This is a genomic window from Paenibacillus allorhizoplanae (assembly GCF_927798215.1).
Lineage (GTDB): Bacteria > Bacillota > Bacilli > Paenibacillales > NBRC-103111 > Paenibacillus_E > Paenibacillus_E allorhizoplanae.
This window is the reverse complement of the sequence record NZ_CAKMMW010000017.1, coordinates 6,033-63,703: the sequence shown is the minus strand read 5'-3', so window position 1 is coordinate 63,703 and position 57,671 is coordinate 6,033. Positions and strand designations below refer to the sequence as shown.

Sequence of the window (57,671 nt, the reverse complement as noted above, 5' to 3'; positions counted from 1 at the left end):
TTCCGCGATTTGGAAGGCGTTCAGGCTGCTGCCAGAGTGATGCAAACCAAAGGAAATGTCGTCGTTTCCGGTAAATCTACCGGGCAGGGAACGATCATGGGGATCGATAATACGGATTTCGCTAAAGTAGCGTGGTTCCGACCTGATTTATTCCCTGCTCATCCGAATCAATATTTAAATGTACTAGGCAGCTATGAGCAGGCCGTTATCATTCCATCCAGTTATGCCAGCAAATATGCCCTTAAGGAGGGTGATTTGCTATCCATTACAATCGGACAGCAGCCCTTGGAATTCGTGATTGTTGGGATATTACCGTATTGGCCAGCTCAATATCCGGATCAAACACCATTTTTCGTAGCAAATCTGGATTACATCTACGATCAAGCTCCAATTACACCCTATGAGGTATGGCTCAAAATGAAACCAGACGCCAAAGTGGCCCCGATCGTTACAGCTCTACAAGCCAAAGGGATTGAAATTGCCGCCATCAAGGATGTTCGCAACGAGCTCATCGTCCAGAAGAAGCTCCCAGCAAGAGGCGGCGTGTTCGGTATTCTTAGCTTGGGTTTTCTCGTATCTGTCGTTGTGTCTTTAATCGGTTACATGCTTTATTGGTTCTTTAACTTATCTAGCAGGGTCGTACAATTTGGTGTCCTCCGAGCTATGGGGCTTTCCCGCAAGCAATTGACCGGAATGCTGTTGCTCGAGCAGGGTTTCACAGCTGGACTATCCATTGTTTTAGGTATCGTAATTGGCAAGCTAACGAGCTATTTCTTCCTACCCTTTCTGCAAACTTCCCAGAATGTAAAGACGCAGGTGCCGCCATTCCGAGTCATATTCGATTCCAAGGACACCTATCAGTTATATTTCGTGGTTGCTTTCATGATGCTAACTGGCGCTCTGTTGCTGTTCTTACACATTAGAAGGCTGCGCGTTCATCAGGCAGTGAAGCTAGGGGAGGAGAAATAGTGTGATAACTTGCGAGGGCTTAGTGAAAATTTATAAAACCGACGAGATCGAAGTTGTCGCTTTGCAAGGACTTAATATTCAGATTGACGACGGTGAGTTAATGGCGATTATTGGCAATAGCGGAAGCGGTAAATCTACCTTGCTGAACATTTTAGGAGGTCTTGATCGCCCTTCCGCAGGTCAAGTGAAAGTCGGAGATTGGGATTTGCTTAAGATTACAGATAAGCAGCTCGTTGATTACAAACGACATACGGTAGGCTTCATTTGGCAAAATAATGCGCGAAATCTCGTTTCTTACTTGACTGCACTTGAAAACGTGGAAATGCCCATGATGCTTAGCGGGAACTATGATCCTGCCTATGCGAAGCAATTGTTGGACTGGGTTGGCCTTAGCCACCGCTTGAATAATAAACTGCAAGAGCTTTCCGGTGGTGAGCAACAGCGCGTAGCGATTGCGATTTCACTGGCAAACCGTCCGCGTTTGCTGCTTGCGGATGAACCGACGGGGTCGGTAGATACGAAGACGGCGGATATGATTCTTTCCATTTTCCAACGATTGAATAAGGAACTAGGTGTTACGATTGTGATTGTTACTCACGATATGTCTATGGCGGGTAAAGTAGGGCGCGTCGTTGCTATTCGAGATGGGATGACAAGTTCGGAGTTTATTGCTCGCACCTCTTCGGTATCAACCATAGAGGGAGTATCGACAGGACTCACAGGTGAAGCTCACGAGGAATATGTCGTGTTGGATCGTGCGGGCCGTCTACAGGTTCCCAAAGCTTATTTGACCGCTCTGAACATTAACGGGAAAGCAACGATGGAGTTTGACGGCGATACGATCATGATTAAAGCACCAAGAGCACTGCCAGCAATGCCGGTAAATGAGGAACAAGATTCATCTAATTCGCGAACGGTCGGAGGAAAATTAAAATGATAAACATGACACGTAAAGTGATTGTTACAACCTTAACCTTAGCTTTGATGGCTCCACTTGCTGTTGCTTGTACAAAAGGGGAGAAAGCCGACGATAACCAAGAGCGTGTGCTGAAAATCGCGACTAATATGGGCTATGGTGGTAATTATGAATATTTCACACAGCAATTCACCGAAATATTTGAATTTGCTAATCCAAATATCAGGCTAGAAATAATTTCAACGATGGATGAAAAGTTCATGAACGGAAACATTCAGCCGGGTGAGAAGATGCCGGATCCGATGGAGAAGCTAAAAGAAGTGATGCAGGGCGATAATCCGCCGGATGTGGTTATGCTTGGTTATGAACAACTGCCAGAAATCATCGAAAGTAACCTGCTATTACAGTTGGATTCTCGCATAACGAAAGATAAATTCGATACAACCGGAATTGTTCCAGCCGTGATAGAGGGAATGAAGAATGCAGGCGGTGGCAAGCTTTATGCTCTTGCTCCGACATTCAGCTCCTCAGCACTTATTTATAATAAGAAAATGTTCCAAGATGCGGGAGTCGATTATCCAAAAGACGGTATGACATGGGATGAGACATTTGATCTTTCCAAACGATTGGCGAAAGGTGAAGGGGATAAGCGTATTAATGGGTTCTCTTTTACAACTCAAGCCCAGGGTGGCGATTTGTTCTACGGCATGCAAATGTATACAGCTCCTCTGCAATTAAAAATGTTTGATGATGCTGGCGAGAAGATGACGGTAGATACGGACCAATGGGAGAAAGTATGGGCTAAAATGGCACAGTTGCAGAAAGATAATGTTTTCCCAGCTGTAGCCGATCCGCAGAAGCAAATGAATCAAAGGTTTGATCAGAATAATCCTTTTGCGTACGATGATTTTATGTCGGGTCGGTTAGCTATGGGGATTCTCAATTATGGCCAAATTCAACAGCTTACGAACGCAAATAAAAATGCAGCTAATTATAAAGGCTTTACGCCGATCGATTGGGATGTTGTCACAATTCCTTCTCACCCCGAAGCCAAAGGCGTTGGCGGCTCTATCTATATGAATGGCATTATGGGCATTAACGCCAAATCGCAAAATCCAGACGATGCCTGGAAGTTCATCAAGTTCATTAACGGAGATGAGTGGGCCAAACTGAAATCGCGCAGTCAAAACATGTTGGTGGCGCGCTCCAAATATTTGAAACCTACAGAAGGACTGGATTTTCACATGGAAGCTTTTTATAATGTAACACCGGCTCCGATTGAAGATAATTCGAAAATTTATCGTAATAATCCTAATATTTATCAGGTGCAGGAGATTGGTCGTAAGCTGTTTGCCGATGTCCTACAAGGGAAAATAACGGCTCGAGAAGCGCTTAAGAAATGGCAAACGGATGGCGATGCCATGCTCAAACAAATGAAAGAAAACCCAGGTGCGCCCTTGCAACCGATGATGAATCAAGCTCAAGCAGTTCCCGCAGGATAGTATGGATATGGAAGGAGGAAATAGCCCATCATGATCATCAAAATTCACCATAAGTGTGTGGCAGCTATAGCTTTGTCAGCACTGCTTACGCTAGGAGCCATTACACCTGTCTGGGCTGATAGCAGCCCCTCCACACTTGTTCTAGATGTGGGAAAGGTCAACATGACTGGAAACAGTTACTTTGAGTTGAAACAGATTCATCTTCTACAGGATCAAAGTGGGAGGTTAGCGACATTTACCATTTCCATTCATAATGAGGGCAGCAGTGAACTGCAATTTATCGATTATTGGGTGCGTCTGAAAAGCAAATCGGGTAATCAATTCTCAGTTCGATTACTTCCAGCAGATAAGGATAAGAACCGGGTAGCTCCCGGTTCAACGACAGATATAACGTTTTATGCAAATGTGAATACGAGCACGAACTTACAAGATCTCGTTGTGCAATTTATTAAGTGGGATTTCAACCAATCTAATTTTGAACGAGTTTTGGGTGAAGTAGCCATTCCTGATGACTATACAGATGTCACACCTGCTGATCTTGCATCTGTGATTTCTGTCGGTGGAACTAACGTGAAGGCTTCGATTAAAAAGTTCGTCAGTAACAAGAATGAGAAATATTATGTTCCAACGGTGTATGTGAGTTTGGAGAATGTTGGAAGTCATACCGTAACTATTCCTGCGTACCTCTTCTCTATTCGTACTTCAGAAGGGCTGCTGTATCCGATGGAAGCCAAAGGATTGAAGGATTTGCAAATTAATCCGAAGGAGACGAAAGAAATTCAGCTCTCTGGCTCGATTCCGGTTGCTGTTGCTGAAGATGCTTGGCAATTAGCGGTTGCGGAGACAATTCCAGACTTGAAATTGAATGTTGCCGTTGCGAATTTCCAGCTTCCAACTGTTTCACAGCAGGAAGGAGGCTCCGTAGGGAAGGCATATACCTTCACAAGTAAATCTGGAGTGTATACGACTCAGCTGAACGGTTTGCACAGATTGCCCTGGGAGGATCAGGATCTGCTTACAGCCGATTTAACACTGAGCAATAATGGGGAAGAAGCACTGCCTATACCGAAATTATCCGGATATTTCTTATTGGATGACGCAGTGAAAATTGATGCAAAGCTTATCCAGACGGCTAAAGTGATCGGGTTAGGAGCAGGTGCAAGCGTCAATCTGCAAATTGCAGGCAAGGTGCCCTATACATACGAGTTCTCTCAAATCAAATTAGTTCTCCAAGAAAATGAAGGGGAAACAGTAGGAACGGGAACAGGTACAAGTACAGGCAGTACTACAGCAACTGACGTGCTGGAGTTCTCGACACAGGCTGAACTGCAAGCCATTCCATTCATCGGTATGGGGCAATTTTATACATCGAATGATATCGGGCGAAAGGCGAAGTACGGGGTTCGGAGCGTGTCGACTTATGAGGATAAAACGAATATCATGTACTCCGCGATGGTGGAAGCCACTAATTTGGAGAAGCGGTTCACGAATGTGTCCAAGCTTGTTGCCAATTTCCGTTCGTCAGACGGGACGGTATTCCCGGCAAACGTTGTTGAAGTGAAGAACAAGATTAGTCCTACTGGCAAAGCGCTGCTCAATGTTTGGGCAACGGTTCCCAAGGGATTCTCCACGACAAATATGAATTTACTTCTAGGAGAGGCAGTTACGGAAGGCAAGCTGTCGGAAGGTGAGAAATCCGTTCCAGATTCCTATGTGAATCCAATAGCTTACTGGCTGCCAGACGAGAAGACGAATGTAGCAACAACACTTAAAAATGTGGATTTATTCCCGTATACGATCTCGATTGATAAAATAGGAACATCCATTTCGGACGGTGTATTTACGTTGCAATTCAACTACGAGTTAACCAAAGAGAAGATGACTGAGATTAATACCGAAGGTCATAACTTGCTGCTTGTTTTTGAAGATGGCGGCGGAATTAAGCGATTTGAGAGGGCATTTGATTTCAAAGATTTCGATGTCATTAATGGAGATTCATCGGCGGATGAAGATTCTAAGATTCGTCTTGGTAAGAGAGATAATTTTAAAATAACAATCCCAGATCCTGGCCTCATTTATAATACTAAGTTTCTACAAAAATATACATTTAGCATCTATGACGAATTCCAAGGCCAACGAAAGTTGCTAGCCACACAAAAGGCTGACTGGTTTATTACTACGGACTAAAAACCGTTAACATTGGCGAGGCTGTAGGTAACAATCTTTTGGATAGGGGCTAGCCGCGAATGAAATTTGAACTGGGTCGTTGTTTACTACAAGAACGCTTGGATGAGCATGGAATGAGTAGGGATGAACTAGCGCGGGCCCTGTTTTATAAGCCTGAGCGGATCATTGACTATATGGAAAATAAGAGAGTCATGCCTTTACAAGTGGCAATTTCCGTTGCGGATACCGTCGGTTGTCAGGTTAGGGACTTGTATGAGTTGATTAGTAAAAATCCCACCCTCTAATATAGAGAGTGGGATTTTTGCATTTGTTTTATGAAGATGGATTCGTAAATATAATTTCAAAATCAGGCACGACTGAATTATCTCTGCTGTATCTCAGTTTCTCGGCTGCATCGGCTATGTAGGTGAGAACAACTGGGAAAGTTGACGTATGTCCAAATGAGAAATCATACACATTGGTGGAATAGCCCGTACTGTACCTACCTAGGTAACCGTTTAGGTTACGTGCGGTTACAGAATAGAACAAGTTTCCAGTTATGTCTTGGTCAAATGCGAGACTGTAAGTGTCTGTGCTCGCTGATTGTGTTTGATGATAAGATGCTATGACACGCATGCCATTAATTATTCGGCGGATCGAACCTTCTGTGAGTACATTACCATGAGCTGTGTAGGCCGACTCCAAGTTGTTAGAAAGTTGGATAAAGTTAAGTCCAAGTATGCTTGGCAGATTGCCTGCAGTAAATAACAGTTCATCCACAATGTTCAGTGTATGATTAGCCACGGAATGCTCGATCAAAGCGGCTTGTCTACTTACTGAAATCTCAGTTGCAATCGGAATATACGAGTAACCAACTCGAACCTTTAATGCATCGATCCATAAAGGAGTTGCCAAAGCCGATTGCAAGACTTCAAAGCTATAAACTCCGCCTCCAAGATTTAGGAAGTTCGAGAACAATGCAGAGTCGTTTAAACCTCTAGTCTCCCCACCAACGATTGCTTTCACATCCTGCGAAGTAAGGCCCGTATTCCCTTCGTTGTATAAATTAGCAACCTTGAATGTTAAGACAACATTGGATCCGTCACTTTTTAAATGCTGGCTAATCATTTGAGTGGCATAAACAGTTGGATTATAATCTCTAATGGAGAAGCTAGGCACCTTAGAGAGCAAAGTATTCAATTGTGTGCGACCGAGTGGTCCGCCATCTTCCATAAACACATCCAAGATCACTTGTTTTACATACTGTACGTTGGTAGCATCCGCATGATAAACGCCATTCGCTATTAAATTTTCTAAATTCATTGCATCCCAAGCCGTAGGATAATTATCGACATAAGCGTAGAGCGCTTGGTTAAGAGATGCAGTGGAGGTGTACTCCCTAATAATGTCTCCTAGTAAATTTGAAATTTGATAGTTCTGTAAGCCGACGAATTCCGCGCGTTTGGCTACGATTGCTCTTTTGTAGTTTTCGAAAGCCGTATCCACGATATTACCGACACACGTGTTTTTCAAATCGTCCAAAGTTAAGGAGGCAGTTCCTCCGCTTGCTGCGTATGCTTGAACGGCACCCAGCGCAGATCCACTATCTACGGCTTCCAACTCTAGTGTTTGACTTATCCCGTATAACGCGTTCTTTGCTGTGAGTGTGAAATGCCCTGTGCCCGTAACATTCAGGTAGCCCTCTTGGGAAATAGTTGCAATCCCACTTGGCTCAATGCTCCAGACGATGTCTTTATTCGTCGCATTATTAGGTGCAATGTTTAGGCTGACTGTACTGGAACTATTGGTGGGTATACGATTAGAGTTCGTATAAATACTGATTCCAATCGATGTAACCGGAATCCCTAAATCTGGAGTAGTTACGGATAATTCTTCTGCTTGGATGACTACTCCTCTAAGAGAAAGATCCGAAAGGGTATACGTTGTCGAGCTCTCTTCGCCAGCAAACACGATTTGATAGGAGCTGCTGACATTATCGTATACAAACGAAGGGAAAATCTCGCTATCACTTAGACTTGTTTCTTCACCGTTTATCTTAACTGTGAGATCGTTGGCTGTGTAGCCTTTTAACGAAATCCCTTTAGTGTTTTTGATACTCAAACGAAGAGCTACATGCTTCGTTCCAAGTCCTTGTTGAATAGGTGTTCCTGCCCAGTTAGATAATTCAGGTGAAGGTAAGCTGTCATTAATTGCCTCTTGAATCGCTGTTCTATTCAAAAGCTTATAATTGCCGCGCTGGAACTCAAGCTCCATGAAATGCTCTGCTACAGCAAGTTGCGAGGCGGAGGAAATGCCAGTTAGTTGATAAGCACTGAGAATGGTTTCAGCGTTATTGTTGAGCACTGCCCAATTGTAAGTGCTAAAAATGCCTGACATTAACGCTCGCTGAATCACTGGCGCGGTATTCGCAACATCTATCCAACCTTGCATTTTTGCAACAAAATCTTGATCGCTTGAGGCTGAAAGCAGTGCGTCCTTATCCATATTAAGAGCAAATTGATACAACTCGATCTGAGCCCCGTCTATATTTTGAAGCCCTGCACGGATGAAATCATATTTGGTTATCCAAGTCATGTTAGCTATCTCTAATCCATAGCGGATATCCGACAAGACCTTTGATAAGGATTTATGAACATTGATTACGGCAGACGGTACTGAGATATTCCCTGTGCTATCAACGGCATACAGCACATAGTCACCTGGAGGGACTGATGCTAACTTCAACGTAGCTTGCCCGTCAGTTGAGGCAAACACGTTTGTTACTGCGTGAGAGGTAATCTCCGCTAATATGCGTGTTGTTCCCTCTGGCACTAAATAAAGCGTGGCGGCTTCATTCAAAGTGGCCTTGACATCTTGTAGATCAAGCTCCACGTCACCAGTGGAGACAGCGGTAAGGGTAGGTGGTACCGTATCGTGCTCTGGCAATAATCTGACGTTCGTCAGTTGTACTTGGCTAGCGTTGGAGTAACTATCTTTTTGAATTGTTTTCTCCGATTGACTAGTAAAGTGAATCGATCGGTTTGGAAGATTTAAATTACCGTAGGAATAGATATTTTCAGCTACATAAATTATTGAAACATTTGGATTAGCAAGTGCATTTCCTAATCCTTCGGCGTTATTTACAAACGCAGTAAGATCGCTTGTACCATCCGTGATAAAGTAATTCTTCTGAGGTACTATTTTAATAAATCCATCATAATTTCCTAGGCTGTTTAAATTAATTGCCCCTACGAAGCTGTAGAGTGCTGCTCGAAGTTTCATTTCGTCACTGCCAACGTCACAATACATATCTAATCCACTCCACCCGACACCAGGAGATGAAATTGAAAAATTAGGAGAAGATAGCTTGATGTTGGAATTAGAAACGGATACCCCTCCGAGCGAGATAGGTCGGTTGAAATTGAACGATGCCGTTAGATGGATATCATTGAGTAATAAAATATAAGGAACGCTAGTATCCGCATATGCCGCTAGTAGCTGGGTTTCGTTAGTTACTGCTACACCTTGTTGCAAGTAAAGATATTTATAATTTTGACCCTTAGAAACAGTGAACGGCTGCATCGGATACAAAATATATCCCGACTTTTCAGTAGTAAGGGTATAACTTGCATTTGCAGGGATATTTGAAAAGCTGAATGTACCTTCGGCATCTGACGTGACTGTTTGCGAATAGCTACCGCCAATTGCCCACAAAGTGACACTTACATTAGCTAACATGGGATTATTATTGGTTGCATCGCTAGCTCGAACAACACCTGTTATTGTTCCAACTGGTTGAAACTCAATTGTACCGATACTGTTAAGATTTGGTGCAACTGTCATCGCAGTTAGCGGAAGTTTAGGCTGGTAGTCTACAATGGCGATCTCTTGAATCGTATATCCCACAGGCAGATTATAAAATGTGAATTGACCGCTTTCGTTCACATAAGCCGTGTAGCTAGTCCCTGGAATTGTAGCTTGTGTATACGTGATGATCTCACCAGTAGTGGATCTGGCGTAGCCCTGAACATTAGCCGTTTGATGCGTGAGGCTCACCGATACCGGCGAACTCTCATTTTGCGTGACCGTCACGGAGATATCTTGGCCTATGTAGTTATCAGCTGAAATCTGTAGGGTGTAGCTGCCCAGTGGGAGGTTATTGATTGTAAAATTGCCAGATGCATCTGTATATGCCGTTGTTTCGGTTCCTTTAACACGGATTTGTACGGATGCTAAGCTGCTGCCAGTAGTAGAAGTAATGCTTCCGATTATGCTACCTCGGAGTTTTTGCATGATAAGATTGCCAAAATCCTTGCTTTCACCTGGTGATAAATTAAATGGAAGCAAATATACAGTCTCATAGTTGTCTTTCGTGACCTCTAGCTGTGCATCGTTCCGAGGCGTAACATCGTCGAACGTAAATTGTCCAGTCGCATTGGTGCTTGTGGAAACGCCATCGAGTGAGACTAGGGCTTCGCTTACGGAATTGCCTTCCTCATCAATTAACGTTCCTTTTACACTACTCGTGATCGGAGTGAGGCTTACGGTAACAGGCGTATTCTCGTTTCTCGTGACCGTTATCGTCAAACTTTGTCCCATGTAGTTCTCCGCAGAAACCTGAAGTGTATAGTCACCTACAGGCAGGTCACTAATCGCAAAATGCCCATCTTCATCGGTTTCAAACGTACGATTAGTTTCTGCTATTGTAATTATTGCAGATGCTAGATTCCCACCGAACGGCAATGTAATATTTCCTGAGATACTGCCTTTAGATTTCTTAATTATCAGATCGCGAAGATCCTTGGTTTCACCTGGGGATAGGTTAAAAGGAAGCAAATGTACAGTCTCATAGTTGTCTTTCGTGACCTCTAGCTGTGCATCGTTCCGAGGCGTAACATCGTTGAATGTAAATTCTCCATTCTCATTGGTGCTTGTGGAAACGCCATCGAGTGAGACCAGGGCCCCGCTAACGAAATTTCCTTCCTCGTCAACTAACGTCCCTTTTACAATACTTGCGTTCGGAGTGAGGCTTACGGTAACTGGAGTAATCTCGTTTCTCGTGACCGTCACCGTCAAGCTTTGTCCCACATAATTCTCCGCGGAAACATGAAGTGTATAGTCGCCTACTGGCAGGTCACTAATGACAAAATGCCCATCTGCATCGATTTCAACCGGTCGATTAGTCTCTGTTAGTGTGATTAGTGCGGATGCTAGATTGCCACCGAATGGCAAAGCAACACTTCCTGAAATACTGCCTTTGGATTTCTTGATGACCAAATCGCTAAGCACTTTGGATTCACCTGGTGATAAATTAAATGGAAGCAAATATACAGTCTCATAGTTGTCTTTCGTGACCTCTAGCTGTGCATCGTTCCGAGGTGTAACATCGTCGAACCTAAATTCCCCAGCCGCATTGGTGCTTGTGGAAACGCCATCGAGTGAGACTAGGGCTTCACTTACGGAATTGCCTTCCTCATCAACTAACGTTCCTTTTACACCACTCGTGATCGGGGTGAGGCTTACGGTAACTGGAGTAATCTCGTTTCTCGTGACCGTCACCGTCAAGCTTTGTCCCACATAATTCTCCGCGGAAACATGAAGTGTATAGTCGCCTACTGGCAGGTCCCTAATTGCAAAATGCCCATCTACAGCGATTTCAACCGGTCGATTAGTTTCTGTTAGTGTGATTAGTGCAGATGCTAGATTGCCACCGAACGGCAAAGCAACACTTCCTGAGATACTGCCTTTAGATTTCTTAATTATCAGATCGCGAAGATCCTTGGTTTCACCTGGGGATAGGTTAAAAGGAAGCAAATATACAGTCTCATAGTTTGCTTTCGTGATCTCTATCTGTGCATCATTCCGTGGAATAATACCTTCGAACGTAAATTGTCCAGCCGCATTGGTGCTTGTGGAAACGCCATCGAGTGAGACTAGGGCTTCGCTTACGGAATTGCCTTCCTCATCAACCAACGTCCCTTTTACAATACTTGCGTTCGGAGTGAGGCTTACGGTAACTGGAGTATTCTCGTTTCTCGTGACCGTCACGGTCAAGCTTTGTCCGACATAATTCTCTGCGGAAACGTGAAGTGTATAGTCGCCTACTGGCAGGTCACTAATTGCAAAACGCCCATCTACAGCGATTTCAATCGGTCGATTAGTCTCTGTTAGTGTGATTAGTGCGGATGCTAGATTGCCACCGAACGGCAAAGCAACTCTTCCTGAAATACTGCCTTTGGATTTCTTGATGACCAAATCGCTAAGAATCCTTGTTTCACCTGCTGTTAGGTTAAAAGGAAGTAAATATACAGTCTCATAGTTTGCTTTCGTGATCTCTATCTGTGCATCATTCCGTGGAATAATACCTTCGAACGTAAATTGTCCAGTCGCATTGGTGCTTGTGGCAACGCCATCGAGTGAGACTAAGGCTTCGCTTACGGAATTGCCTTCCTCATCAATTAACGTTCCTTTTACACTACTCGTGATCGGAGTGAGGCTTACGGTAACTGGAGTATTCTCGTTTCTCGTGACCGTCACGGTCAAGCTTTGTCCGACATAATTCTCTGCGGAAACGTGAAGTGTATAGTCGCCTACTGGCAGGTCACTAATTGCAAAACGCCCATCTACAGCAATTTCAATCGGTCGATTAGTCTCTGTTAGTGTGATTAGTGCGGATGCTAGATTGCCACCGAATGGCAAAGCAACACTTCCTGAAATACTGCCTTTGGATTTCTTGATGGTCACACTGCCCAGATCCTTGATTTGACCTGTAGCTATATCAAAGTCAGGCACGGTCACTGTCTCGTAAGTAGCTTTCGTGACGACAAGTGTTGCACCAATGCGCTCCGTAACATCATTGAAGGTAAATTCCCCACTCGCATTGGTGGTTGCTGAAACGCCATCTAACGAAACAGTTGCACCTACAACGAAATGGCCACCCTCATCAATAACCGTTCCTTTTACAATGCCTTTAACAGGCGTGAGGCTTAGTGGAACTGAGCTAATCTCATTTTGTGAGACTGTCACTGTTCTGACATTACTCAAGTAGTCCGCGGAAGAAAATTGTAGTGTATAGTCGCCGATCGGTAAGTTGTTGATGGTAAAATCGCCATTTGCATCGGTTTCAAACATGGCATTTGTTTCTAGAATAGTGATGTGTATCGCTGGCAAATTACCGCCATACACAGAAGTCACCTTGCCTGAAATAGAACCTTTGGCTTTCTTGATGGTCACACTGCTCAGATCCTTGATTTGACCTGTAGCTAAATCAAAGGCAGGCACCGCCACCGTTTCGTAGGTAGCTTTCGTGATGCTGAGTGCTGCACCGCTGCGCGCCGTAACATCGTTGAACGTAAATTCTCCACTAGTATTGGTAGTTGCTGAAACGCCATCAAGCGAAACAGTTGCACCAACAACAAAGTGGCTATCCTCATCAATAACCGTTCCTTTTACAATGCCTTTAATAGGAGTGAGGATTACTGGAACTGAACTAACTTCATTGTGTGAAACCGTTACCGTTCGGACATCACCGACATAGTTAGGAGAAGAAAACTGTAGCGTATAGTCGCCGACTGGCAAGTTGTTGATCGAAAAATCACCATTGGCATCGGTTTCTAGCACCGTGTTGTTTTCTAGAATAGTGATGTGTATCGCTGGCAAATTACCGCCATACACAGAAGTCACCTTGCCTGAAATACTGCCTTTAATCACGATAGGAGATAGCCGGATTGTTCCTGTATCATATACAGTTTCTGAAACGGTAATACCTTGGATATCTATAGGTTGGAAACCTTCTTTTATTACATGAAGTGCAGTTATTCCCAAGGGGAGGTGGGTAAGGGTAAATGACCCGTTATTATCTGTCGAGGTTGAATAGGTAGTTCCAGTTACGCTAACGAAAGCTTTACTTAAGTTTTGACCAGTGGCTGACGTAACGACACCTCGAATACTTCCGGTCAGCTGTGGACTAACTACTTTAGCAAGCTGAAGAGTAGGTATCGTCGTTAAGCTGCCATTTGTTACATGAAAGTCTTGTCTGGCTTGCGAGTAGGTGTCCTTTGTTACGGTAAGGTTGTGGTGGCCGGTTGGCACTTCGCTCAAGTTGAAATAACCGCTAGAATTTGTAAGCACAATCATAGGTGTGGAGAGACTATCGACTGTAACAATTGCTGACGCCAGACCCAAACTGTCAGGTCCATACACGTAACCAGAAACGGAACCGTAGGTAGGGATTTTTCTCAAAATCAAATTGCTCAAGTTGCGAGTGTCCCCACTCAATATATTAAATACCTCTGATGAAGCCGCGGCATAACCTTCCTTTGTAACTTCAACTTTCGTCTGATAAGTAATAGGGACATCGTTGAATTGAAAATAACCCAATTCATTCGTCTGCATGTGCAAACTGGTTCCTTCAATATTGATCTCAGCCTTATTAACCGCAGCACTGTTCTCATCCGTGACGAAGCCTGTGATTGTCCCAAGACTTGCTTCCTTATTACTAGACTGAATTTGTCTTAAGAGATTTCGTATATCGGCTTGATCAAATATATTTTTCCCTGTAATCGTACGCATTGTTTGTGGATCTTGAATGGCTTTCACCACATCCGCAATATCAACGCCATTAGTGTCTTGATCCAGTGTATAGCTGGCCAATACCGATGTTGGCAAAGTGCTAGACAGTAAACAAATACTTATAAAAATCTTTAACTTTTTCATATATGCATCTCTCCTACAAAAAGCTATTCCAGACCCGTGGATAGTTCATTAGATACACAAATCGTATCATATGTCGGGAGTTTTTTGTTGGTTTTTGGCGATTTTTATTAGAAACTAATGGAAAGTCGCTCCTCAATAGATTATGAGTACCTATAAAAAAACAAAAAGGGCTAAGAATCACCCAAATGGGGACTCCTAGCCTTTTGTATTTATTCAAACCGTAACAGGCATCAACTGCTCATGTTCATCGTCAGTACTTTCCGTCTTTTTACGTGTAAGAAAGTAAACACTGGTTAGAATCAAGGAGCCGACAAGGTAGATACTCAAGTAGCCCACTTGATGCCACATGTCCGTGTACTGACCACTGGAAATGACATACCGGAATCCTTGAATCGCATAGGTCATTGGCAGCCAAGGATGAAGGGCTTGAGCCCAATTGGGCAGCAACTCCAGCGGATAGGTCCCAGCGCTTGAAGCTAATTGAAGAATCATCAGCAGCAGAACAACGAAGCGACCTGGTTGATCCAGCCATGTGACGAACATTTGGATAATCAGCATGAAGGTTAAGCCGACGACGAAGGTAAAGACATAGAACAAGGGAACACTCTGGACCTTCAAATCTAGCACATAGGTGAGGACGGTCGTTGCAATCAAAGCTTGGAAAGTACTCATTAGACTAAAAGTAAGCAGCTTGCTTACCAGTAATCGAAGCCCCCGTGCCCCTGGCGTGGATGTGCTTCTGGCTGCATAGATGGTCGTGAACACCAGAGAGCCTGCAAATAACGCCATGGATATGAAGTAAGGAGCAATTCCGTTCGCGTAGATCGCAACCTTGCGGTCATCATTGGCCGTAATCTTCACGGGCTCTGCCAGCATTTTGATCGTATTGTCATCCGCTTTGACGGCTGCGGTTTGCTTCGCGGCATCGTTCAATTTCGCAGCCAGTTGTCCGCTGCCATCCACCAACTTCGGTGCACCAGCGTCAAGCGCAGTCGCTCCTTCATTTAGTTGCGCCGCACCGCTGGCTACTTTGTGGATACCCGCGGTCATTTGCGTCATGCCGCTGGCCAGATCTCCAGCTCCAGTGCTGACTTGCGCCGCGCCGCTTTGCAGCTTGATGCCACCAGCGGATAGCTGTGGCAAATTCGCATTGAAGGTGTGCAAGCCATCAGCCAATTGCTGCCCACCTGTCTGCAGTTGCGTTGCACCCGCAACGAGTTGCTTGTTGCCGTCACGGAGCTTCTCGGCACCAGTGACAAGCTTTTCCGTGCCCGAAGCGACAGCCTGCCCTCCTGTGAGGAGTTTCTTCTCCGCGTCATGCAGCTTCTTGTTTCCTTCTGCGACATCCTTGCTGGCTGCAAGGAGCTTAGCTACTGCCCCATTCGAGGCGAGGTCAGGATGCGCCGCGACGAATGCTTCAAGACCTGAGGCGAGCTGCGCGGAGCCGTCTTCCAATTTATCAGATGCGCTTAGGGCTGACGTAAGGCCTTCTACTAATTGTGTGCTTCCTTTGGAAGATGAGGCTAAGCCGGAGGCCAATTGATCGGCTCCCGTTTGGGAAGCTTGCAATCCCGAGACTAGGGAAGATGCGCCTGCTGCTGATTTTTGAGCACCTTGTTCCAGCTGAGCGCCTGCGTTTTGCAATTGGCTCACCCCGCCAGCAAGAGTAGCGGCACCTTTGCTTACTTCCAATGCGCCTGCGCTTAGGCTGCCGGCCCCTTTTTGCAACAAGCCAGCACTGTCGTCCAATTGCTTGGTGCCATCTGCAAGAATAACTAAATTGGTTTTCACCTCATGAATCCCGTCACTTAAGGTCTGTGCGCCAGCCTGAAGATCGGAGGCACCTTTTCCTGCTTCGCTGAGCCCGTTCGAAATGGTTTCGAATTCGGAGAGAATACTCGTTGAATAGGCTTCTGTCAGCGTTTTGGATAATTTATTTTTTAACTCCTTCGTTGCGCTTTCTCCGATTTGACCGGCAACAAAGTTGTAATAACTGTTTGATTCGAATATGATTTCCGCCTGTTTCGGTGTCGTGCTTGTAATCGATGCGGCATCCGTTGAAAAGGTTGGGGGAACCGTGATAGTCGCGTAATAATGGTTATTTCTCATTCCCTGTGCAGCTTCTTCTGCACTCATAAACCCCCACGAAAAGCTGTTGTTTTCCTTCAGCTCATCGATAAACTCATTGCCTACATTTCGTGACTCGCCTTCAAAATCAGCACCCTGATCCAAATTGACGACGGCGATAGGGAGTTTCTCCAATTGGCCGTAGGGGTCCCAAGTTCCTTTTAGCAAGAATCCACTATATAAAATAGGAACTAAGGCGACAGCTACGAAAGTAATGATCATCATAGGGTTCCTAATAAAGCGGCGAAATTCAGATGCAAATACGTTTAAAATGTTTTTTTTCAATTGCAATGCTCCTTTACGTGTGACAATCGTCGTTAATGATGTTCCCTTTTTTCAAGCAATTATTCGAAAGATGTAAGACTCCATCTAAGGTGACTCGGCAATGTGAATAGGATTACTGTATAATACCACTAACAAATGATAAAATATATTTAAGTTTAATTTATTTACCTAAACAAATAGTTAAGGATGAGAGACATTGAATATTATACAGCTCCAATATTTCGTTGATTCGGCGGAGTCGGGTTCGTTTACAGAAACGGCCAAAAAGCACGGAATTACCGTACCCGCCGTCAGTCAATCCATCAGTCAACTAGAGAATGAATTAGAAGCTACGCTTTTTACCCGTTCCAAAAAAGGGATTGCTCTTACACAGGATGGGTTTAAAGCTATGAAATATGCACGTACCATACTAACTAACGTACGAAATATGAGAAATGAGCTCTCCAAGTCCAATCGAATCAACACAGGAAATATCGTAATCGCCACCATACCTGGCATGGTTTCGTTGGTAACGGACACCACGATTACCTTTATGGGGATCTATCCTCATATTAATGTTCAACTTTTGGAGGGCGATAATACAGCGGTTATGAATCAGGTGATGAAGGGGGAAGCGGATATGGGGTTCGTCTCCTTGTCACGGGAGAGTCAAGACGACTCCTTCACGTGGGAGCCTGTGATTCGCGGGGAAGCGGTCATTGTGGTGAATAAGCAATCCCCTTTACGGTTTTTAACAGCGATAACAAGCTCCGAATTACATAATGAAGTATTGGTTATTTATAAAGATGCTTATATTGAGAGGGTTGCAGCGGAATTGATTGCAGGAGACTCTGGCAACCGAATTGCATTAACGACGAATAACACCCAAGCCATCATGCAAATGGTTAGCCGCGGTAATGCCATCACCATCGCAACGGATTACATCGTGAATACGATGCCGGAGAAATTCAAAAACGGGGTCGTCACGATACCGATTGGGAAATATAAAAAATACCCGAACTATCTCTGGCGAATTACGAAGAAGGATGTTGAAGTGACTGCGATCATTAAGGAGTATACGCAGCATTTGTATGCGAATTTGGAGTGAGGGATTGCCCACCAAACGTAATAATCACATTCCCCTTCTTACGCCCTGTTTCCACATACGAATGAGCCTCAACCATCTGTTCTAACGGATAGCGTCTATCAATCACGGCTTTCATGTGACCCATCTCAAAAAGCTCCGCGAGAAACGCGAGATTCTCTTTCTTCTGCTGTAAACCCGAAGTTGTGAATTTGGCTTTTTTGCTGCCGATCTTAGATGTCCATAGCATCTGAAGCATAATGCCCAGCGATGGAACGGTCGTGAGATAGACACCTTTTGCAGAGAGCGAGCCTCTACATTGTGTGAATGAACGTTTGCCTACAGCATCGAAAATAACATCGTAAGTTCGGCCGTTTTTTGTAAAATCCTCCTGCGTATAATCAATAACCTGATCCGCCCCCAGCGACTTCACGAATGAGGCATTCGTGGAACTGCACACACCCGTCACTTCTGCTCCGAAGTACTTCGCCAGTTGTACCGCGTAAGCCCCTACGGATCCGGAGGCGCCGTTGATCAAGATCTTGTGTCCCCGTTGAAGTCGTGCCGTATCTCGGAGAAATATCAATGCTGTTAAGCCGCCATCACAGAGACCAGCAGCCTCTTCATAGCTCGCGTGAACTGGAAGTTTAGCCAGTGTGCCAGCTTCAGGCAGACAGACGTACTCCGCATAGGCCCCGAAAGTAGTCGGACTTATTCCAGAAACGCGATCGCCAACTTGGAAGGCCGTGACGCTTTTACCCACTGCATCAATTTCACCTGCGAACTCCACGCCGAGTATCGTATATTTGGGTCTGTGCAGACCATACATCAATCGGATGATGAAAGGGTCAGCCTTGCGAAAAGCGCAATCCGAAGGGGTGACAATGGCCGCGTGCAGTTTAATCCTTACTTCATTGTCTTTGGGTTCTGGCTTATCTACCTCTTTCAGTTGAAGCACATCAGGTGACCCGTAGGTGGTACATACAATCGCTCTCATGGGAACCCCTCCTGGATTGAAATTGATCTTTCTCACACCTGCTCATCCTCGATAAAGAAAACATCCTCCAACGGTAACTTGAAGGCACGTGCAATACGAAAAGCTAATTCCAAAGAAGGGGAGTATTTGCCCTGTTCGAGGGCGACGATGGTTTGTCTGGTTACCCCAACTTTGTCTGCCAACTGCTGTTGCGTCATTTCATCCTGATTAAATCGTAATTTCCTTATGTGATTGCTGATCAGACTTTTGCCCATCTTAAACTCCTTTCCGATAATGATAGAGCTGCGTGAATACACCGGCCATTTCTGACAAGAACCCTGAGAAGATCAGAATGATGAACATCGTGGCAGGTGTCATATCCATTACCAACGATCCCATGGCTAAAAGGAAGCCAAGCGTAAAGGCATAATGCGAATTTCTTGTCGCTTTCAGATCAATTAATTTGTCGAGTTCATCGGAGAAAGAAGGCTCCAATTCTTTGGTCGTAATGCGATAAATGATATTGAAAATAATAGCAATAATGATTTTAGCTACAATGGATACCGGGATTAAGATTAAGATAGCTGCGGCCCAAAAGCGGAGAGTTTCCGTCGTATCCATATTCGTATCCTGAACCTTTTGAAAGACATACCAACAATAGAAACCAAAAATGAACACCGTGCTTATAAATGAGACGATATGCTTTTTCTCTTGATAGGACATTTTTTTTCATGCCTCCTGTATGTTCATTTTTACTTTTAGTAAAGTATTATATACACAATGTAACGTATACCATACATGAAGTCAACTGTACAATACACCATTTAATTAAAAATGTCTTGATCGCAAACATGATATAATCAGCCTAGAATGAATGATGCAGGTCAAAGGGGATAGCCATGAGTGTAATTCGATTGGAGAATGTTACGAAGAAATATGAGGACGCGATGATTTTTCGCGATATTTATTTTAAAGTGAGTCAAGGTGAGCGAATTGGCTTAATTGGACGGAATGGTGCGGGGAAATCGACGGTTTTTAGGCTGATCATGGGGAAAGAAGAGCCTACATCAGGCAAGATAGAAGTTGATCCTTTGGTTAAAATAGGGTATTTCTCGCAATTCTCGGAAATGACCGGAAGCTTGTCCGTTCAGCAGGAGTTGGAAATGTGCTTTGAGCAGGTTGCGTTGATCGAACGCGAGTTGCAGGAAGTTGGTGAGAAGCTCGGTACGGTCACGGATGACGGCGAGATGGATAAGCTGCTGACGAGGCAAGCTGAGCTATTTGAGCAAATGGAACATTTGGACGGATGGAACGTTTCTGTAGAGATCAACACCGTTCTAACGAAGCTTGGATTTAATGAGCGGTCGCGTCATCAGCCTGTCGATGAATTGTCCGGGGGCTGGAGAAATCGTGCTGCGCTTGCCAAAATGCTCATAGAGCAACCTGATGTTGTCCTGCTGGACGAGCCGACCAATTACTTAGATATCGAAGGGATCGCTTGGTTGGAGCAGTGGCTGTATCGGTTCAAAGGCGCGATGATTCTGATTTCTCATGACCGGGAATTTATTGACAAGGTCGTCACGCAAGTGATCGAGATCGAGAACTATCGCTTTCAAGATTATGAGGGGAATTATACCGACTATATCCGCAAAAAGAAGATGCGCAAAAAGGAGCTCGACCGTCAATTTGAGTGGGAAGAAGAGCTGCTCCTCATGGAGTCGGAGGCTATCGAAAGCCGCGCCAGCAAAAAAATGTCCAAGGACCGTCTCTCACGCCAGCTAGCCGATAACAAAAAACGGATTGAACCGCACCCCGTCAACGTCCTGATCACGGATATTTATGAGCGTCTGCGGTTTCCGGACAAGCTGTGCGAGGTGAAAACGATCGGTCAGACCTACGAGGATAGGACCATCTTTGAGAACGTCAGCTTCGATATTCAAAAGGAAGACCGCCTAGTCATCGTAGGCCCGAACGGAAGCGGGAAATCCACGCTCATCAAGGTGCTTACGGGACAGGAGAAGCCGGAGTCCGGCGAGGTGATCTGGGAGAAAGGCGTCAGCTACGCGTATTTTAACCGGATGTGGGAAGAGCTTAATCCGAAGGATACCGTTAGCCATGCGGTGAATACGTACGGTCTCGGACTGGATGCGCCGCGGAAAAAGGTGAACAAATTCCTCGCCATGTTGCAATTTTCGGAGATGGACCTCAGCAAGTTTATTGGCAACTTGTCCGGCGGTCAGAAGGCGCGGGTCGCGCTAGCGAAGTGTCTCCTCTCCGGCGCCGCGGTCATCATCTTGGATGAGCCGACGAACCATCTCGATCTGATGAGTATTCAAGTCATGGAGCAGGCTCTGATTCATTTCCCTGGTGCAGTCATTACGGTCAGCCACGATCGGTTCTTTATTGATAAAATCGGCACGAAAATGCTGACGTTTGACCCGGCGACGGGGGTAACTGAGCAGAATTTATAGGAGGAGAGGTTAGTATGGAACAGTTTACAGTTGTCCAATGTATTTGGATTCAGGCTTCGCTGGAGCGAGCATGGCAAGCGGTAACGGAAGGCGAGCAGCTTACGGAGTGGTACTCGCCAGGCTCGCCATGGGACGTCCTGGAGCTTTCGCCGGGGGCTGAGGTTTACTTCCACCATGCACCGAACGAGTACCATGAAGGGACGGAGATTGTCACCTTGCGAGCAACCATTGAGGCGGTGGAGCCTCTGGAACGCTTCGCGTTGCGTTGGGAGTTTAGTGTACCAGATTCGGAGATGATCACGACATTTCTCACTGTGGAGGAAGGTGACGGCACACGTGTGACGATCACCGAAACGGGCTATGAGACCCAAGAGCAGGCGAAGCCGACCGAAGAGGGGTATGCCATGTCGTTGGAGAATTTGAAGGCTTACTTAGAGGGGCATGAGTTGCCGTATTAGAAGCGAGATCCTCAGCATCGTGAGCTTGGGCTCACTTACTGGATCACATACAGTTAATTTCAGGGCTTTCCGTCGAAAACGAAGAATGGGAAGAATTAACTGTACGTTTTCCATCAATCGCGGATAAATAGGAGTTTAACGTCAAATTAGATGGCGTTTTTCCAGTTAATCAGCTGACACGGCCGCATGATCTTTATGGAATGAGAACACTTGATCCTATATAGGCGTGCGTGTTACAATTTTAGGAAATAGACAAGAAACGGTGGGATTGCACGATGAGAATTCAATTAGAAGGCATCACGATGTTATCAAAGGATGTTGCACGACTAGCTCGTTTTTATCGGGAAGTGCTTGGTTTTCGAATTGTGGTGGAAGAAGCGGATTATGTTGAATTCGACAATAGCGGCGTTCGTCTAGCCATTTTCACGACTCCCCTCATGGCGGATAATACGAATGGTCATCCTTCGTTTTTGGAAGAGCGCAAAGGGCAAGCCTTTGAGTTTAATTTTCAATGTGACTCACCAGAAGACGTGCATGCTCTTTATAAGGAGTACATCTCCAAAGGGGCTACGGCGATTATGGAGCCAAAGGTGAAGTCATGGGGACACGTAACGGCCTTCTTCGCTGATCCGGATGGGAATATCCATTCACTTTTCGCAGTTAACTAACCCGGAATCAACGTAATGTCACAAACGCATCAGGATAGTTTCGGATGTAGGTCGCTATACCTTGATGAGTGATCTCTGCAGCATCTAGCAAATCTGCGTATAGCGGTCTGACCTCCGACATTAGTTTGGGATCTTGCTCGAGATCCGTTGTAGAAATATCAAAGTTGGTGATATTCCTCGGGTGATTTCGTTTCCGGAGAAGCGACTCCATTTGCTCAACAAGAGACAGTGTGGAGCTGTCTTCAAAAAAGCGCAGCGCGCTTTGTAGACCCGACCATCTCGCCGGCTGCGCTAGGAAATAGGCACTCCACCAATAGAAATCTGCCTGTGATTTGATGGCATGGGTATGATAGACGTGGAAGGCGAACAAGGCCTGTTGGCCTGGTGAAAGTTCTTGAAATAGCCCGGAGGTGAAATCTTCACCTCGTGTTTGAATCTCTTTATAAGCTTGAATGATTGGCTGGAAGCAGGCTGCTATAAGTGCTTCGTCGCCGGAAGTATGGAAGATGTCTTGCCTCATTTTCACTAGCACGGACGTATCACTCCTTCTCTTATAGTATACAGGAGGATTACGAGGAAATACCCCTTTCTAAAACGAAGGGGGTTGATGTGCATCATGCTAATCTAAGCGTTTAAAGGTTTTGAAATTCTGCCAATCCCAGCGCGAATGATCATCTCCGCTAGGAGTAAATTCGGCAACCAACAGATCCAAGCAATAACACCGAACGTATCATTCGTATCCGTGAGACCCCAGAACACAGCTGCGAGCGGCGTCATAACACGGAGAGAAATTGCTGCGCAGGACAGTGCGTAATTTCGTAACATCCATTGACCGTGTGCGCGTGGGTTGCGATCAGCAATAATGCTTTTCAAGCTTTGGTACAGTGTGTATAACCACATGAGAGATAGAGCTCCAAAGCCAAGCTGAGCGCTCAAACCACCGCTAGTATAATAAGCCATGTAGAGACCAGTCACACCTGCTACCGTAATCATCGTTGCGTAAGCAAAGCCAATCGCGCGATGGACATTCGGTGTTCGGAGGCGAAGCCTCTTGATGAATTGCAGCCAACCAATGCCGAGCGCAATGCCGCCAGAAACAGCGTGGAACCACAGAACGGTATACCATAGATCAGGCATGGTACCTTTCTCGGTAACGAAGCCTTGATCTTTGATATCGTCCGGGTTGCCATACAGTAACAAGGCATAAGCCGCGATCCCAATGGCTAGGAAAGCTAGAATACCAAACACCCAATTCCGTCGTCGTCTTCGGTTTCTCTTCATTATGCATCCCTCACAGCTCTCATCGAATTCTTATTGATTCGATTTTACCATTCAGGGAGTTATTTCCAGAAGCGACCAAGGTCGGAGCGGTCGCTCCTCCTTAAGGCGGGGATTGGGATCAGCCAAGTGCCAAGTGCTTAGGCTAATTCTAACTCTAACTCCAAAACCACCGGACAATGATCGCTCCCTAGAATATCACAGGCAATGGACGCCTCTGTGATCTTAGGTGCTAATCGCGCTGACGCGAGGAAATAGTCAATTCGCCAGCCCACGTTCCGTGCACGAACGCCTGGCATATTGGACCACCACGAATACACATCGGTTCTCTCCGGGTATAGGTGCCGGAACGTATCGAGAAAGCCCGCTGCTAACAAGTCCGTCATTTTGCCACGCTCTTCGAGGGTGAAGCCGGAGTTGTTGTGGTTGCCTTTGGCATTTTTTAAGTCGATCTCGTTATGGGCAACGTTCAAATCTCCGCAAACCAGCACAGGCTTAACCGCATCCAATCCGCGTAAATACTCACGGAACCGATCCTCCCACTCTAATCGATAGGGCAATCTGGATAGATCACGCTTCGCATTGGGCGTATACAAAGTCACGAGGTAGAAATTCTCGAACTCTAACGTCAGGATGCGACCTTCAGGCTCGGAGTCTTCTTCGATACCGTATCGGACAGAAAGTGGCTCTACTTTCGAGAAAACGGCGGTGCCGGAATACCCTTTTTTCTCCGCATAGTTCCAATATTGCTTATATCCGTCTCCCAGATCGAGGTCAATCTGCCCCTCCTGCAGCTTCGTTTCTTGCAAGCAGAAGAGATCCGCATCCACCTCTTTAAAGTAATCCGTAAATCCTTTATTCACACAGGCTCTCAAGCCATTTACATTCCAAGATACCAGTTTCATTGTCGATTCCCCTTGCGCTCTTATGATTTTTATCATCTGAAAATCAGTGTACCATATGTTCGCGCCAGGGTCGTCCTAATATGCGGATCTTCCCACTTACAGTTAGGCCACGCTCTAGAAAGCCTCCCGCAACTGCCTCTACCAGCCTGCCAAACTAGAAAGCCTCCCGCAACTGCCTCTACCAGCCTGCCAAGCTAGAATACCTTACCCAACTGGCTCCCCCCAGCAGCTCCATCGATCTCCCCACTGGATAAATACAGTACAATACTGTTTTTACCCCAGAGAAATCAATTTTGATTGGACAAATCCACTCTAATAACTGAAACGAGCCCCAAATAAAACTATTTCAGAGCTGTCTACTGTATAAATCCAATGAAACACCCATTTCATCTCTCAATTTTAGAAGTACATTGGATAAATCCAATGGGGAAGGCTGGGCAAAGAGATAGGTATTTGCAATGCAGGGGATAGGAGAGAAAGAGGCGGGCTTAGGTGAGGGAAAAGAACAGAAAAAGAACAGAAAAAGAACAGAAAAAGGTAATTAATCGCACACACTACTCACAAATGCTCCATCGAAACCTGATTTAGCTCATAATATCGAACATCCTCCCCGCGGACAACGGGTGTTAAATAGCCCTTGTCGACCAAATTTCGAAGCCGTTTGCGTGCGGTTCGGAAATCGACATCGAACTGTTCGATGACATCCTTCGGCCTCACCCGGCTGCCTAATTGCCAGGCCAGTCTAAGCATTTCTTTTTCCATAATGGCAGAGAAGTTCGTCGCTCCATGGCGAATCATACGTGGGCCGATTACCATCTGCAGCAGCATCCGACAAACATCAGGACGATGCTGAATATCGTCGAAGGAGAAATGGATCATTTTCCAGCCCATGCCCGTCAAGAAAGTTTCACGATTCAACGAGTAGCTAAACTTCTCCCGATCCATGTCCTTCACATGACTTTGAAAACCATCACATTCAATCCCGAAACGACCGAAAGGAGTTAAATAGGCAAAATCGATAAACTGAGATTTTCGATTCCAATCGTAGATCTCATACTCAGGGTGCAAATGGTCAAAATGCTGAAACAACGGATACCAGACTTGCTGAAGAAAAAGTTTCTCCGCATAGTTATGTCCCCGCAGGAGACGTCCTTTTCTTTCACCGCTACGAAGTGCAGTATGCTTCTTCATAAAAGTTTGATGAGCTAGTTCAAATTCCATTCCTTCCGACCTCCGATTCTGGCTAAAATAAAAAAAACGCCCTTTCGCCACATTGGCAAAAGGACGTTCCTCGTCTCTGAATTGTAGTATAGCAAATCCCGCAATATAAGAAAATACCACACTTCTTCATCAGGATTATTGATTTAAGTTCCTTCGAAACAGGTGCTATACTTTAAACATATCCAACTAAACGTATCGGTTTAATATTACACCTGCGAAAGCGAGGGTCCTCCATGACCAAAATATATAATAATTTAACAGAACTCATCGGAAATACACCGTTGCTGGAGCTCTGGAATTTCAATAAAAGGCAAGAGCTTGAAGCTCGGATTGTCGCGAAGCTGGAGTATTTCAATCCGGCGGGCAGTGTAAAGGATCGCATTGGCTTTGCTATGCTGAAGGATGCAGAACGCAAAGGGAAGATCAATCAGGATACCGTCATTATCGAGCCGACGAGCGGGAATACGGGCATAGGTCTGGCTTTTGCTGCAGCAGCTTTAGGCTATCGGTTGATCATTATTTTACCGGACTCGTTCAGTGAGGAACGCCGCAAAATTGTAAGAGCCCTTGGCGCAGAGCTTGTGCTCACACCAGCTGCTGAAGGCATGCAGGGCGCTATTCGCAAAGCCAAGGAATTAGCTGCTGGGCTGCCCAATTCCTATATCCCGCAGCAGTTCAGCAATCCAGCCAACCCTGAGGTTCATCGAACGACCACCGCAGAAGAAATTTGGCGAGATACAGGTGGGAAAGTTGATATTTTTGTAGCAGGCGTAGGTTCAGGAGGTACGATTACGGGGGTAGGAGAGATTCTGAAGCAGCGACATTCCGATGTTCAAATTGTGGCTGTTGAACCTGCAGATTCTCCCGTGCTGTCTGGCGGCACACGTGGTGTGCATCAGATCCAAGGGATCGGCGCAGGTTTTGTGCCGGATAACTTCAACCGGGCCATTGTGGACGAAATCCTCACTGTTAGCAATGAAGAGGCGATGGAGACGGCGCGTCAACTAGCCAAAAGCGAGGGGCTTCTCGTCGGCATTTCGTCTGGGGCCGCAGCCTTTGCAGCCGTTCAACTGGCAAAGCGACCTGAGAATAAAGGGAAGACAATCGTCGTTATTCTGCCGGATACCGGGGAGCGATATTTGTCATCAGCGCTTTTTGCAGAGCTCGAATAGGCATACTTACAAAGTCCAATAGACCGTGAAGGGTAGCGAAATTGCACCTATCACGGTTTTTTTGCATGCAGAAAACACTTGACTTCTTTTTGTTCGAGCTTTCGACGATGGAAGGCCGCTATGTAGCTGGCTTTGGTCAGGCCTACGATATTGATTTGGCAGCGAAGAAGTTTGAGCATGAGGCTTGGACTGTGCCGGTTGAATCCCCAATGGGGTCATCGACACCGCTGGAAGAAGTTGGAGGATTAATGTATCACACAGGCATTCATTCTGGTCAAATTTCGCTGTAAAAGAGAATGCGGCAGAAGTCACGGCGCAGCATTAATAGACATACATAGTGAAAAAGAGACTATGGGGACCTTCCCATAGTCTCTTTCAATTCGGGCAGAAGCCCGGCGTCTTGGCGCAGAGGAGCTTCGCATATTTCGGATCGAGCTTAGCCAACTCTGTGAAATAGCTGCTAACGGCATGATTACCAGCGAATGACCCGGTTGGAAAGTCGAGCTCCACGGCTTTTTTAACATGGATATAGTGATAGAGATCACCCGTACGAGGCGATTTGTAAACGAGAGGCGGCAGCGAAGGAACCATATCATTGCGATTATACACGCGATAATGGGGACCTGTTTTACGATTAAATTGACCCGCGAATGTCGTATTGCCGACACGGGGCGAACCGAAAGTGTAGACCGACGGGTCTCTAAACTTTGTGTTGGTTGCCAAATCTGCTGCACATAAAGTAGCCAACGAGCCGCCGAGGCTATGCCCTGTGAGGTAGAGTTGTTTGTGAGGGGATAGCTTACTCATTGCAGTTACAATTTGTTTGCGGGCGGATTCGTAAATGTCCAGGAACCCCTGGTGCACGAGACCGCCATCTTTGGCATAGGGGAAATTAGTCTGTCTAGCAATGGCATCTGAGATCCAGTCCGATGTAGTGGATGTACCCCGAAATACAATTACTATTTGACTATCGGATTCTGCAATAAAGCCAAATAACTCACGCCCGCCAAAAGCGGAGTTCGCCGTGATTGAAGTCACAATACGATAGGCAGCGGGTAGGATAACGCCTTCCGTACCTTGTTCTAGTTGTGTATAACTTTGACCGCACATCGCTGCGAGGCGAAGAGCAGTTCGCGTATCCATAGAGTTGTTGAACATGATGACATGCCTCCACAGCCAGGATAAGATATACCTATTCATATGAAAATATTGGATACATGTCCTCCGACAACTGCCTATTTGTGGAGGTTTTCAGGTATAATAGGCAATGTTGCAGCCATTACGTATGCGAGGCCACGGAGGTTGTCAACGATACGAAAGGTGGAATAGACACATGTTGAAAAGGTTTTTTTCATACTATCGACCCTACAAGCACTTATTTATTTTGGATTTCACTTGTGCGGTGGTTGCTGGGTTGCTGGAACTAGGGTTCCCGCTGGCCGTCAATCAGGTTATCGATAAATTGCTTCCTGCAGGGAATTGGGCTTGGATTATTTGGGCGTGTGTGGGGTTGTTGGCCGTCTATATGCTGAATACACTGCTGAACTTCGTCGTTACTTATTGGGGTCACATGCTGGGGATTAACATTGAAACGGATATGCGGAAAAAGCTGTTCACTCATCTGCAGAAGCTGAGCTTCCGATTCTATGACAACAATAAAACAGGGCAGCTCATGTCGCGGATGTCGAATGATTTGCTTGAAATCGGCGAGGTCGCGCATCATGGTCCGGAGGATCTATTTATCGCTGTAATGACACTGATTGGCGCACTGATACTTATGCTGCAAATTAATGTGAAGTTGGCGTTGCTAACGTTCGTCATTGTACCGTTTCTTCTATGGATTGCCGTGTATTTTAATCAGAAAATGACCAAAACCTTCCGTCGCATGATGGGCGATCTCGCGGATATTAATGCAAGAGTTGAAGATAACATCGGCGGTATTCGTGTCGTACAAGCGTTCGCGAACGAAGCTCATGAGAAGAAATTGTTCGAGGTGAATAATGGCCGATTCCGATTGACGAAGCTGGCTTCTTATAAAATCATGGCGTGGAACATTTCCTTGAGCTACATCTTAATGCGTTCTGTGACGGTATTCGTACTGATCTGCGGCACATGGTTTGTTATTGATAAGCAAATTAGCTATGGCGAGTTCATTGCCTTTGTTCTACTAACGAATGTATTCTTAGGTCCAATTCAGAAAATTAATAACGTCATTGAGAGCTATCCGAAGGGGATCGCTGGCTTCAAGCGCTATGTAGAGGTCATCGACACCGAGCCGGAGGTTGCCAATCATCCGAATGCTCGGAAGGTGGATCATCTCGATGGCCAAATCAAATTCAACAATGTGTCCTTCGGGTATGGGGACGAGGCGCGCGTATTGAATAATATCAACCTGTCGATTAAAGCAGGTGAAACTGTCGCATTCGTCGGTCCTTCAGGCGCAGGCAAAACGACGATCTGCTCCCTGCTGCCTCGTTTCTACGATGTCAGTGAGGGCAGCATTGCCATTGACGGTCTCGATATTCGCCATATCGAGCTGGAATCGCTGCGCCGCCAAATCGGCATCGTGCAGCAGGATGTATTCCTGTTCTCCGGCACGATGCGGGAGAACATTGCGTACGGCAAGCTAGGCGCGACGGATGAGGAGATCTGGGACGCTGCCCGCCGCGCGCAGCTGCAAGGTTATATCCAGTCCCAGCCGAAGGGACTGGATACCGTGATCGGAGAGCGCGGCGTCAAGCTCTCCGGCGGGCAGAAGCAGCGCCTCGCGATTGCTCGCATGTTCTTGAAGAATCCGCCGATTCTCATCTTAGATGAGGCGACCTCGGCGCTGGATACCGAGACCGAAGCGGCGATCCAGCAGTCTTTGGCGGAGCTGTCGAAGGGCCGCACGACGCTCGTCATTGCGCATCGACTCGCGACGATCAAGAACGCGGACCGCATCGTCGTTGTGACGGAAGAGGGCATCGCCGAGCAAGGCGCGCATGAGGAGCTCATCGCTGTCGGCGGTGTGTACAGCCGCCTGCATCAGGCGCAGTTCAGTTCTTAAGAAGCTTTCACCTCCCTGTTCGTTAGGGGAGGTGGAGGCTTTTTCTTTTTTCGACAGAATAGACTAGTCCTGCCCAAAACCTTCGTGATAAACTATGACCATACAATGACTATTTTACCTAAGGTAAATTATAAAAGAGGTGGCACGGAGTGAAGTCAATAGGACGATGGCTATTGCTTGGTGCGATCACGCTGATCGGTATTTTTTTGCTGAGTAATATTAGGCAAATGTTCTTATCCGTCCAGCCCGATCAGATCAAGGTGACCGTCAATTCGAGCATTAGCATGCAAAAGCTAAGTGAGATGCTGCCTGGCAGTAAGATTTTGAATGAGAAAAATGGTCTGCTAGAAGTCCCTTACGGTAAGTTCTGGGAGTACCAAGGCACGGCCATGACGATCAAAGGTGTGTTGCGATCCTCGGTCATACCGCTAGAGAAGCCAATTATTTCGTGGCGCTACTATGGCTACACCATCAAAGATCAGCTTAAAGGCTTCTTGCATGGCGATTTTGGGAAATATCGTGATCCTTATACGCGTAAGGAAGTTGCGATGACGACAGCGATTCCTAAGATGCTGCTCAAAACCTGCACCTATTTCATACCTGGCTTGCTGCTCGCCATCCTACTCAGTATGCTAGTTGCTCTGTGGGCTTCCATATCAAGGCGAATTGGCGTCGTGCTGGATGGTATTCATGCGCTGCTTGTTGGATTACCTGACTTTTTCCTGATCGTGCTGATTCAATTGGCTGCGATTTACGCGACTAAGCTCCTTGGTCACTATGTGCTGCTGATCGTTCAAGTGGGTGACAGAACACCATTCCTCATTCCGTTTCTGACGATTGCGTTGATTCCGTCGGTGACGATTTATGGGACACTGCGTGTTGCCATTGCGCGTGAGCTGGGTCAGGATTATGTTGTCACTGCACTGGCCAAAGGATTGACGCGGCGCGAGGTGCTCTTCTCGCATGTACTGCGGAATGTGATGGAGGATGTGTTGGCTATTTTGCCAAGAGCTACGACATTGGCCCTTGCTAGTATGGCAGTTGCGGAGGCGATTTGTGGCATTGGAGGTTTAGGGGGCTTCATCATTCTGCCGATCTACCAGGGGATTACTTCGATGTCTGCGATCTGTGTGGTGCTTGGAGTAGTTGCCATGGCTTTTCATATCCTGTATGCGCTGCTGCGGAAGCGGTTTGTGGTCCGTGCGGAGGAGGTGGCTAGACCATGAGAAAACGTCATTCTACCGCCTTTTATATATCCATCGTAATCTTGGCGCTATTTCTGCTGGTAATGGTGCTCGGGACCTGGTTGAAGCCGCATGGGATTTCACCAGAGGACAAAATTAACATGATCCAATACCAAGAAGATGGGAAAACCAGGTACGCAATCCCGCCGTACGCACCCAATAGCACTTTCCTGCTTGGAACCGATCACCGTGGGTTCGACATGCTCAGCTTATTATTGAATGGATTAAAATACACACTAGGCACGGCGCTCGGTCTGACTTTGCTTCGTTTTGCGGTGGCGTTGCCTTGGGGATTAGGGAGCGGAATGACAGGCAGGGGAAGAGGGCTGCTCCGCTCTTTACAGTGGGCGGTTGCCGCAGTGCCGGCATTTATTTTCCTCTATCCGCCGCTCGCGGGGATGTATTACGGGCTAAGGCTCGATCTCGGGGCCAAAGCAGATCCACACAACAAGCTGTTGTTCAGCATCACCTTTATCATCTTAATTACACTGATTGGCATATTCCCGTTGGCACATCAGATCGCAGATCGGACACGCTATTATAGTGGCAAAATGTTTATTGAAGCGTCTCGCCTCATGGGCGGTTCGTTCTGGCATCGGACGCTTCGGCACATTTTCCCTTCGATGCGTAATGAAATGATGTTCATCTTCTTAAGCGAGTTCATGCAAGTGCTATTCCTGCTGGGGCAGCTAGCCGTATTCAATATTGTGCTCGGCGGTACAGAGACGATCGGCGACGAGGAAGCCGGCTTCCAGATCACGATCAGTACCTCTGGGGAATGGCTTTCGCTGATCGCTTACGGCGCACGCTATATCCGTCTGCACCCGTGGATCATACTCAGCGCCGGGACAAGCTTTGCGTTGTTATTCCTTTCCTTGCAATTTTTCTTAAATCAGCTAAAGCGCCGCTATGGCGAGGAACGTCAGCTGATGTAACAGAGTCGAGCTTCATCCTAGGGATGGGGCTCGGCTTTTTTTGTTTGTTGTGTAGGAGCTTCAGCAACAATTTAATAACTCAATCACTGAATAGTTCCTCTTCAACTTTCAAGCGATGCCGTTCGCCCCCGGCCTCGCCTCTCCCCGCCGCGCACCCGCACCCGCACCCGCACCCGTACCATAGAGAAATTCAAACAAATGGATTTTATGTAGCAAATTTCGCTGTATTTCCCGCTTTGAGCTGATTAACTGTAAAAAATACAGATAAATTCACACTTTTGCGCCGAACGCGGGGAATATGGAGGAATTAGATGGAGTTTTTCCATCTAGATTAAAAAAGTGGCTATTAACGAGAAAATTAGCTGGAGAAAATCCATCTAAGGTTGAATAGGCGTGTCAGTGGGATCTGAGAGAAGGCTGAGGACAGGCGAGGATACCCAAAGGAAGGGCGATGCTACTAAAACACATAAGCAACGAGAACTTGCAATCAATATTACAACATAATTAATGTTAACATGGTACATATTATATGTTATAATTCATTGCAAAGGAGGCGACTAACCATGGAGGACAAGCAAGACAAAACGAAACGACTCTCGGTTTATTTGCCTGAGAAAGTGAAAGCTGAGCTAGAAGAGATGGCGGATGCCACGGGTCTATCGATGACACAGCTGATCGTCATGGCGACGCAGGGGCTGCTTGCGAATTATGCCGCGCAGGGTGGCGCGATTTTTGCGGATTTGCTGTCGGCGAGACATCGTATCCTGCACGAAGTGAAGGAGAAGCAGACGCTTCTGGACCAGGAAAAGATGAACATGCAAGCCTACTACGGCGCTCGGGCAGAGGAGTATGAACGGATTTATCACCGCGAGGATGCGGAGTATCAACAAGAATTGGCCATGCTATCTGATATCCTGAAGAAGCAGGTGGAGGGACGCCGTGTGCTGGAAATAGCCTGCGGCACAGGCTATTGGACACACATTGCCGCAGAAACGGCGACGCAGCTTGTTGGCGTAGACATCCGCCCAGAGGTGCTGCGCATCGCGGAGTCGAAGTCATGGCCGAAGGGGAATGCGTCCTTCAAAGAAGGAGATGCGTATGAGCTCTCCGAGATAAGTGGGGAGTTCGATTACGGGCTAGCGAACTTCTGGTTTTCGCATATTCCGCGGAATCGGATCGACAGCTTTTTACAAGGTTTCCATGAACGATTGGGCAGCGGAGCGCAGGTTTTTATCGCAGATAATGTGTATGTGCCTGGCAGAGGCGGCGAGCTCATCACTCATGAGGATAGCGAAGACACCTACAAAAGACGCGAGCTAGCCGACGGCTCCAAGCATGAAATACTTAAGAACTATTTTACCTACGAAGAGTTGAATGACATTTTTCGACCCTTGTCACAGCATTTGCGCATATTTGTGGGGGGCAGCTTCTGGTATGTGAGCTACACAATTAAATAGCTAATCAAAGGTACTTTCTTTCAGGACGAAAATAGAGGAGGTCATAAACATGGGTGTAACGTTCCATACGACTGTGATGAAAGCTCAGAATAAGAATGCCACCGGGATTTCCATACCCGAAGAGGTTATGACGACGTTAGCGGGAGGCAAAAAGCCCAGCGTGTTCGTAACCTTAAACGGTTACACATATCGGACTACCATTGCAGTCATGGGTGGCAAATACCTCATCCCGCTCAGTGAGGCCCATCGACAAGCCTCCGGCTTGAAGGCGGATGATCCTGTCGAGGTGACTTTGGCATTGGATCTTGCCCCTCGAACGGTGGAAGTCCCGGCGGATCTTCAATCCGCATTGTCGGAAGTGGAGGGCGCCGTAGAACGCTTCGGGGCTCTCGCTTTCTCCAAGCGCAAAGAATTCGTCCGCCAAGTCGAGGACGCGAAGACACAAGAGACACGCCTGCGCCGGATTGCCAGCGTTGTCACGCAGATAAGTGGCGTGTAAGCGAACAATGCTCCCTAGTGCCCTGAAGTGAATTTTAGTCCGAGCACACCAACCAGAATCAAGACCATAAACAAGATGCGAGTCAAACTGATCGGTTCATCGAGAAAAAGAGTGCCAATGATAATCGCGCCAACAGCGCCGATGCCGGTCCAAGCCGCATAGGCCGTTCCGATCGGAAGAGTTTTTGTTGCTGCAGCTAAGAAATAGAAACTAATGATCATACCTAGAATCGTCACAATTGACGGGACAAGTCGCGTAAAGCCATTGGAAAATTTCAATGAGATGGCCCATACGACCTCAAATACGCCTGCAATAGCTAGAAATAACCATGCCATAATGAATGAACACTCCTTCATGTGGGAATTTACGATGTCAGTGCCACAAAATAAACAGAGAAAAGCCCGGGAATATCGCGCTGTTGCGATAGACTCCCGGGCTTTTCTCCCTCCGTGACCACAGCATATTTGCTGTGTGTTTTCCCTTGGACCAGCCGGCGTTGAAACGCCACGGAACCCTAGAAAACGACATGCCGTAATTATAGGCTCGCTAACATGCCATGTCAAGTTACACTTTTTGGCTGCTGCCTAGTTAGTTTATCCTTATTCCTCTAGCGTAATGTTGTTCAATGCCAGATGTGCACGGAACATAACCATAGTATCCGGCTGTTCCTGTTCGGGCACCCACGTAGCGGTATCCCATATTTTGGATAGTTTCAGGGCGCGACTGCAGTGCACGAAGCATTCCTGCACCTCGACGCCAACAGCGGCAATCGGTGATTTCCCGTTAAGCTGCATAGTCGCAAGGAGCTCTTCATCATTCGTCAGCCAAGCGCGTCCGTTGACGCGGAGCACCGTCTCGACCCCAGGGATGATGAAGATAAGTCCCACCTGCGGGTTGGCCAGTAAATTATACATAGAATCTATACGACGATTTCCGAGTCTTTCCGGATAAATCAAGCGGTGATTATCGAGAACGCGAACGAAGCCTGGGCTATCGCCGCGGGGGGAAACATCAGACAATCCATTCGCACCCGATGTAGATAAGAAGAATAAAGATGATTTGGCTATGAATGCTTGGGCGTGTTCGTCAATTTGATTGATTACTTTATTTTGTACCGCAGGATGAGGCTCACCAATCATAGCTCTAATTTCATCAATGGATCGAACGATGCCGGGAAATGGGGGTAAAGTACGATCTTGTATGTTGTCCATGCGTTCTTTTCCTTCCTCGAGGCCAAGTGGCCATTATTCAAAATACCAGAATATATATAAGGAACATAATAATTTCGGCTGTATTTCCATAAACACTGTGAGAAGTCCTCGAAGGACGGCGTAGCCGGTTTTGTATATTGTAGTATACGCCGGTAGCCTCGTTCAAATGAATGAAGCCCTACAAACCGCTCTTACGAGCAAAGCTTGCAGGGCTTCATTCTGTGCCGAGAACATTACTTGGATTCAGCAGTTAGTTGATTGTAGATATCATCCCATAGAACACGTCTGGCTGATACATACCGCTTCGCATAATAGGATTCGCTCAACTTATTCTTAACAACACCTTGATTAGTAGCGGAGTGAACGAATTCACCATTACCGAGGTACATCCCTACGTGAGAGATACCGCTGCCATCTGTGTTGAAAAATACAAGATCGCCCTTACGAAGATCACTTTTGTCAACCCAGTAGCCTTCACTGTTTTGTGATTTAGAGCTGTGTGGGAGGTCGATGCCGAACTCGTCAAACAAGTAGGATGTGAAACCAGAGCAATCGAATCCTTTGGTTGTCGTTCCTGCCCATCTGTAAGGAGTTCCAACAAGCTCGTCCACTGCTTTATCCATATTGGATGCTGCGAAAACGCTTCCTACACTTACGCTCAAAAACAAAACAAGACTAAAAATAAGACCAACAACTTTCTTCAACTGCTTGTCTCCTTCCGGTGCCTACGAGGTTAGCTGGAGGGTTCGGTTGAAGGTTCCCTATGATCCCTGTCTTGCAAGATCAATTCACCCGGAGTGGTTCCCCCGTTTCCCCATAAACTGAGGAATTCGGCATGAAATATTTAGTTTTCTGATGCTAGTCCTTTTAATTCGTCATAAACAATGAAATTCCTCTTTTTTTGTTTAAAAAAAGGCGGGGAATTAGGCAAATAGTTCGGAAAATAGACAAAAAAAAGCCCCTTTCTCAAAGAGAAGGGGAGGACGCTTAAACTATTCGCTGTTTTGCTGGATATTAGTTGGATATTTTGGCAGAAAGAAGCTGATATTGGGAAGAAATGCCCCAAATTTGGATGAAAATGTGGAAGAGAGGATACAGTTGGTAAATGATTAGGGCTACCAGTCCTGCCCATAGGTAAGTGGCCGTGACTGTGATCCCTGCCAAAAGTCCTGTGAACAGTAATAGGATAATGGCAAGTCCGATAATCGGGAGCGAGTGTCGAAAGAAGGAGAAAATGGTAGATAGGATACCCAGCTTGGCCGCGATGGCGAATTGCACATGCATAAACAGAAGTTGTAGGAGAAAACCGTAGAGCATTAAACTGAGTATCCAAGGAAGAAGCTTGATAATGATCTGCTCGTAGGAGCTGCTATGCCCTAGAATATAAGTGGCTTTGGGAATAAGCCAGATAAGTGGGAAAAGCGTAAGTGCGATGCGAATCAGATACACGAGCAGGAAGGGGAGCATGAGCTGCTTCATCCCGCGAAAGAAACGATATCCCGCATTCTGGTGAGCGTGAGTGAGTGAATAGTAGACGCCGCCATTTAAGAGAGGCGTCAGCAGCATGCGAGCACATAGTAGGATAGCAAGCCACCATAGATAAGAATAACTGAGATCTGTTTTAATTAACTGAAACTGGCCCTCAGCTAGGAAAATCTGCAATGCCTGCTTGGGTTGCTCAGCGCCAGGGAACCGATGCATGAGGGGGACTAGAATACCTTGTACGAGCTTATACAGGAGAATACCCCAGCCCATCTGATATAGGAATAAAATGATCGTGGCAAAGGGCTGCGCCATGGCTGCCCGGAAGCCTGCTTTGATATAGGTGGCCAACGAGGGTTCCTCCTTAAAGTTTTCTTTAGAAAACTAGCATCGTAAGGATACGCTCAGAGTTTGTCATGAGACGTAAGCCAAGTCCTTACCAGGCGACTGAGCCAAATATGGCTTGCAGGAATTGAATAATACCTAGATTCCACCGAATTTGCCACTTCGTATTTAATTGCGTTTGATAGAAGTTGTTGATGTGCTTATTTTCGAGGATAAGTGTGTACTTAGGATCGACTCGTACCCAGTCGACAGGGGAGGCATGTGTTAATTTGAAGTCAATGCTTCCTTCCTTGCCATCCCATGTTTTATCTAGCGTCGTACCATCTGCGAAGTGGAACTGAATCGGCACTTCAGGTGAGTTGCCACCAAGCTTAATGATGCGGACCGTGCTCTCATAAGTCTCGGATCCCTTGGTACCCTGAGGTTTTACATGAACACTTTCGACCGAGTAATCCATCATCAGATTGCCATAGACATACTGATTAAAGAAGTCATCCCAATCTGTTTTACTAATCTCCTCTACGACCTGTTGGAAATCATTCGTAGACGGATGTTTAAACTGCCACTTTTGGAAATAGGATTTCATGATACGATCCATCGTCTTAGTGCCGACTTGCTGCTCAATTGCTTTGAGTACGAGCTTGCCACGCGTGTACACATTTTCAGCATATTGATCATGTCCTGTGTAAGCCCATGCATCTTTCTGAAGTCCATTTGGTGAGGTGATATAACTAGATTCGACAGGCAAATTAGGTGCATCACCGTATTCGGCTTCCATCACTTTATCCTCTGCATAAGAGGTGAAGCCTTCGTCGAGCCATGCTTCCTCGAATTCATTGCTGGCAACGAGACCATAGAAAAATTGGTGACCGATCTCATGGACGACGACGCGTTCCAGCTCTAAGTCTGGATCTTTGTCGCTAGCTCCCCATGCGGTGACTAAGGTTGGATATTCCATGCCGCCGGCGCCATTCCCGCCAGGAGGGGGGACGACGATGGAGAGGGTAGAGTACGGATACGTTCCGTACCACTGACTGTAACGGGATAGTGCTTTTTTGGCTGCATACATGTAACGATCTTTTAAATCTTGATGGTTAGGATCCAGATACAGTTTAATTTTTACCCCTGGAACTTGTGGTGCAGAGAAGGGCTCTTCCACATAGACGAAATGAGGAGAGGCTGACCAGGCGAAGTCATGCACATCCTCGGCATAGAATTGGTATGTCTTCGTGCCCTTGTCCGTCACAGCAGGTTTAACAGGAAATCCAGTCGCTGCCACAATGTAATTCGCAGGCACCTGGATTTTCACATCGTACATGCCGAAATCCGCATAGAACTCGGAGTTTCCGTGGTATTGGTGGAGATCCCAGCCAGGCTCAGCCCGTCCCCTAGTTCCCTTGCGCTCATAGGCAGCAACCTTCGGAAACCATTGACCAGCCATAACGAAGTCGCCGACATACCCCATTCTGGCAAAAGCTGCAGGCAGCTTAACAAGGAATTCGGTTGTGATGGTTACACTTTCCCCAGGTCCAACAGGCTTGGATAACGGTATTTTGAGCAGCGTGTGGTCATCCTTATTGCCGTCATCCGGTTGTACGAATGACATCCGCTTGGTGAGATCATCACCCGTATCTGATTTCACGGAAAGCAGTTCCATACTGCCGCTACTCTCATCTTTCGCTTCGTCGTCCCGCAGCTTCCCGCCAGATTCGCGCATAAATGTCGTTTTCTTCGAAGCGAACGCATTCGGATAGAGGTGAAGATACATGTCTTGTACTGGAACTGAGCCAGGATTTTCCCATGTGAGTGTTTGTTGTCCTTGGAGCTGTTGGGTTTCTGGTGTGTAGGCAACATTCATGTGATATTCGGCAATACGATAACTAAGTGGTGTTGAGGTTTCTAACGGTTTGCCATTATCTGCAGGCTGCATGTCCGGTGTCTGAACATGGGGAACATCTTTAGAGACGACAGGAACAGTCCCTCTTGGTGTGGAGGGGAGCAAGGTGTTCGTTATTAACACTGCGCCGGCAGCAAGGAGCATGACAGCAAACCACTGTACCTTGCGGCTATTGAATAGAGCATTCATATCCATGAGATTCACCCCGCCTAAACAAGCATCTACAGCATGTATATGTAGACAACCTAGGGAATATTTCTGCGAGGTGAAAGAAATGTGAGAAAACCCCAAACGAGGCAACTCAAGCATGAGCGACGGCGTTCAAAGAGGAAGGTTTTATCGCCAATTAGAAAGACGTTTTCGGCAGCCGAAAACTTACACTTTCTAATGTAGAGAGAAATATCCATGGGAGCCTGCCGCCACTTGTTCTACCGGGAGACTTTCGCTACAATGAAAGCATGTCGTCATTTTAACCTAATGTAGAGTGGAAGGTGCCCTTATGGAAGCGGATAAGAAGAAGCTGGCCTTAAATATAGTAAGCTCGAAAGTGAATCACAAAGGCTTCGGTGCAGGAGCCATTGATCTAAGTAACGTCTCCGGTATCATTATTGATGGGGATGAAGCGTATTTGGATGAAGGAACTCTTCATGCGAAGAGTAAGATCGAGAAAGGGATTAAGTTCTCCACGAACAAGGAGGATGTCCCGAATGGCCGTAAAGCATGGATCGTGTGGGTAGCGGTTGATCGGACAGAAGAGGGCGCGTACTATGCGGGGATGTCCGCTTGCGAAATGCTAGTCGATACCGAAGCGCGCCGCGGATGGAAGATTCTTGCGGAGCACGTGAACAAAATGGACGGCGCAATGAAACGTAAATTCATCCTAGAGGGCTTGTCTGACAGTGAGCGAACAGCCCTTCGGAACTGCCTGATTGCGCACAATGAAGACTGGTGGAACCGCTCGGATCAAAGCCTCAAGGACGCACTCTCCTAAGCTTTAAGCGGCGAATATGGAGAATATGAACATTATGTGTCATCCATTGTTCCGCAATGTCGAAGCGGGTATACTATACCCTAGTGTATGTTACCTCATATACTAGGACAGCAAAAAGGCAGGACTAAGACGCGCTTAGTACTGCCTTTTTGTGTTTTTATTTAGTGGAAAGTTAGTCGTTCCACCAGCGTTTTAGATCGTTCCACCAAGAGCCGTTATCGCCTTTGGAACCGGCTTTTTGACCGCCTGCCGCATCTGGATTAGCAGGTTTGCCTGTACAATATGTTGTGGGTTCAGTGCCCGTAAGGAAAGCCTCCATTTTGGCATTCGGACAGTCCTCATTAGACAATTTGCCGCTTAGCGGATCAATGTAAACCGTCGTCACACCTTCAGGGATCGGGAACAGCTTTGGAGGAATCGCATCCAAGGTTTGTTCGGTGAAATCCGCGAAGATCGGTGAAGCGAGATGGGATTCCACTGTTGTGATATTGCGGCTCTTGTCATAGCCCACCCAGACTGCAGTGGAAAGCTCCGGCGTGAAGCCGACGAGCCAGGCATCCGTATCCGTTGTACCCGTTTTGCCGGCAATTGGCCGCTTGATCGTACTGGCTACACGGTTCCCCGTTCCGCCCTCTTCGAACACGCTTTCCATGAGATTCGTCATCACATAGGCAACAGCAGGTGGTATTACTTGCTCCTCCTTAGGTGTTGCTTCATATAAGACTCGCCCATTGGCATCCTCGATTCGCAATATCGCGGTCGTTTCATGATGCACACCCTGATTCGCAATAGAGGCGAAGGCCGAAGCCATTTCCAGCGGACTCACGGGGAAGGAACCTAGCGCTAAGGAAGGCAGCGGCTTCATTGGCGAAGCAACCCCGAGCTTACGTGCGAAGTCTATGACCTTCTGTGGACCCACCTCGAGAATCGTGTGCACCGCATAGATATTATCTGACTTAGAAATCGCCTGCCGCATATCAATATTCCCATTAGTATACTGGTCATTGAAATTTCTTGGCGTATATTGCTGGCGCCCTTCATCATAGGTGAATACAGTCGGTTCACTCTTGACCATGGAGACTGGGGTGAAGCCATTCATGAGTGCGACCATATACACGAATGGTTTAAAAGAAGACCCTGGCTGTCGCGTATTCGACAGCACGCGGTTGAACTGATTTTCCGCGTAGTCGCGTCCGCCAACCATGGCTTTGATTTCACCCGTGCGCGGGTCTACAGCGACCAAGGCGGCTTGCAACTCGGGCTTGCCTTCAAGCTGCTTCGTGATGACATTCTCCGCAATTTGCTGTGCATTTTTATCCAGCGTGGTATAGATGCGAATGCCGCCTTCATCGAATTGTTCTTCGGAGATGCCGAGCTTTTCCGTCGCTAGGTTACGTACATAATCCCTGAAATAAGGGGCAGCGGAAGGCTTCTTTTTCGTTAACGGCAGAATCGTTAGCTTTTCCTTGCCTGCAGCGTCAGCAGCGCTTTGCGTAATAAAGCCGCTGTTCACCATCGTCTGGAGAACGACCTTTTGCCGATCCATCGCATTTTGCAAATCATAATAAGGGGAATAGTAACGCGGTCCTTTCGGCACCCCAGCGATCATTGCGCTCTCTGCTAAGGTTAACTCACTGGCATGCTTGCCGAAGAAAAGCTCAGACGCAGTCTCAATGCCGTAGGTTGAATGCCCATAATAGATTTGATTCAAATAATCAGCAAGGATATCATCTTTACTGAGCTGCATTTCCATTTGAATGGCGTACACGGTTTCTTTGATTTTACGGGTCCACGTACGATCATGAGTTAAGTATAAATTACGAGCTAACTGCTGCGTGATCGTGCCGGCTCCTTGCACCTTGGCCATCGCTTGAACATTCACAATGGCTGCGCGTGCTACCGCTTTAATATCCACGCCGAAATGATCGTAGAAATGTTGATCCTCCACGGCGAGCGTTGCATGTATTAAGTAAGGTGAGATGTCATTTAATGAAACCACTTGCCGATTTTCCCCTGAATAAAAGGTATCAATTACCTCGCCGTGTACATCATACATCTGGGAGGTTTGCATCGTTTTGGTGACGGGAAGTGTTTGGGAGCGCAAATAAACTAGAAAGGCAGCGGCCCCGATGAGCATCAATAGGCTGCAGGTAAAGAAGAACGAAAAGGTCTTCTTGATTCGTCTCATCCACCGCATGGAAGCAGGAATCTCATCTTTCCGTCTGGCCGATTGTGTTTCTGGTGTTTGTTGGCGTGGCTTCTCATTCGTATTCTCATTGTCGGACATGCTTCGCTTGCCTCCTTTCTCCTTGCCCAAAGGCGCTACTACCCAGTATGGAAAAGCATGGCAGTCCGTATTCAACGAATTGTAAATATTTTTTGTTAATTGGCCAAAAGATTGAGGAAAATATTGCATTTTGGGGGTAATGAACTATAATACAATTTGTGCGTGTGAGAGGACTGGGAAATACAACTCAAACTCGTATGACTTTTCCAACTGGTGGAACACTGTTAGTGATAACGAATGTCTGGAATTATTCATCCAAATAGAGAAGCGAAAGAAGGGTTACATATGGAATTATGGTACACAGAGAAACAAACCGATAGCTTCGGTATTACAGCGAAAGTCACGGAGACTTACGTCAGAGAGCAAACGGATTTCCAAGATCTTTCCATGATTGAAACCGAAGAGTGGGGCACAATGCTTACACTAGACGGCATGGTTATGACAACAGTGAGAGACGAATTCGTTTATCACGAAATGGTTGCTCACCCAGCGCTCGTTACTCACCCGAACCCAGAGTACGTACTCGTAGTAGGCGGCGGCGATGGCGGCGTTATTCGTGAAATCATGAAGCACCCGAAAGTGAAGAAAGCCGTTCTTGTTGATATCGATGGCAAAGTTATCGAGTACTCCAAGAAATACCTGCCAACGATCGCTGGCGAATTGGACAACCCGCGCGTTGAAGTTATCGTTAACGATGGTTACATGCACATCCACGATCACAAAAACACCTACGATGTCATCATGGTTGATTCCACAGAGCCTGTAGGCCCAGCTGTTGAGCTGTTCTCCAAAGGCTTCTACCAAGGCATCTTCGATGCGTTAAAAGAAGACGGAATCTTCGTGGCTCAAACCGATAACCCATGGTTCAAAGCAGATTTGATCCAAACCGTAAATCGCGATGTGAAAGAAATTTTCCCGATCGTTCGTGTGTACAGTGCGAATATCCCTACATACCCAAGCGGTTTGTGGACATTCACAATGGGTAGCAAAAAGCACGATCCGCTTCAAGTAGAAGAATCAGCAATCCCTGAATTCCCGACGAAATACTACACACCACGCTTGCATAAAGCGGCGTTCGTGTTGCCTAGATTCGTTGAAGATTTGATTAAATAAGCTGCGGTATCGCGGATAAATAGGTTTTGAACAGAAGAGGGAGCCAATTTGTTGGCTTCCTTTTTGGCGTGTTGGTTAAGGGCCCGACCACCCAGCGAAAACCTCAACCTCAACATGCTTCTGCTCTTGAGCCAAATAACGTAGAGAAGTTCCCCTTCATCCCTCTGCGCTCCTCCAACTCAACTCAACTTAACTTAACTTAACTTAACTTAACTTAACTTAACTCTCTTTCGTTCCTTAAAGTAACAATTCTCCCCTAAAGAAATTTCAATCACTGCCATACAGCTGTCAGTAGCACCTAGCTATACTGTAAACATAAGGACAGGACATGAATCGCACGAGCGCTAGAACGAGCACTAGCACCAAGTACAAGCGAGCCTGTACCACCACTACCCCTAGGAGGTTTTATATATGTTTACAACAATCGAAAGCTTCATCCAAGAATACCAAATGGAATCGGCTACAACGCAGCAGCTGCTGGATACATTAACAGATGAATCCCTAAACCAAATTCAAGCTGAAGGTTACCGTCCACTTGGATATATTGCGTGGCATCTGGTTCACGCGGAGCGCGGTATGCTGTACGGAACAGGGCTGAAGTTCGAATCGCCGCCAGCTATGAGTGCACCTCCTGCAGAGGCAGCAGTCATTGCAGAAGCGTATCGGACAACGACGCAGAACATACTTAACGCGGTCCGCACGCAATGGACAGACGAAAATCTGCAGGATGTTGTTACGATGTTCGGGATGCCTTGGACGATCGGCACAACACTATACAGCTTCTTGAAGCATGAAATTCACCATCGTGGTCAGTTGACGATTCTGATGCGTCAGGCAGGACTTTCAGTTATCGGCGCCTATGGACCTGCCAAAGAGCAGTGGGCAGCTATCGGTAGACCAGTTCCAACGTTATAATACATGAGCCTCCAAGTCCGTTTCCTAACGGATCAGGAGGCTTTTTTCATCTTCTCACAATCACGAGCTCGTCTTCTAGCCGTTCAATCCCCCTCATGCATTGAATTTACTTATCCTTTCATATAAACTATTAGCTAACATGCCTACGTTGTGACACGAGTTGCCATTCGTAGCAACAGAAGAAGAGGGGATTATCGAATCATGACGGACAAGCAGCGGGTGCGGATTCGAATCGAGAGTCGAAGCGGGAGTGAGACCACGGTGCAGAAGGCGCGCGGGGATCTTTATCGCAAAGGCGATCATACCTATATCCGCTATGAAGAAGAGCCGAACGAGCTTGGACGGACCGTGACGATCATTAAGCTCGAAGACAATCAGATCCGTATTATTCGCCAAGGGGATGTACAGGCGGAGCAAACCTTCGTTCCTGGAGAGAAGCGGACAGGCTTTTATCACACACCACAGCTCCGAATGGAACTGGAAATTGAGACGCACAAGCTGACTTCGGAGGCCATCCATGGGATCGGTATTACGAGGTGGAGCTATGATTTATATGCATCAGGCACACATACAGGAGCCTATCGAATCAAGTTGTTAATTCAGGAGGAGTAAGACAAATGGATGTTCTTAACGAAGTGAAAGCGAAAGTGAAGCAAGCAATTAAAGAGGCCGTTCTAGCGGCGGGTATCGTCTCCGAAGAGCAGTTGCCAGAAATCATTCTGGAAGTGCCGAAAGAGAAGACACATGGCGATTTCGCGACGAATGTAGCGATGCAACTGACGCGTATTGCGAAGGTAAACCCAAGACAGATCGCGGAGAAGATCATTGCGAACTTGAACAAAGACGCAGCTAATATCTCCGAAGCGGAAATCGCGGGTCCAGGCTTTATTAATTTTAAAATGGATAATGTCTACCTCTACCCGGTGATTGCTGATGTTGCAAAGCTCGGTAATCGCTATGGGGAATCGAACGTGGGTCAAGGGCTTAAAGTACAAGTGGAGTTCGTTAGTGCGAACCCAACGGGCTCCTTGCATCTTGGACATGCCCGTGGCGCAGCCGTAGGCGACGTGCTATGTAACGTACTGGATCTTGCTGGCTACAACGTATCTCGTGAATACTACATCAATGATGCGGGTAATCAAGTCGTCAATTTGGCAAAATCCATTGAAGCACGTTATCTACAAGCGCTTGGTCAAGAAGCGGAAATGCCAGAGGATGGCTATTTTGGTGAAGATATCAAAGGCTTTGCAACGGAACTTGCAGCTACAGAAGGCGACCGACTACTGAGCTTGTCGGATGAAGAGCGTCGTGCTTATTTCCGTACGTACGGACTTGAGAAAGAGCTTGATAAAATCAAACGCGACTTAGGCCGCTTTGGTGTTCATTTTGACCATTGGTTCTCCGAGACGTCCATCTATGAAGACAACCTTATCCCGCCTGTGCTTCAAGAATTACGGGATAATGGACATATCTATGAAGAAGAGGGCGCGACGTGGTTGAATACGACGCCGCTTGGGGATGACAAGAACCGTGTTCTGATTAAGAACGACGGATCCTTCACCTACCTTACGCCAGATATCGCTTATCACCGTAATAAATTCGGACGCGGCTACGACCGCTTAATTAATATTTGGGGCGCTGATCACCATGGCTACATTCCGCGGATGAAGGCGGCTATGACAGCTCTTGGTTTTGAAGCAGACCGTCTTGTCGTGCTGATCGCCCAAATGGTGAGCCTATTCCAGAATGGCGAAAAGGTCAAAATGTCCAAACGTACCGGTAAAGCCGTTACGATGGAAGACTTGATGGACGAAGTCGGCGTGGACCCGATTCGTTATTTCTTCGCTATGCGGAGTATGGACTCGCATTTGGATTTTGACATGGACTTGGCCGTTTCCCAGTCCAATGAAAACCCCGTGTTCTATGTGCAATATGCCCACGCACGGATTTGCAGCATCTTCCGCCAAGCGGAAGAGCAGAATATCGCGGTGCTCCCGCTGGAACAGGTGGACCTGTCCCAGCTTGCATCGGAAGCCGAGTTCGACTTGCTGCGCAAGATCGGCGAGCTTCCGGAAGAGATCGCCATTGCGGCTGAGCAGTACGCGCCGCACCGCTTGATCCGCTATGTGTACGAACTGGCAAGCCAGTTCCATAGCTACTATAGAGGCCACTACGTCATCACAGATGACGCAGCCTTGACCCAAGCACGCCTCGCCCTGCTCGGCGCGCTGCGCACCACCCTAGCCAACACGCTTCGCATGGTTGGCGTATCGGCCCCTGAGCGGATGTAACACCCGCTCAGCCAGAAGAAGCTCCCCTTGACCGTTGGTCACTAGGGGAGCTTCTTCTTTTTCTAAGCGCAGGAGGTACGCTCTGCGCTTGAACTGGCTGGGCGCTGCGGCAGCGCCAGCTATTCTTGCCCTGCCGCGCGGATCGCCCGCTGGGCATTCAATTGCCCGGGCTGCCACCGGGCGTTCGGGCGCTTGCTCAGCGGGAACGCGCAGCGGCGCAGCGCGTTTTTGATCTGCTGCGGCGACATGGCGCGCATGGCAAGCATTAAGGCGATAACGCCGCTTACATGCGCCGTCGCCATCGACGTGCCGCTGAGCTCGTTATATTTGCCGCCGATCCAAGCCGAATACACGCGCTCACCAGGCGCATAGATGTCGATTTGTGCTCCGCGATTGCTGAAGGGGGCAATCCGCCCTGTTCGTGTTGTGGCGCCTACGGAGACAACGTGGGGAAACCGAGCAGGGTAATCAATAGTTTTCTTCCGGCCATCATTACCAGAGGAGGCTACAATAACCTTCCCTCGGTAGTAAGCGTTCAAAACCGCTTGCTCCAGAGCAGGATTGTACGTCTTCATACCAAAACTCATATTAATAATATCAAGGTCGTTTTGGACGCACCAATCTATACCGGCGATAATATCAGATACATAGGCGCTTCCATTTTGATCAAAAGCTTTAACGGGATGAATAATCGCTCGGGGAGCTACACCAATAATACCGGAATTACGGCCTGTTGCCGCGATGGTGCCCGCGATGTGTGTGCCATGTCCGTTATCATCATGGGGCATGAGCCTGCGATTTAATAAGTTGATGCCATGGGAGATCGAGTTTTGCAAATCAGGGTGCTTATAGTCGATACCAGTATCGATGACGCCGATGTGAATATTTTTTCCGACAGATTTACTCCAGATCTCAGGAGCACCGATTTGATCAACTCCCCAAGGAATGGTGCGTGTACGTGAGTTGGATAGAATAGTAGCTCGTTTCGGTACAGTCTTTCTACCTTTAAGTTTATTTATAATTAATTTCGTATCCGCTTCGATACGTGTGGTGCTTGAAAAGCTTCTGAGTTTTGTATCCGGACACAATGTACAAGAAAAGGCGTAGATAATGTCTAGAGGCAGAACCAGGGATAGTCTGGGGTGTTCAGACGTCAAGCGTAGGAGCTCTGATTTGCAGGCAAAGTAATCTGTCTTTGAGGTGAAATGGATAAGGTGCTTTCTAGCTGGTTGTTTAGTAAGACCTAGATCTTCATGAAGCAGATGAAGAAAGGTGGCTGTATCCATCGTGCCATCCCCCCGTTACAGCATATAATCATTATCTCCCCTATCTTATGTACAGGTCATCGTACTTGACCGTGTCATCGCCTTTATAGAGGTTGTCAAAAAGTCCAATTTTGATCACGAAGTAGTCCAAGATGCGTATTCGACATCGAATATTGGATTCAGCCGGGAATTCCGGTGCTCACGTAGCATCCACTCCGCTCAGCTCCACATTTCCTAGCCTCTTTCAATCTTCTAGGTGCTGAAAACCAGACTTTTTAACACGTACTTATAGAAATAAATGGGTGCAGGGCCGTGTCAGATGCGTAGGTTCAACATAGGATACATAGAGAGGCGCGGGCAGGAGTGTCTCTTTCTCAGGTAGTGGAAACGACTGCTGTTCATCAGCAAGCGGTTCCTTTGGGTACAGTCGCAGGCGGAGGGGGACCTTCGCCTGTATTCCTTTTTATGGGGTGTTTTTAGATACTAGGCAGCCGTTTATTGTGAAATATAGAATTTAGATGTTTTACATACGAATTCAGCTATATTTTTGGATAAACGCATCCATCCAAGCCGGCCGGAATAGACGTTTATTTTAGGGTAGTTGCAATTTTAGAAAAAATAGGTTTTACTTAATGAAGATATTGGTTATGGTAGATAACGTAGTCAAGAAATGATCGAAAAGGATGTGCCTTAGATGAGCAGCGAATACACACTCAAAATCACCACAGAGCAAGCACGCGAAATGCCCATGGTGGATTTGGCGTTCGAATTGCTGAAGTCGGCGAATACGCCGTTTTACTACCGAGAACTTATGGCTGAAATTGCTAAAATAAAAGGGCTTTCTGAAGATAATGTCATGAATGTAATTGCCCAACTATATACGGAAATCAACATCGATGGTCGTTTTGCTTGTGTAGGTACGAACCTATGGGGCTTGAAGCGTTGGTATCCAGTTGAGAAGTCCGACGATGCGGTTGGGAACGCGAAGCGTCCTAGAATTATCAACGATGAAGATGATGATCTGGATGAAGACGTCTATGCGGAAGAAGAAGATACATACGCAGAAGAAGACGAATATGATGCATTTGGTACCGAAACCGAAGAGGAAGAAGAAGCGGAAGAGGATACTGAATTCTTCGAAGATGAAGAAATCGAAGAGGATCTCGGCGAAGCGGGTATTGAAGAGAGCGATGATACTGAGGATGACGTAGATGATTTGGATTCCGATGAGGATGAAGAAGATTTGGATGAAGAAGACGAAGACGACGACAAATAACTTGTCTTGACAGTCCCTATACGTTCAGAGTAAACTATTGCATGGGCTTTAAAAGAATCTTATCAATTCGCGCATGCGTTCAAAAAGTGCCCCGTCACTACGGGTGTCACTTTTTTTGTTTTTTTGCGCTTTTTTTTTTGTGATTTGTTCATGAAAACACTTATTTAGCAGAAGCTAATGCTATTACACCTATGTTCTGGCGACACCCAAGAGCTTGTGCTGATGAAGCCAGTTTTCTAGCACCTTTTTACACTTATCTTCATGTTATAACGATGCCAGTAGCCTGGCGAAAATCTAAAGCGGATGCTTACAACTATAAGGAGGCGTACATAGTGACAAAATACATTTTCGTTACGGGAGGCGTAGTTTCATCCCTTGGCAAAGGAATTACCGCAGCTTCCTTAGGAAGACTGCTCAAGAACAGAGGTTTGAAAGTTACGATCCAGAAGTTCGATCCTTACATCAACGTAGACCCAGGAACCATGAGTCCTTACCAGCATGGGGAAGTTTTCGTAACCGATGATGGTGCAGAAACGGATTTGGATTTGGGTCATTATGAGCGTTTTATCGACATTAACTTGTCCAAAAGCTCGAACGTGACATCAGGAAAAGTGTATTCCTCTGTTATTACCAAAGAGCGCAGAGGCGAATACCTAGGCGGAACTGTACAGGTTATCCCTCACATTACGAATGAAATTAAAGAACGTGTTATTCGCGCAGGTCGTGAAGCTGGGTCCGATGTGGTTATCACTGAAATTGGTGGTACTGTCGGGGATATCGAGAGCTTGCCATTCCTAGAAGCGATTCGTCAAATGAAAAATGATATCGGCCGCGAGAATGTCATGTACATTCACGTTACGTTGATTCCTTATATCAAAGCTGCTGGTGAAGTCAAAACAAAACCAACGCAACATAGCGTTAAAGAACTGCGCGGCCTTGGTATCCAACCGCATGTGATTGTTTGTCGTACGGAACATTCTTTGACAGAAGATATGAAGCGTAAGCTCGCTTTGTTCTGTGATATCGATCCAGCTGCTGTTATTGAATGTAAAGATGCGGAGACGTTGTATGAAGTACCGATGATGCTTCGTGAGCAAGGTCTTGATGATTATGTCGTGAATCACTTGAAGCTTTCAACGAATCAACCCGATATGACAGAATGGGAAAGTCTTGTTCGCAAGGTGAAATCCTTGACGAAGAAGACCGAGATCGCCATCGTAGGGAAGTACGTAGCGCTTCATGATGCTTATCTTAGTATTGTTGAAGCACTTGGACACGCAGGTATCGACAATGACTCTGAGATTGATATCCGTTGGGTCAATGCAGAAGATATCTACGATCATAATGTGCATTCACTGCTTTCTGGTGTGCAAGGTATCCTTGTACCAGGTGGATTTGGTGATCGCGGGATTGAAGGGAAAGTAGCTGCAATTCGTTATGCGCGTGAGAAAGAAATTCCGTTCTTTGGTATTTGTTTGGGGATGCAGGTCGCTGTTATCGAATACGCACGTTCTGTTTGTGGATTGGACGGTGCGAATAGTTCCGAGATTAATCCAACAACAGCATATCCAGTAATTGATCTATTGCCAGAGCAGAAGGATATTGAGAATCTAGGCGGAACGATGCGTTTAGGTCTATACCCTTGTAAATTAACGCCTGGTTCACTTGCTGCGACTACGTATAATGATGAGTTAGTTTACGAAAGACATCGTCACCGGTACGAATTTAATAATGAATACCGCGAATTGGTTGAATCTGCTGGTCTGCGTATTTCTGGTACATCACCAGATGGGCGTCTGGTTGAAATGGTTGAGCTTCCTGGCCACCCTTGGTTCTTGGCTGTACAATTCCACCCGGAATTTACGTCCCGTCCGAACCGTCCACAGCCACTTTTCCGTGAATTCGTGAAAGCTGCACAATTAATCGCTCGTTAAAATTTCTCGTTGTGGATGCAGGAATCTCTCTCCTGATAATCAACTTTTATGTAAAACTTTTCAAAATAAATGCTCTCCTCGGAAGGAATACGAAAATGAATAGCGAATATCTTGACTTATAGGTTTGGAACTTGTTATTCGTTTTCGGGAGGGGACTTGGCTGATGAAGAAAAAAGTGTTGGTAGTGGATGATCAAAATGGAATTCGTGTACTCCTCATGGAAGTGTTCAGTAACGAAGGGTACGATACCTATCAAGCCTCCAATGGCAAGTTGGCCTTGGAAATCGTGAGAAATGTTTCGCCTGATCTCATACTACTGGACATGAAGATTCCTGGTATGGACGGACTTGATATTTTGAAGCATGTGAAAGAAATTGATGTTTCAATCAAAGTCATCATGATGACGGCTTATGGTGAGCTAGATATGATCAAAGAAGCGACCGATTTAGGTGCGATCATGCATTTTACGAAGCCATTTGATATTGATGAGCTGCGCTTGGCTGTGAATATGCAATTAAATAATGAATCCAGCAGTGGTTTCGCAGTAGGATCCTAGTCATAGGGTCTTTTTTTGTTTTGGAAAAATGAAGGCTTGGTTATCATTTGAAAAGTTATGTGCTATAATAACTCAGGTATGAACAGAGAGCGGTATGCGCATCTACTAAAGAGGTTCTAGGAGGAAGAGAAACATGGCATTGGTTTCAATGAATGAATTTTTACCTAAGGCAAAAGCAGGGAAATACGCGGTTGGTCAATTTAACATGAACAATCTTGAGTTTGCTCAAGCGATTGTGGAAGCAGCAATCGAACTGAACTCCCCGTTCATTTATGGTGTTAGCGAAGGCGCACTGAAATATATGGGCATTGAGTTTACAGTAGCTATTGCAGAAGCAGCAGCTAAGAAATCCGGTCTTCCGATCGCATTGCACTTAGACCATGGTAGTTCGTTTGAAGTAGCAATGAAATGTATCCGTGCAGGATTCAGCTCCGTTATGTTCGATGGTTCCCACTATTCTTTCGAAGAAAACATTCGTTTGACAAAAGAAGTTGTTAAAGCTGCTCGTGCTATGGGCGTATCCGTTGAGGGTGAGCTTGGAACAATCGGTGGCGTTGAGGATGACATTTCCGTTGATGAAGAGCACGCTAACCTTGCAAAACCAGAAGAAGCGATTCGTTTCTACGAAGAAACAGGCGTGGATTGTTTGGCAATCGCAGTAGGTACTGCACATGGTATGTACGCAGGCGAGCCTAACATTCACTTTGATATTATTGAAGCAGTTTCCAAAGCGATCCCAGTTCCAGTTGTATTGCACGGCGGATCCGGCGTTCCAGACGAAATGATCCGTAAATCAATTGCAGCAGGCGTTGGCAAAATCAACGTGAATACAGAGAACCAAGTGGCATGCACAGAAAGCATCCGCGCAGCTCTGAATAAAGATGCTAAAATTTATGATCCTCGTAAATATCTAACCCCAGCTCGTAGCGCTATGATCGAAGTAGTAAAATCCAAAATTCAATTGTTCGGAAGCAGCAACCAAGCTTAATTCCAAATTGTATAGACAGGATAGGAAATGCAGTAATACACAGATGGATGGTCGACAATCGTTGCCGTCTGTCTGTGTCATTGCGGGCGTTTCCTTCTTCTATTTGTTGTATTTTACCTCGCATTCATCATTTACTTCCTTATTTTGTGGATTTTCGTCGAATAGTTGTGTGATTTAGTCGGATTTGTTGGTTGACGTTATTGTCGTTAGTGAGAAGGCACCTGGTTTAGGGGGAGAAGTATGTTGGAGAAATTAATGGTGGTCGGTGGACGCCCACTACGGGGAACTGTTCAAATTAGTGGAGCAAAAAATAGTGCCATTGCACTTATTCCTGCCGCAGTACTTGCAGAAACATCAGTAACGTTGGATAACCTTCCGCATCTTAGCGATGTGGCTATATATACAGAAATTTTAACAGATTTAGGCGCAACTATTGATTGGAATGAAGATCGGATGACGATTGATCCTAGTCAAATGAAGCCTCTTGCGATGCCAAATGGCAAAGTAAAGAAGCTGCGCGCTTCGTATTATTTGATGGGTGCACTTTTAGGTAGATTCGGTGAAGCGACGATCGGTCTTCCGGGCGGTTGTAATTTTGAACCGCGTCCGATTGATTTGCATATCAAAGGCTTTGAAGCGTTAGGTGCTGTAGTGAGCAACGAAAACGGAGCACTTCATATTCGTGCAAAGGAACTGCGCGGCGCTAAGATTTATTTGGATATGGCGAGTGTGGGAGCTACGATCAATATTATGCTGGCAGCTTCACGTGCCAAAGGGTTAACTACGATTGAAAATGCGGCGAAAGAGCCTGAAATTATAGATGTAGCAACACTTTTGAACTCCATGGGTGCGAAAATTAAAGGTGCGGGTACGGATACAATTCGGATCGAAGGGGTGTCTGAGCTTCACGGCTGCCGTCATTCCATTATCCCAGACCGTATTCAAGCGGGAACGTATATGATTGCTGCAGCGGCGACGCGCGGCGATGTTACCGTAGATAATGTAATACCGAAGCATTTAGAAGCTTTGACAGCGAAGCTGCAAGAAATGGGTGTTCATGTTTATGAGATGGATGAATCCATTCGCATCGTAGGTCAGCCTATCTACGAAAGCGTAGATGTGAAAGCATTAATTTACCCTGGGTTTGCAACGGATTTGCAATCACCAATGTCTAGCCTGCTGTGCCAAGCAAAAGGTGTTAGTGTATTAACAGATCATGTTTATAGCAATCGATTTAAGCATATTCCAGAGCTTGTGCGCATGGGTGCTAAGATAAGAGTTGAGGGACGTTCGGCCATTATTGAAGGCTCGCAACTGAGCTCAGCCAAAGTAAGAGCGACAGATTTGCGCGCTGGAGCAGCTTTGGTAATTGCTGGCCTCAGTGTTATGACAGGCGGTATTACGGAAGTGTCGGGTGTAGAGTTCATTGATCGTGGATACGAGAATTTAGTATTCAATCTATCTTCCCTAGGAGCCGAAGTTTGGCGTGAGAACGAGGAATAAAGTACCAGACAACAGGCAATGCTAGAATCCAATTGAAAATTTAATAGTTTGGTGGTTGAAACATGAGCATGCAGCTTGCTGAGCTTGAAGTACTCAAGCTTACTGAATTATATAAACTAGCCAAGAAACATCAGATTCCCTATTACGGTACGTTGAAGAAAAGAGAACTCATTTTTGCCATTTTACGTGCACAAGCAGCAGAGAGTGGATTCTTGTTCATGCAAGGTGTTCTGGAAATTTTGCAGGAAGGATTTGGATTCTTGCGTCCAATTAATTACCTTCCTAGCTCAGAGGATATCTATATTTCAGCCTCTCAAATTCGCAAATTTGATTTGCGCTCAGGTGATATTGTATCTGGGAAATGTCGACCGCCTAAGGAAAATGAGCGTTACTACGGACTTCTCCAAGTCGAAGCAGTTAATGGCGAGAAGCCTGAAACGGCTGCAGAACGCTTGCATTTCCCCGCATTAACACCGTTATATCCGGATACTCGGATTACTCTTGAAACCGAGCCTACCAAGATTTCAATGCGGATTATGGATTTGCTTGCCCCTGTCGGATTAGGTCAGCGTGGACTTGTTGTGGCACCTCCTAAAGCGGGTAAAACATTGTTGCTCAAAGAAATCGCAAACAGTATTTCTACGAATTATCCCGAGATTGAGCTATTTGTTCTGTTGATTGACGAGCGTCCTGAGGAAGTTACGGATATGCAGCGTTCGGTCAAAGGTGAAGTCGTGGCGTCAACTTTCGATGAGCTTCCGGAGAATCATATTAAAGTCGCCGAGCTTGTCCTAGAACGGGCTATGCGTTTAGTTGAACATAAGAAAGATGTCGTTATCCTACTCGATAGTATTACGCGCTTAGCAAGAGCGTATAACCTCGTAGTACCGCCTTCAGGCCGGACGTTGTCCGGTGGTGTTGATCCCGCTGCTTTCCACCGTCCTAAGCGTTTTTTTGGAGCTGCTCGTAACATTGAAGAAGGCGGCAGCTTAACTATTCTTGCTACAGCACTTGTCGAAACAGGTTCACGTATGGATGACGTCATTTATGAAGAATTTAAAGGGACAGGCAATCTGGAACTTCATCTTGATCGCAAAATGGCGGAGCGCCGTATCTTCCCTGCTATTGACATTCGTCGTTCAGGGACTCGCCGCGAGGAAGCATTGCTCAGCAAAGATGAGCTCGAGAAAGTATGGGCACTTCGTAAAGGCATGAATGATTCACATGAATATACCGAAGCCTTTATTAAGAAGCTTGCGGATACGAAGACGAATCAAGAGTTTTTGGACTCACTGGCCTCGCCGGGGGCGGGAGCGTCATCCCAGCAGCATAAAGGCAAAGTCAAAAACTCAGCATCCTAAGCTTTAGTTAAACGACACTTAGTAAGAAAGTTTGCGTGGTCGTTTACTTTAACGTACAAAGAGGAGTACCGTTATGAACTTGGTTTATTCAGATTCACAAGGAAATGTATTCGATCATCCTGATTATTTCGCGCTTGGGCGAAATGCAGAAATGATCACCGAAATATTAGATGAAGAACTGATCCCTCTGCCTGAGGGTTCAACACTCGTGAGTCTACCCTTCACGCGTCCTGTTGGCATTGATGCGGCAACAGGTGAAATGAAGCTGGTAGAGGGTGATTATCACGCGGTGGGAGCGTTGCTTCCACAAGGCTTCACACGACTGCTTCTCCCAGGGTATGTGAAATCCGATAAGACGAAGGCGTTGCCTTTGTTCGGTTATACCGCTGTCGTGTGGAAAGAAGACGGCTTCTACGTAGCCGCGCGTCTGACCGACAACCCGTACTTCTGGAATCCGATTCATTGCGATCCGGATGAGCTTGAGGTTGAAGTCAAACGGCTAGTCGCCAAGTACCCGGAGAATCGCTTGTATGCCCATTTGTCGAATTGTGCACTAGGCTACGAGTGCTTGACCGCTTCGAACACGTTCCTACAACGCTGGGAAGGGGCTGTCCCTGTTTCCTACTCCTGTAATGCAGGATGCTTCGGATGTATCTCGGAGCAGCCAGACGAGAGCGGTTTTGTTGCTCCGCAGACGCGGATGAACTTTAAGCCGAAGGTCGAAGAAATTACGGAGATCATGTTGGAACATCTGCGTACACCGGAGAGCATTATTTCCTTCGGGCAAGGCTGTGAAGGGGAACCAAGCACGCAGGCCGTCATTATTATTGATGCCATTAAGCGGGTGCGTGAGCAAACGAAGATGGGCTACATCAATATCAATACGAATGCGGGCCTTACAGACCATATTCGCGGCATTGTCGATGCAGGTCTTGATCTGATGCGTGTAAGTACGATCAGCGCTCTTGATGATCACTACAACGCCTATTACAAGCCAAGAGCCTATACGCTTAAGAATGTCGAAAAGTCCCTTCGCTATGCAACCGATAAAGGGGTTATCACATCGATCAACTATCTCGTATTCCCTGGTGTTACCGATCGGGAAGAAGAGATTGAAGCGATGATCGAATTTGTTCGCAGAACGGGATTGAAATTGATTCAATTGCGCAACCTGAATATTGACCCTGAGAGCTATCTAAGCATTATCCCTAAGGCTCAGGGAGAGCTACTAGGTATGAAGCAAATGATCGAGATTTTTGAGCAAGAATTGCCGGATGTTGTCATTGGTTCTTACTCCCATACACCGAAGTTTTACACGAGTGATCGTACGCTCACAACGGTGTTATAAACCATCTCGGTGGAAGTATTACCCGATCGATTTTCCATTGCATCTGGACTTGCGAATATGCTACAATGCAATAGTACGTCCATTAACTCTGTTTCAGCAAATGATTCAGGGCGGAAAGAGGTGAACCAAATGAAAGCAGGAATTCATCCTACTTATCATGCAACCACAGTGACTTGCGCTTGTGGTAACGTGTTCGAAACGGGTTCAATCAAGCCAAATCTTCGTGTTGAGATTTGCTCCAATTGCCATCCTTTCTACACAGGTAAACAAAAGTTTATCGATGTAGGCGGCCGTGTCGACAAGTTCAAAAAGAAATACGGAATCTAATTGGCATCATTTGCTTGATTGCCAATCAGCATAAGACAACCTCCCTTGGTCATCCTAAGCTTAGGCTTAGAGTCCAATGGGAGGTGTTTTTATGTTCAAGGGTCTAGTTAAGCTTACAGGAGCTGCTATCCTTATAGCGAGTTTAGTGGGTTGTGGCATGTGGACGGGGAACAATAAGAAAACGAATGATGACTCTACGTATAAAGTTCAGAATTATAAGCAAGACGGTATGTTGGGTATCACAAGTGTTAACCCGAACGATCCGATGAATCCGACCTACCATCATTATGATGATGATGCCAATCTCATGAAAGCAGTGCTTGCTCAACTGCCAGGCATCGAGAAGACCAATATTGCGATCAATGGACCTTCTGCCAATGTGAGAATTAAACCACAAGCAGCTTTGACGGCAGCCCAAGTTGAAGAACTGCGCTCGCAGGCTCAAATGGCATTAGAGACGAATATGCCGCGATATAAAATACAAGTAAGAATGGATCGTTAAGCA

At 46.4% G+C, this 57,671-nt stretch carries 46 protein-coding genes, 1 pseudogene and 2 riboswitches (1 of these 49 only partly in view); of the genes and pseudogenes, 30 read left to right on the top strand and 17 right to left on the bottom strand.

The window, feature by feature from the left end; translation table 11 throughout:
• The 5 genes in view from L6I86_RS23785 to L6I86_RS23765 are tightly spaced (at most 59 nt apart) and all read left to right on the top strand, a layout consistent with a single transcriptional unit that may run on beyond the window.
• Positions 1-969, top strand: partial view of an ABC transporter permease gene (locus L6I86_RS23785; RefSeq protein ID WP_236291002.1) — the final stretch only. The gene continues 1,941 nt to the left of window position 1, outside the view; 969 of the gene's 2,910 nt are visible here — the last part of the coding sequence; the start codon falls outside the window, past its left edge; its stop codon occupies positions 967-969.
• 1 nt (position 970) lies between these two features.
• Positions 971-1,906: an ABC transporter ATP-binding protein gene (locus tag L6I86_RS23780; RefSeq protein WP_236290906.1), complete on the top strand. Its 936-nt coding sequence runs from the start codon at positions 971-973 to the stop codon at positions 1,904-1,906.
• A complete protein-coding gene (locus L6I86_RS23775) occupies positions 1,903-3,387 on the top strand; it encodes an ABC transporter substrate-binding protein (RefSeq protein ID WP_236290905.1) in 1,485 nt (494 codons plus the stop codon). Before L6I86_RS23780 ends, L6I86_RS23775 begins: the two co-directional genes overlap by 4 nt.
• A gap of 30 nt (positions 3,388-3,417) precedes the next feature.
• On the top strand, positions 3,418-5,574 hold the full coding sequence (locus tag L6I86_RS23770; RefSeq protein WP_236290904.1) for a hypothetical protein: 2,157 nt from the start codon (positions 3,418-3,420) through the stop codon (positions 5,572-5,574).
• A gap of 59 nt (positions 5,575-5,633) precedes the next feature.
• Positions 5,634-5,858 carry a helix-turn-helix domain-containing protein gene (locus L6I86_RS23765; RefSeq protein WP_236290903.1) on the top strand — a complete coding sequence of 75 codons (225 nt, stop codon included), beginning with the start codon at positions 5,634-5,636 and terminating at the stop codon, positions 5,856-5,858.
• Between the two features lie 28 nt (positions 5,859-5,886).
• Here L6I86_RS23765 and L6I86_RS23760 read toward each other — a convergent pair whose 3' ends face one another.
• Positions 5,887-14,268, bottom strand: coding sequence for a beta-sandwich domain-containing protein (locus L6I86_RS23760; RefSeq protein ID WP_236290902.1), 8,382 nt, complete (start codon positions 14,266-14,268; stop codon positions 5,887-5,889).
• 213 nt (positions 14,269-14,481) lie between these two features.
• Positions 14,482-16,680 (bottom strand): YhgE/Pip family protein, encoded by a 2,199-nt coding sequence (locus tag L6I86_RS23755; protein WP_236290901.1) that lies wholly within the window; start codon positions 16,678-16,680, stop codon positions 14,482-14,484.
• A 196-nt stretch (positions 16,681-16,876) separates the two neighbouring features.
• Here L6I86_RS23755 and L6I86_RS23750 point away from each other — a divergent pair, with 196 nt between their 5' ends.
• On the top strand, positions 16,877-17,767 hold the full coding sequence (locus L6I86_RS23750; protein WP_236290900.1) for a LysR family transcriptional regulator: 891 nt from the start codon (positions 16,877-16,879) through the stop codon (positions 17,765-17,767).
• Here the strand turns inward: L6I86_RS23750 and L6I86_RS23745 are convergent.
• The 3 genes from L6I86_RS23745 to L6I86_RS23735 are packed head-to-tail and all read right to left on the bottom strand — an operon-like array spanning position 17,727 to position 19,442.
• The gene (locus tag L6I86_RS23745) at positions 17,727-18,740 is read right to left on the bottom strand and encodes an NAD(P)-dependent alcohol dehydrogenase (protein WP_236290899.1); all 1,014 of its coding nucleotides are present in this window, start codon (positions 18,738-18,740) and stop codon (positions 17,727-17,729) included. The two genes, L6I86_RS23750 and L6I86_RS23745, sit on opposite strands and share 41 nt — an antisense overlap.
• A gap of 32 nt (positions 18,741-18,772) precedes the next feature.
• Positions 18,773-18,994, bottom strand: a complete 222-nt coding sequence (locus L6I86_RS23740) for a helix-turn-helix transcriptional regulator (protein WP_236290898.1) — start codon at positions 18,992-18,994, stop codon at positions 18,773-18,775.
• A 1-nt stretch (position 18,995) separates the two neighbouring features.
• Positions 18,996-19,442 carry a hypothetical protein gene (locus L6I86_RS23735; protein ID WP_236290897.1) on the bottom strand — a complete coding sequence of 149 codons (447 nt, stop codon included), beginning with the start codon at positions 19,440-19,442 and terminating at the stop codon, positions 18,996-18,998.
• A 176-nt stretch (positions 19,443-19,618) separates the two neighbouring features.
• Between L6I86_RS23735 and L6I86_RS23730 the strand changes: the two genes are divergently transcribed.
• The 3 genes from L6I86_RS23730 (at position 19,619) to L6I86_RS23720 (ending at position 22,316) form a co-directional block, all read left to right on the top strand.
• The gene (locus tag L6I86_RS23730) at positions 19,619-21,190 is read left to right on the top strand and encodes an ABC-F family ATP-binding cassette domain-containing protein (protein ID WP_236290896.1); all 1,572 of its coding nucleotides are present in this window, start codon (positions 19,619-19,621) and stop codon (positions 21,188-21,190) included.
• 14 nt (positions 21,191-21,204) lie between these two features.
• Positions 21,205-21,648: an SRPBCC family protein gene (locus tag L6I86_RS23725; RefSeq protein WP_236290895.1), complete on the top strand. Its 444-nt coding sequence runs from the start codon at positions 21,205-21,207 to the stop codon at positions 21,646-21,648.
• Between the two features lie 275 nt (positions 21,649-21,923).
• On the top strand, positions 21,924-22,316 hold the full coding sequence (locus L6I86_RS23720) for a VOC family protein (protein WP_236290894.1): 393 nt from the start codon (positions 21,924-21,926) through the stop codon (positions 22,314-22,316).
• A gap of 7 nt (positions 22,317-22,323) precedes the next feature.
• Here L6I86_RS23720 and L6I86_RS23715 read toward each other — a convergent pair whose 3' ends face one another.
• The 4 genes from L6I86_RS23715 to L6I86_RS23700 all read right to left on the bottom strand — a co-directional run bounded on the left by L6I86_RS23715 (position 22,324) and on the right by L6I86_RS23700 (position 25,690).
• Complete coding sequence (locus L6I86_RS23715; protein WP_236290893.1) at positions 22,324-22,848, bottom strand: hypothetical protein; 525 nt, start codon at positions 22,846-22,848, stop codon at positions 22,324-22,326.
• 92 nt (positions 22,849-22,940) lie between these two features.
• Positions 22,941-23,597, bottom strand: a complete 657-nt coding sequence (locus L6I86_RS23710) for a DUF2306 domain-containing protein (protein WP_236290892.1) — start codon at positions 23,595-23,597, stop codon at positions 22,941-22,943.
• A 137-nt stretch (positions 23,598-23,734) separates the two neighbouring features.
• Positions 23,735-24,499: an exodeoxyribonuclease III gene (locus L6I86_RS23705; RefSeq protein ID WP_236290891.1), complete on the bottom strand. Its 765-nt coding sequence runs from the start codon at positions 24,497-24,499 to the stop codon at positions 23,735-23,737.
• 558 nt (positions 24,500-25,057) lie between these two features.
• Positions 25,058-25,690, bottom strand: a complete 633-nt coding sequence (locus tag L6I86_RS23700) for a hypothetical protein (protein ID WP_420851920.1) — start codon at positions 25,688-25,690, stop codon at positions 25,058-25,060.
• A 263-nt stretch (positions 25,691-25,953) separates the two neighbouring features.
• Here L6I86_RS23700 and cysK point away from each other — a divergent pair, with 263 nt between their 5' ends.
• Entirely contained in the window at positions 25,954-26,892 is a 939-nt protein-coding gene (cysK, locus tag L6I86_RS23695) for a cysteine synthase A (protein WP_236290889.1), read from the top strand.
• Positions 26,893-26,957: 65 nt separating this feature from the next.
• Positions 26,958-27,182 (top strand): annotated as a pseudogene (locus tag L6I86_RS23690) (hypothetical protein); the annotation flags it as partial.
• Between the two features lie 85 nt (positions 27,183-27,267).
• On the opposite strand, the gene L6I86_RS23685 reads toward L6I86_RS23690, so the two are convergent.
• Complete coding sequence (locus L6I86_RS23685) at positions 27,268-28,050, bottom strand: lipase family protein (RefSeq protein WP_236290887.1); 783 nt, start codon at positions 28,048-28,050, stop codon at positions 27,268-27,270.
• 175 nt (positions 28,051-28,225) lie between these two features.
• Between L6I86_RS23685 and L6I86_RS23680 the strand changes: the two genes are divergently transcribed.
• From L6I86_RS23680 to L6I86_RS23660, 5 genes are all read left to right on the top strand, one after another.
• Positions 28,226-29,941 (top strand): ABC transporter ATP-binding protein, encoded by a 1,716-nt coding sequence (locus L6I86_RS23680; RefSeq protein WP_236290886.1) that lies wholly within the window; start codon positions 28,226-28,228, stop codon positions 29,939-29,941.
• A gap of 149 nt (positions 29,942-30,090) precedes the next feature.
• The gene (locus tag L6I86_RS23675) at positions 30,091-31,167 is read left to right on the top strand and encodes an ABC transporter permease subunit (protein ID WP_236290885.1); all 1,077 of its coding nucleotides are present in this window, start codon (positions 30,091-30,093) and stop codon (positions 31,165-31,167) included.
• Positions 31,164-32,120, top strand: a complete 957-nt coding sequence (locus L6I86_RS23670; protein WP_236290884.1) for an ABC transporter permease subunit — start codon at positions 31,164-31,166, stop codon at positions 32,118-32,120. Before L6I86_RS23675 ends, L6I86_RS23670 begins: the two co-directional genes overlap by 4 nt.
• Before the next feature lie 563 nt (positions 32,121-32,683).
• Positions 32,684-33,577, top strand: a complete 894-nt coding sequence (locus L6I86_RS23665; RefSeq protein WP_236290883.1) for a methyltransferase domain-containing protein — start codon at positions 32,684-32,686, stop codon at positions 33,575-33,577.
• A gap of 49 nt (positions 33,578-33,626) precedes the next feature.
• A complete protein-coding gene (locus tag L6I86_RS23660) occupies positions 33,627-34,076 on the top strand; it encodes a YdeI/OmpD-associated family protein (protein ID WP_236290882.1) in 450 nt (149 codons plus the stop codon).
• A gap of 14 nt (positions 34,077-34,090) precedes the next feature.
• Here the strand turns inward: L6I86_RS23660 and L6I86_RS23655 are convergent, their stop codons facing one another.
• The 5 genes from L6I86_RS23655 to L6I86_RS23635 form a co-directional block, all read right to left on the bottom strand.
• The gene (locus L6I86_RS23655) at positions 34,091-34,411 is read right to left on the bottom strand and encodes a DMT family transporter (protein WP_236290881.1); all 321 of its coding nucleotides are present in this window, start codon (positions 34,409-34,411) and stop codon (positions 34,091-34,093) included.
• Positions 34,412-34,502: 91 nt separating this feature from the next.
• A riboswitch (guanidine-I (ykkC/yxkD leader) is annotated at positions 34,503-34,605 on the bottom strand.
• A 70-nt stretch (positions 34,606-34,675) separates the two neighbouring features.
• The gene (locus tag L6I86_RS23650) at positions 34,676-35,287 is read right to left on the bottom strand and encodes an MSMEG_1061 family FMN-dependent PPOX-type flavoprotein (protein WP_236290880.1); all 612 of its coding nucleotides are present in this window, start codon (positions 35,285-35,287) and stop codon (positions 34,676-34,678) included.
• A gap of 233 nt (positions 35,288-35,520) precedes the next feature.
• Complete coding sequence (locus L6I86_RS23645) at positions 35,521-35,991, bottom strand: C40 family peptidase (protein ID WP_236290879.1); 471 nt, start codon at positions 35,989-35,991, stop codon at positions 35,521-35,523.
• A gap of 3 nt (positions 35,992-35,994) precedes the next feature.
• Positions 35,995-36,133, bottom strand: a riboswitch (cyclic di-AMP (ydaO/yuaA leader).
• Positions 36,134-36,301: 168 nt separating this feature from the next.
• Positions 36,302-37,120 (bottom strand): hypothetical protein, encoded by an 819-nt coding sequence (locus L6I86_RS23640; RefSeq protein WP_236290878.1) that lies wholly within the window; start codon positions 37,118-37,120, stop codon positions 36,302-36,304.
• Positions 37,121-37,205: 85 nt separating this feature from the next.
• On the bottom strand, positions 37,206-39,206 hold the full coding sequence (locus tag L6I86_RS23635; RefSeq protein ID WP_236290877.1) for a M1 family metallopeptidase: 2,001 nt from the start codon (positions 39,204-39,206) through the stop codon (positions 37,206-37,208).
• Positions 39,207-39,510: 304 nt separating this feature from the next.
• On the opposite strand from L6I86_RS23635, the gene L6I86_RS23630 reads away from it, so the two are divergent.
• A complete protein-coding gene (locus L6I86_RS23630) occupies positions 39,511-40,002 on the top strand; it encodes a YwhD family protein (protein WP_056621992.1) in 492 nt (163 codons plus the stop codon).
• 172 nt (positions 40,003-40,174) lie between these two features.
• Here L6I86_RS23630 and L6I86_RS23625 read toward each other — a convergent pair whose 3' ends face one another.
• A complete protein-coding gene (locus L6I86_RS23625; protein ID WP_236290876.1) occupies positions 40,175-42,289 on the bottom strand; it encodes a transglycosylase domain-containing protein in 2,115 nt (704 codons plus the stop codon).
• Positions 42,290-42,574: 285 nt separating this feature from the next.
• On the opposite strand from L6I86_RS23625, the gene speE reads away from it, so the two are divergent.
• The 4 genes from speE (at position 42,575) to argS (ending at position 46,608) form a co-directional block, all read left to right on the top strand.
• Complete coding sequence (gene speE, locus L6I86_RS23620; RefSeq protein ID WP_173120834.1) at positions 42,575-43,402, top strand: polyamine aminopropyltransferase; 828 nt, start codon at positions 42,575-42,577, stop codon at positions 43,400-43,402.
• A gap of 411 nt (positions 43,403-43,813) precedes the next feature.
• Entirely contained in the window at positions 43,814-44,317 is a 504-nt protein-coding gene (locus L6I86_RS23615) for a DinB family protein (RefSeq protein ID WP_236290875.1), read from the top strand.
• A gap of 201 nt (positions 44,318-44,518) precedes the next feature.
• Entirely contained in the window at positions 44,519-44,929 is a 411-nt protein-coding gene (locus L6I86_RS23610) for a YwiB family protein (RefSeq protein WP_056621981.1), read from the top strand.
• Between the two features lie 5 nt (positions 44,930-44,934).
• Positions 44,935-46,608: an arginine--tRNA ligase gene (gene argS / locus L6I86_RS23605; RefSeq protein WP_236290874.1), complete on the top strand. Its 1,674-nt coding sequence runs from the start codon at positions 44,935-44,937 to the stop codon at positions 46,606-46,608.
• 119 nt (positions 46,609-46,727) lie between these two features.
• On the opposite strand, the gene L6I86_RS23600 is transcribed toward argS, so the two are convergent.
• The gene (locus L6I86_RS23600) at positions 46,728-47,894 is read right to left on the bottom strand and encodes a S8 family peptidase (RefSeq protein WP_236290873.1); all 1,167 of its coding nucleotides are present in this window, start codon (positions 47,892-47,894) and stop codon (positions 46,728-46,730) included.
• A 673-nt stretch (positions 47,895-48,567) separates the two neighbouring features.
• Here L6I86_RS23600 and rpoE point away from each other — a divergent pair.
• The 9 genes from rpoE to L6I86_RS23555 all read left to right on the top strand — a co-directional run bounded on the left by rpoE (position 48,568) and on the right by L6I86_RS23555 (position 57,668).
• The gene (gene rpoE / locus L6I86_RS23595) at positions 48,568-49,149 is read left to right on the top strand and encodes a DNA-directed RNA polymerase subunit delta (RefSeq protein WP_236290872.1); all 582 of its coding nucleotides are present in this window, start codon (positions 48,568-48,570) and stop codon (positions 49,147-49,149) included.
• 332 nt (positions 49,150-49,481) lie between these two features.
• Positions 49,482-51,083, top strand: a complete 1,602-nt coding sequence (locus L6I86_RS23590) for a CTP synthase (RefSeq protein ID WP_056621971.1) — start codon at positions 49,482-49,484, stop codon at positions 51,081-51,083.
• Positions 51,084-51,246: 163 nt separating this feature from the next.
• Positions 51,247-51,639 (top strand): response regulator, encoded by a 393-nt coding sequence (locus L6I86_RS23585; protein WP_056621969.1) that lies wholly within the window; start codon positions 51,247-51,249, stop codon positions 51,637-51,639.
• 133 nt (positions 51,640-51,772) lie between these two features.
• The gene (gene fba / locus L6I86_RS23580; RefSeq protein WP_056621967.1) at positions 51,773-52,627 is read left to right on the top strand and encodes a class II fructose-1,6-bisphosphate aldolase; all 855 of its coding nucleotides are present in this window, start codon (positions 51,773-51,775) and stop codon (positions 52,625-52,627) included.
• A gap of 243 nt (positions 52,628-52,870) precedes the next feature.
• Entirely contained in the window at positions 52,871-54,130 is a 1,260-nt protein-coding gene (locus L6I86_RS23575) for a UDP-N-acetylglucosamine 1-carboxyvinyltransferase (protein ID WP_236291001.1), read from the top strand.
• Positions 54,131-54,192: 62 nt separating this feature from the next.
• A complete protein-coding gene (gene rho / locus L6I86_RS23570) occupies positions 54,193-55,491 on the top strand; it encodes a transcription termination factor Rho (RefSeq protein WP_056621965.1) in 1,299 nt (432 codons plus the stop codon).
• Positions 55,492-55,564: 73 nt separating this feature from the next.
• Entirely contained in the window at positions 55,565-56,839 is a 1,275-nt protein-coding gene (locus L6I86_RS23565; protein WP_173120850.1) for a radical SAM family protein, read from the top strand.
• Between the two features lie 129 nt (positions 56,840-56,968).
• Complete coding sequence (gene rpmE, locus L6I86_RS23560) at positions 56,969-57,166, top strand: 50S ribosomal protein L31 (RefSeq protein ID WP_056621960.1); 198 nt, start codon at positions 56,969-56,971, stop codon at positions 57,164-57,166.
• Between the two features lie 91 nt (positions 57,167-57,257).
• Positions 57,258-57,668 carry a hypothetical protein gene (locus tag L6I86_RS23555; protein ID WP_236290871.1) on the top strand — a complete coding sequence of 137 codons (411 nt, stop codon included), beginning with the start codon at positions 57,258-57,260 and terminating at the stop codon, positions 57,666-57,668.
• The last annotated feature ends 3 nt before the right edge of the window (positions 57,669-57,671 follow it).

Coding starts and splice junctions, on each gene's coding strand:
- L6I86_RS23600 (WP_236290873.1), bottom strand. CDS start 47,894: ATGGATACAGCCACCTTTCTTCATCTGCTTCATGAAGATCTAGGTCTT.
- L6I86_RS23670 (WP_236290884.1), top strand. CDS start 31,164: ATGAGAAAACGTCATTCTACCGCCTTTTATATATCCATCGTAATCTTG.
- L6I86_RS23775 (WP_236290905.1), top strand. CDS start 1,903: ATGATAAACATGACACGTAAAGTGATTGTTACAACCTTAACCTTAGCT.
- L6I86_RS23630 (WP_056621992.1), top strand. CDS start 39,511: ATGGAAGCGGATAAGAAGAAGCTGGCCTTAAATATAGTAAGCTCGAAA.
- L6I86_RS23720 (WP_236290894.1), top strand. CDS start 21,924: ATGAGAATTCAATTAGAAGGCATCACGATGTTATCAAAGGATGTTGCA.
- L6I86_RS23685 (WP_236290887.1), bottom strand. CDS start 28,050: ATGTTCAACAACTCTATGGATACGCGAACTGCTCTTCGCCTCGCAGCG.
- L6I86_RS23710 (WP_236290892.1), bottom strand. CDS start 23,597: ATGAAGAGAAACCGAAGACGACGACGGAATTGGGTGTTTGGTATTCTA.
- argS (WP_236290874.1), top strand. CDS start 44,935: ATGGATGTTCTTAACGAAGTGAAAGCGAAAGTGAAGCAAGCAATTAAA.
- L6I86_RS23555 (WP_236290871.1), top strand. CDS start 57,258: ATGTTCAAGGGTCTAGTTAAGCTTACAGGAGCTGCTATCCTTATAGCG.
- cysK (WP_236290889.1), top strand. CDS start 25,954: ATGACCAAAATATATAATAATTTAACAGAACTCATCGGAAATACACCG.
- L6I86_RS23745 (WP_236290899.1), bottom strand. CDS start 18,740: ATGAGAGCGATTGTATGTACCACCTACGGGTCACCTGATGTGCTTCAA.
- L6I86_RS23615 (WP_236290875.1), top strand. CDS start 43,814: ATGTTTACAACAATCGAAAGCTTCATCCAAGAATACCAAATGGAATCG.
- L6I86_RS23565 (WP_173120850.1), top strand. CDS start 55,565: ATGAACTTGGTTTATTCAGATTCACAAGGAAATGTATTCGATCATCCT.
- L6I86_RS23635 (WP_236290877.1), bottom strand. CDS start 39,206: ATGGATATGAATGCTCTATTCAATAGCCGCAAGGTACAGTGGTTTGCT.
- L6I86_RS23765 (WP_236290903.1), top strand. CDS start 5,634: ATGAAATTTGAACTGGGTCGTTGTTTACTACAAGAACGCTTGGATGAG.
- speE (WP_173120834.1), top strand. CDS start 42,575: ATGGAATTATGGTACACAGAGAAACAAACCGATAGCTTCGGTATTACA.
- L6I86_RS23705 (WP_236290891.1), bottom strand. CDS start 24,499: ATGAAACTGGTATCTTGGAATGTAAATGGCTTGAGAGCCTGTGTGAAT.
- L6I86_RS23585 (WP_056621969.1), top strand. CDS start 51,247: ATGAAGAAAAAAGTGTTGGTAGTGGATGATCAAAATGGAATTCGTGTA.
- rpmE (WP_056621960.1), top strand. CDS start 56,969: ATGAAAGCAGGAATTCATCCTACTTATCATGCAACCACAGTGACTTGC.
- L6I86_RS23680 (WP_236290886.1), top strand. CDS start 28,226: ATGTTGAAAAGGTTTTTTTCATACTATCGACCCTACAAGCACTTATTT.
- rho (WP_056621965.1), top strand. CDS start 54,193: ATGAGCATGCAGCTTGCTGAGCTTGAAGTACTCAAGCTTACTGAATTA.
- fba (WP_056621967.1), top strand. CDS start 51,773: ATGGCATTGGTTTCAATGAATGAATTTTTACCTAAGGCAAAAGCAGGG.
- L6I86_RS23665 (WP_236290883.1), top strand. CDS start 32,684: ATGGAGGACAAGCAAGACAAAACGAAACGACTCTCGGTTTATTTGCCT.
- L6I86_RS23770 (WP_236290904.1), top strand. CDS start 3,418: ATGATCATCAAAATTCACCATAAGTGTGTGGCAGCTATAGCTTTGTCA.
- L6I86_RS23610 (WP_056621981.1), top strand. CDS start 44,519: ATGACGGACAAGCAGCGGGTGCGGATTCGAATCGAGAGTCGAAGCGGG.
- L6I86_RS23760 (WP_236290902.1), bottom strand. CDS start 14,268: ATGAAAAAGTTAAAGATTTTTATAAGTATTTGTTTACTGTCTAGCACT.
- L6I86_RS23650 (WP_236290880.1), bottom strand. CDS start 35,287: ATGGACAACATACAAGATCGTACTTTACCCCCATTTCCCGGCATCGTT.
- L6I86_RS23655 (WP_236290881.1), bottom strand. CDS start 34,411: ATGGCATGGTTATTTCTAGCTATTGCAGGCGTATTTGAGGTCGTATGG.
- L6I86_RS23735 (WP_236290897.1), bottom strand. CDS start 19,442: ATGTCCTATCAAGAGAAAAAGCATATCGTCTCATTTATAAGCACGGTG.
- L6I86_RS23660 (WP_236290882.1), top strand. CDS start 33,627: ATGGGTGTAACGTTCCATACGACTGTGATGAAAGCTCAGAATAAGAAT.
- L6I86_RS23700 (WP_420851920.1), bottom strand. CDS start 25,690: ATGAAGAAGCATACTGCACTTCGTAGCGGTGAAAGAAAAGGACGTCTC.
- L6I86_RS23740 (WP_236290898.1), bottom strand. CDS start 18,994: ATGGGCAAAAGTCTGATCAGCAATCACATAAGGAAATTACGATTTAAT.
- rpoE (WP_236290872.1), top strand. CDS start 48,568: ATGAGCAGCGAATACACACTCAAAATCACCACAGAGCAAGCACGCGAA.
- L6I86_RS23730 (WP_236290896.1), top strand. CDS start 19,619: ATGAGTGTAATTCGATTGGAGAATGTTACGAAGAAATATGAGGACGCG.
- L6I86_RS23725 (WP_236290895.1), top strand. CDS start 21,205: ATGGAACAGTTTACAGTTGTCCAATGTATTTGGATTCAGGCTTCGCTG.
- L6I86_RS23625 (WP_236290876.1), bottom strand. CDS start 42,289: ATGTCCGACAATGAGAATACGAATGAGAAGCCACGCCAACAAACACCA.